Raw genomic sequence first — 54605 nt, forward strand, 5'->3', positions numbered from 1 at the left:
CGGTAGTATATGCGGTTGCCCTGCCCTCGCCGCATCGGTTCGGTTGCGGGGCCAAGATCGCGAACCCTCCAGTTCGCCAAGCCCTGGAGGGAAGTGCCCAGAAACCGTGCTGCAAGGCGAGAGGGTATCGGGCGCCATGGAGGAAGGCTTGTCGTCATGGCAATCGAGTAAAAGTGCTTTATGTCGACGTGCTTGGCGATCCCTTCCGGTGTCCAACTGTCCAACTGTCCAACCTCTTTTTCTTCGAAGAGATAGTTGGAAGAGATATAAGTCTGCATGGTCCTTTGCTCCGCGCACCTGGTCAGTTGGCCAGCTGGACAGCGGCCGCGATGGCGGGCGTCAGTCCCGGCGACATAACATCCGAGTCTCTACCCAGTAGAGCAGCCCTGACCTCCTCACTGGAAGCGTTCACCCACTTATCGACCTCCTGCCACGCCCAGACGTAGCCACGCTGCGTCAATCCGACAGGGCGCAGAGCCGACGTCTTCTTGTCACGCTTGCGGTCGCCAAGCCTCTTCAGGATCGGCGTGATCTGCTGCACGGTGATCGTCCTCTTCATGCGCTCCTCGACGGCGCTGGCCACGTCCTCGGCCAGATACACCGGACGATTGAATGGCACCGATCCACTGTCCCTGAGCTCAGCAATGATCTGTTCCGGCACGGATGCGCTGGCCCGGATCAACTCTTCCTTCGCACCGGTTCGCGGCGGCTCTGCATTTGCGTCGAAGTCAGAGAGGTCGAAGTTCACAAGGTAGTGCTTGAAGGCGGCAATACTCTCGTCCGAGAGGCCGACGTCCACGAGCTGACGATAATATGTGTCTTCCCGCTTCGCGGCTTCCACCTTGCACACGAAGAGCCGCCGGTCGTCATGCTCGATGGCCATGGGCTTATCGCTGTTGGTCATGATGATGATGCCGCGAGGCGTCCTCACGTTGAAAGCATCAATCCCCTTGCGCTCGACAGATTGGATCTCCTCTGTGGCCCATCGCTTAAGGCGGTTGTAAGCCGTCTTCAGCTCATCGATCTGCAGTTCGTCGAGGGCCAGAAGACGAACATTTCCGAGCGCAGCCTGCCAACGCTCGCCCAGAACGCCACCGTACACCTCCCGAACATCATTCTCATGGAACATGCGCTTGACGGCTTGCACCAGAAGGTTCTTGCCAACACCCTGTCTGGATTGAAGCACGATCGCCGACTTGATCTTGGCGGCCGGCCGCTGGATGAGATGGGCGAGGTATTGAAGAACCCACCGCCTCTCTCCGTCGCCAGGCAGAAGGTAGCGAAGGTGGTCAAGCCAAAGAGAGGCGTCGCCTTCCGCGGAAGCGATGCCTCCGTCCTTCCAGGTGTTAAAAGTCCGGACGCCATTTTCCTCGACAATGAGCTTTTCATTCCCGACCAGGAAGTCGTGCTCATCGGCCAGACACGACAGTTTCGAATTGCGGAAGGCCGTGCTGGCCAGCTGCTTCTTGCGCATGTTCCGCGTGAAGGAGCGATCGAAATCCTCCTTCGTCTTGTCCCGCCCCGTCGAGATCTCAAAGAACAGACCCGTTTTTGAGTCGAGCACGAACTTCGCCTGCAGCGGTGCGAGCCCCGGATCCGTATGGGCCAGCTCCACCGGAGTTCGAATGACCATCCCTTCTCGGAAGAGGCAGCCTCCACACTCGGAGTTTGTTGCGGCGATCGTCTGGCACAGCTTCGGGCGGTACTTGCTGGCGTGATCCAGTTTGTCCTGGGCTTCACGATAATCGTATCGCAAGTCGCGGGCAGACATCAGATGAAAATACCGCTGCCCTTGTGAGATGTGCGCCAGAATGTCAGCGGCGTCCTTCCACTGCGGCTCAGTCAGGCGCCCGCTACCCTCATCGCATGAACGAAGAAAACGGCATGCAGTGACCAGAGCAAGAGCACCAGCGGCATCCTTGCTTGCATCTTCGTCGCCCGACATCATTTCCTGTCGAAGCGCGTCCGCCAGCGCATGCTCGCCAGAACGCGGCGAACTGTTGGAGTTCGTGGCTATTCGGGCCGCGACGACGCCTTCCAGCTGCTCGAGGGTCCAGGTTCGATCACTTGCCCCATTCAAGATGCGGACAGGCTTGGCCGGCTTGGTCTTCGGGTTGAACGTTCCGGGCACCCTGAGGACACGCGCGAGCTCCGCAATCGTATCCAGCTCGAGCCCGTGGCGTTTCCAGACCATCCGAGCCTGCTCGTTCCAGGCCGACCAGAGCCGCTGAACTCGGCTCCGATCTTCGTTTGTCTCCAGAAGCAGTGGCTCCTGGAACTGCCAGATCGGGTAGATCCCCCCGCCTGAATGGATGATGAGGGTGGGCTCGGGCAAGCCCGCCTCCTCCAGCAGCTTGAGCGCCTGTTCGTCGTTTTCCGGGAGGTTCTTGGCGGCGTGCACCCCGGTAGCGAGGTCGATGTCGAGCGCCAGGAAGGCGACGGCACAGGCCGTATCTTTCTGGCGCGTCTGCTTTTCGAGGGCACGCTCATCGTGAAGAGCCACCGCGAGGTACCGATGAGCGGTATCGGGCTGTGCTGCCAAGAAGTCGAAGGCAATTTCCCGACTACTATACGGAAAAACCGTGTGCCGCGGACGCCCACCCGACAATTCGAACACAACGAGGTTGCCCTCGCTCTCCTGCCCGAACATCCGCTCGATGTAGTCCTTGATCTGCTTCCTGTTGGACTGCATGCGCACCTACCATGCCTTCCGAGAAAACAAGGTAGTGAGAAACGTCCGCGGATCGGCGTTGTCGTAGTGCGCGAACTCACGGACGCGTCGGGTGCGATCGTCCTTCAGGATGATGTCAGCGGCTTGTCTGACATCTTCATCGCCGGCGTTGCGAGCCCAGGATTTCCAGCTCGGAACGTGCAACTTCAGAAACCAGTAGCAGCCTGAAGCAGAAGCGGGATGCGGCTCCGGGCCTAGCCGCTTTTTCACCAATTCGATAAGCGCGTCCGTGGGGATGTGAAGCCGTTGAGCGACTTTGTGATCCACGAGGAGGTCACGGCATTTTGACAGTTGTGGAGAGAGGTCAATCGTTCTTTGGTCTGTCATGAGTTCGTCCTTTTATCAACCCGGTCGTTTCCGGTGCCGAGAAGATGTGAATCGGCCAAGCCAGCAGCAACTGGCCTGTGCTGCGCCGCGCTGCACACACACGATGCACACAAAGGCGCGAGAGGAATAAAGGCTGCGACCTGAAGCGAGGAAGAGGGCAATGTTGCCCTACTCCTCGCATCTCTGAAGCATGCGCGCCTTCGTTGCGAACAAGACGCAAGCTGCTTGGACTAACAGGTGTCAGCAGCGCCGCAGAGCCTCAGGCAAAGCATGTCCGCAGCTACGGAGGTGCATGCCAGGTTTCGGCGTCCGTGAACCGGCCTAGGGTTAGTGGCCCACTTATGAAGCGGCAACCGTGTCTTCCAACTCGTATTGCCCCATCCAAGAGTACCCCCAAGTGATTGATGCGGGCTCTGGGAGGTCTTCCAACTTGACTTCTGGGATATTCGCGTCCTCACACGACAGCAAAATGTTCTCGTGATCTGCCAGATCATCGACGACGTGGGTGAGCCAAGGGCGAATGTGAAGGCTCCCATCCCAGAGAGTAAAAGCTGCAAAATGGCCAATTCTTGTAGCGGACCAAGTGGGTAGCCTTCACCACCTTGTAGTAAAAAACCTCCTCCGACTTGGTCAAGTAAACGCCGGCGGACGGAACAGCGTCGTCTTCTTCCTCGCGGCGACGCATGATCGGCTCTTCGGGGAAGTACGGTTTGCCTTCAATCATGGTCGGTTGTGGAAGCACCCCGTGCTGAGCCATTCGCAGGACATTTTCTTCGCGAATGCCGAGCAGGTCGGCGACTTCTGTTGCGGTCAGATATTTGTCGGACATAGGGTTCCTTTCATTTGGTTCGTCCGACCCACATTTGGTCCCGTGGCGCTCGATCCACTAGGTACGTTCTTCGCAATACCCGGACTTGACCCCGCCCGCGCCAAAACGCGAGCCAGGTCCAAGGCCCCAACCCGGACTGCCCAACCAGAGCTGCGATTGCTGCGTCTAGATCACTGCATGGACGAGGCGCTGGCGCCCCCACAAATGTCAGTCGAGCTTCAGCCTCTGCGACCCTATCGCCTTAAGGCACTGCGCGAAGAAGACGGCGCTGAAGCGTCCGCGTGACAGCTTGTTGCGGATGTTTGCCTCTTTCTCTTCGACCCCAATGGCTGCCAACTTCTCGGCTAGGTCGGCATAGCTCAGGCCCTGGAGCTTCAGCTCGGCCTTCAACACGCCACTTATCAGCCGCTCCCACTCGGATTCGGTCATCGAACATTCTCCGCCAAAAAAACTTTCGCGACCCCATTGCAGTCGCATATTTGCTACTTATGTATCATAAACAGGACTATGATACTGTATTTGCGACTATCTCAGCCGAACACAAAAGGACTCTGACATGACCATCGACCAAACAACGGCAAACGTGATGACGGCTCTCCTTCGCGAACTCTCTTCTGAGCTGGACCTGCACCACAACGACGAGGAGCTCCATACCCTTGAACCAACCATCAAAACGTTGCGGCGTGCCGCCAAGGTGATGGCGGACGCCGGCTACAAAGCCCCCGAAGTCTACCACCACATCGTTGGGCGTTTCGATCGGATGACTCGCGCCTAACATAGCGATCCGACAGCGAAAATTCCACGCCGCCCAACCGCCTCCCCTACAGGACTCTCAAAATGACTGAACCGTTCGATCCCTCTATCTCGAGTTCCGACTATCTGGCCTTGGCTCGTAAGCGCCACCAGGCCGGAACATCTAGACTGAACGAGGAGCTGGCCTGGATGCTGGACGATGAGGCCTACGACTGCGGCCTCAACAAGGAGCACGTCGCCATCCTGATTGACCCTCCCAACTGGAGCTCCGTCGTTCGCGATGAGAGCAGAAAACCCAGGGGCTTCCTGCATGCCCGGATCAATCAGAAGGGCAACGCGGAGATCAACTGGGCGCGCGGCGATCTCGAGATCCTATATGACGAAGACTTTCTGGCCAGGTATGCGGCCGCGGCCCGATCCGCCTACTCGGTCCCATGGCGAGGACTTGGGGAATTGATGTGGTGGAGGGGCTACGAACTGCTGGTCAGCAATGTCACCATTCACAAATCCCCCGCGGCCGCAGCTCTCCTGTATGCCCATGCCGCCCGCCTCAAAGAACTTGCGTCCTTCCTCGGCAAGCACATGACACTGGTCGGAGCTATGGCACCCGACTTCACCTATGAGGATGGGGAGGTAGCCGCTGCGGACTTGGCGCCGACCATTTCGTCTGACCGGTTGCAGGAGATGATCCAGGAGCGCGGCCGCCGAACGACAGTAAGGCTTCGGGAGGCCGTCGAGCGAATGGTGCCGAAGAATGATCCTGAATGAACGCCCGCGCTCTGCGTCCGATGAGGTCACGAGCACCGGTCTCCTCCTTCTTCATGCATGCCTACGATCGTTCAATGATCCCCCTCAACGCCCACGCTCGCCCACCGCTCTCGCCGCTCTCTTCGCATCTGCTGATGGCGCCCTCCAGGAGCCCACAGAGCGTCTCGCGCGTGCCGTCTCCTCCGTCAGAGGGCCGCCTTCGGTCAAGCCATCCAACTGCAGGCGCGAGGAGCAACGGCACGGCCAGCTGGATTTTCGGCTGGCATCTCTGCCCTGCAACTCGACCGTCGGCCCGAGCGTTTTCGAATTGGCTCAGCGGCCGGATCTTTCGATCGCCCGCGCACCTGGGCAGGCAGGGGAAGGAGTATACCCTTTTTTGGGCAAAGGACCGGGTGGCGGCGGGTATAGTCCCAACCACGGTCCGCAGAAAAATTTGTTTTTTCAAGTAATATCACATGCCCGCAGGATGGCCTTCTACTCTTAAAAGTCTCTCTTCCTAGAGTACCTCACATAAGGGCCATGGAACTTGGGCATCTACCAAACTAGATCAGGCGTGCGCCAGTATCGAAAGCCTCCTAAAGCCAGGACGTCTCCTGATCTATGACAAAAAGTATCCTTGAAAAGGGCAGTCCGCCGGACGACGCTGCGCCGCTTCGGCGGGACATCGCAGCCGGCATTGCGTTCCCTGATGGCACGATGGGGAAAGCCGGTCTCCGCAAGGAGCGGGATGCGGGACAACTAGCCGAAATGATCGCAGCCCAAAAACGGCCCGCCAGTTGCGCAATCGGAAAATGCCAGATGGTCCGCGAGCGCGGGTGTGATCCCGCTACCGCCGCGATAGCCGACGCCGGTAACCCTTACCTAGGCGGTCCTGCTCCCAACCGACCCACGTCGCAGCACCTCAAAGGTTCGTCTAGGGTCTCATGGGGCCCGTCCCATCTCACCTCCGATCAATGCCGCCCTGTGCGTCGCTTCGCGACCATCGAGGGCTTTGCCCCGATCGGACGGTGAAGCAACCATGTCCGAAATTTCGAATTCACAAGCGCCGTCCGATATGCCCTCATGGGCGCCTTCATTCACGACACCGGAAGCACTGGCTCGGCACACCGGCTGGTCCGAACGGCGTATCCGAGAGATCGCTCGAAAAACAGGCGCTTGCCGAGTTATTGGCAATCGCATGCTCTTTACCCAATCAGACGTGTACGCCATTCTGGAGGCCAGTCGACCATGCCCCTCACCCTGTTCAAGCGCGGCAAAATCTATCACTACCGGGGCACCGTTGCCGGTAGGCGGATACGAGGCTCTACGCAAACTGCGGACAAAAGACGAGCGCTTGAAATCGCGTCGGCCCGAGAAGACCGAGAGTGGAAAAGTCATCACCATGGCCCGGAAACGGTCCTGACCTTTGCAGATGCCGCCATGCTCTACCGCCGCGCCCAAAAGCCGACGCGCTTCCTTGAAGCTGTAGAAGACTATTGGAAGGACACGCCTGTCAAGCAGATCACAGGCGGCGCGGTGCGCCAGTCGGCCATCGTCCTGCATCCCAAGGCTTCCGGTGCGACGCGAAATCGACAGGTGATCGTGCCGACGCAGGCTATCATCAACCATGCAGCCGGGCTGGAGCTTTGCCGCAATCTCAAGGTGGAGCGCTTCCCGGTCGTCACGAAACGCAAGGAGCCCGCGACATGGCCGTGGGTCCAAGCTTTCATGGCGGAAGCCTCACCACATCTTGGCGCGCTTGCCTGTTTCATGTTCCTGACTGGTGCCAGGATCAGCGAGGCGCTTTCGTTGCGCTGGGCCGATGTCAGCCTCACAGAGAGGCGCGCGCTGATAAAGCAGACGAAGATTGGCGACGAGCGCCGCGCCCATCTGCCGCCCGTCCTTGTGGCAGCTATCGCCAATATCCCGAGCAACCGGGAGCCGGGCGCCAAGGTGTTTCAATACTCCTCTCGGGACACGGCCAAGCCGCTTTGGCGCGCTGCCGTGAAGCGGGCGAAGATCAAGCGTCTTGCCTACCATGCGTGCCGCCACGGCTTCGCAACAGCCATGCTGCATGCCGGGATAGATCCGATCACGGTGGCGAAGCTTGGGGGATGGAAAGACGCGAAACACGTCTTCACGACATACGGGCACGCAATGAGCGACGAAACGCTGGCTGACCGGATAATTGACACGCCAATGGCACGCAGCGATTGGCAAAACGACGAAAAGGCAGTAAAGTCAAAAGCTTAAATAGGAACGGCAATACCCTCGTTGGGGAGGGGTGGCCCACGGACGGCGATATGCGTTCAGGCTTCGGGCGTCAAGAGGAAAGTTTTTGTCGTTGGCAGGATACCGGCGATCTGTGATCAGGATGTCGTGACCTCAAACGCAAACGGCGGACCGAACAGATCCGCCGTTAGTGCTTTCACGCATACCGAGCCTGCTACCAGAGATCGTAGCGCAGCCCGAGCTTGACCTGATGGTTGCTGATCCCCTTGTGAACCGGAAACGAGGTCAGGCTTTCGGCGGTCACATATTCGGCGTCGGGGGCGGAGAAATACTGATAGCCCAGATCGACGGAAACATTCTTGGACACTTGATAGGCAAGGCCCGCATTCAGCGTGTAGGCCAGGGAGTACTTGGTCTTATCATCGTTCTGGACGAAATCGTCGGTGGGATCATCGTTGTCTGTGAAATAGCTCGCCGAGAGCTTGCGCGTGCTGCGGACAACACCGATGCCTGCGCCGAGATAGGGCGTGATCCCGACATAGGTGCCAAGGTCGACATAGCCGTTGAGCATGCCCGAGAAGGCATAGTTCTTCAGCGATGCTGATGCCACGGTGCCCGTTGCCGGCGGTACCACGATCCCCGTATCGTCATAGCTGACGCCGATCTTGTTGCCGGGCAGGTAGCCAAGATTGAGATCGGCACGCAGATAATCGTTGAAATGATAGCCGAAGCCGATGCTGGCAAAGATGGGATCTTCCTTGTCGCTGAAGCTCGCCGGCGTGAAAGCGAAATCCTCATTCTCGAAGCTCTTCTGCGCCAGATAGGAAACATCGCCACGCAGATACCAGCCGGAGCCGACCTCGACCGGCACATAGTCGGGCGCCTGGTCGACATAGACCGGCGGATCGTAGTCGGCGGCGAATGCGGGTGTCAGCGGCAAGAGGGCAAATGCGCCGAGCGCCAGCGCCATACGCGATGTGAGTGTCATGGTCCCGACTCCCGAATTTGGCGCCGCCAGCAATCGCAACGGCAGCCATCGTTTCAAGGAGCATTGTTAACCATAGTGGTTAAGTGCCGGTTAAGGCTAACAGAGCGTTAGCGAATTCATTTCCGGCGGAAACTTTCTTTGCAAGCGACCCAAACGAAAACCGCCCGGCTGATGCCGGGCGGTTCGCGAATTTTCAAGTATTACAAGTGTTACTTGGTGTAGACCGGCTCGGGTTCGGGCTGGTAGGCCACCGGCACGGAGCAACCGTTGTTGCCGCCGAACTGATAGCGCAGGCCACCGCGCACCTCGTGGGTGCTGATGCCACCGTCGAAGCCCGGCCCGGCGCTGCTCGCGTCCCACTCGAACATGCGGCCGCCCTGGATGTGGCTGTAGCGATAACCCGCATCAAGGATCACCTTGTCCGTCAGGCAGTAGGAAGCACCTGCCATCAGGGCGTAAGCGAAGCGCCAGTTGGACGCTCCGGGGTTGGTCTCGGTGGTGTTCGGGTCGTAGACAGTATCCCACTTGACATGCGCGCCGCCGATGCCGGCGCCGACATAAGGCGTGATGCCGTGATAGGTGCCGAGATCGACATAGGCATTGGCAAGCAGCAACAGGGCGCTCATCTTCGACACTTCGGTCGATGTCGTGAGCAGATCCGAGGTGCCGCCATCGAAGTTCGACTTGAACCAGTAGTCGGCGGTCAGGTCCGTACGGAAGTAATCGTTGATCTTGTAGCCGACGCCGCCGCCAAGCGAGAAACCGCCCTTGAGCTTGCCGAAATCGAAACTCTTGCTGCCCGGCGTGACCGTACAGTTACAGGGATCGATGGTGTAAGTCATATAGTCGATGCCGCGCACGGTCGACTTGTGATAATCGATGTCGCCACGAATATACCAGCCGCCGATATCGGCCGGCTGCTCGTAGACCGGTGGCGGAGCCTCTTCGACCACCGGTTCCGGGATGTCGGCTGCGAAAACCGGCCCGGCCAGCCCTGCGAACAGCGCAGCGAACAGGGCCTTTCTTGCTGTATTGAACATGCTTGTCACCCCTAAGACGTTCGGAACGGCGATCGTGTCCGAAATGCGATTTGCTTTCAGTCGTGGATAATGAATTGCAAAGGTTAAAAGGCGTTTAACCCTGTTGCTTAACCACGAATCTCGAAACTTCGAGGAAGCGGGGCGCGGTTTCCGGAGCCCGGGATCGGCCGCCGGCCAACAAAAAGCCCGCCGGAAGGGCGGGCTTTGCGCGGTGGAGATGCTGCGGCGCGGCGCCTTCCCGGGCGCGCTAGGCGCGACGCCCTTTGGGCGCGCTAGGGATCAGGCGGCGCTGCGCGTTTCCGAGATGACTTCGACGATGTTGTTGACGACGGCCTCGACCAGTTGTGGGTCGTCGCCCTCGGCCATGACGCGGATCAGTGGCTCGGTGCCGGATGGCCGGATGACCAGCCGCCCGGCCTTGCCCAGGCGGTGACGGGCGTCTTCGATGGCTGCCTTGACTGGCGCTTCCTCGAGCGGTTTGCCGCCGGAAATATGGACGTTCTTCAAAAGCTGCGGCACCGGTTCGAATTTCTTCGACAGTTCGCTGACCGGCCGTCCCTGCCGTTTGATGCAGGCCAGCACCTGCAGCGCCGAAACGAGGCCGTCGCCGGTGGTCGAGAAGTCCGACAGCACGATATGGCCCGACTGTTCGCCGCCGACATTGAGCCCATGCGCGCGCATATGCTCCACGACATAGCGGTCGCCGACCTTGGTGCGGTGCAACTGCAGCTTCATGTCGCCGAGGAAGCGCTCGAGGCCGAGATTGGACATGACCGTCGAAACGACGCCGCCGCCGGCAAGCCGCCCGCTCTGGTGCCAGGATTCGGCGATCAGCGCCATGATCTGATCGCCATCGACGATCGCCCCGTTCTCATCGACAATGACGACACGGTCGGCATCACCGTCGAGCGCGATGCCGATGTCGGCGCGCACTTCGTGCACCTTCTTCTGCAGACCGGCGGGATGGGTCGAGCCGCATTCCTTGTTGATGTTGAATCCGTTGGGTTCGACATTGATGGCGACGACTTCGGCGCCCAGTTCCCACAGCGCCTCGGGCGCCACCTTGTAGGCGGCACCATTGGCGCAATCGACGACGATCCTGAGGCCCGAAAGCGACATCGAGCGCGGCAAGGTGCGCTTGGCGAATTCGATGTAGCGGTCATGCACGCCGTCGACGCGCTTGGCGCGGCCAAGCCCATCGGAATCGGCGAGCGTCAGTTCGATATCCTTGTCGAGCATGCCCTCGATGCGCTCTTCGATCTCGTCGGAGAGCTTGTAGCCGTCGGGGCCGAACAGCTTGATGCCGTTGTCGTAATAGGGATTGTGCGAGGCCGAGATCATGACGCCGATATCGGCGCGCAGCGAACGCACCAGCATGGCGACCGCTGGCGTCGGGATCGGGCCGAGCAGGAACACGTCCATGCCGGCGGCGCACAGGCCGGACACCATCGCATTCTCGATCATGTAGCCCGAAAGCCTGGTGTCCTTGCCGAGCACGACGCGATGACGATGACTGCCGCGCTGGAACGAGAGGCCGGCGGCCATGCCGACCCGCATCGCGATTTCAGCGGTCATCGGAAACTTGTTGGCGCGCCCGCGAATGCCGTCCGTGCCGAAATAATTCCCTGCCATGCTAACCAGATTCCTCGACAGTTCTTTGCCGGCGCGTCATGCCACAATTGGCCAGGTCGCCATGATCACATTGTGTGATTATATGTTACCAATCCTTAGAAAATCATTGTTGTGCACTGCACACAACCTGGCTGCAACCCATATGCTGAGACTGCCACGCTGCAATATACCAGTCATGCGAGCCTTTCAGTGCGGATGCACCTGGAAAATCTTGCTCTGAATCCAGCAACAGGCAACAATTTCATCACCTTGTCGGGAGGAGCCAGCTTTCGGCGATATATACGCCACTTAGCATCTGGCGCAACCGGCCGTTGAGCGTTATTGGTTTGCAGGGACGTACCATGGGCTGCTGCAACGGAGAAAACGCTATGCTCATCCACCGACTTGCCACTTTGACCGGCCTCGCCGTCGCGACCCTGTTCCTGGCTGCGCCAGCCAACGCGCTGACGATGGCCGAGTGCAGCACGAAGTACAACGCCGCCAAGGACGCGGGGACACTTGCCGGGGCGACATGGAACCAGTTCCGCAAGGCGCAGTGCGGCACCGATGCCGCGGCGACCACCGAAACCAAGCCAGCCGACACCAAGAAGGCAGCCGAAACGAAGCCCGGCAAGGCGGCCAAGGCGACCACCGCTGCGGCTGCCGACAGCACGGCCAAGGGGCTGACGGCCAAGGAATGCAGCGCCAAGTACCAGGCTGCGAAAGCAGCCGGGACGCTCAATGGCCAGAAGTGGAACGACTTCCGCAAGGCCGAATGCGCCGCCGGCGCATCCGCCCCCGCCGACACCAAGCCGGCAACCACCAAGGCCGCCGCGGCTCCCGCCGACAGTGGCGGCAAGGGTCTGAGCATGGCCGAATGCAGCACCAAGTATCAGGCTGCCAAGACGGCCAACACGCTGAAAGGCATGAAGTGGAACGACTTCCGCAAGACCGAATGCGGCGCCGCCGCATCGGATGACGACACGGTGCCGGCCGCCGACGAGGCAAGTTACACCAAAGAGCCGGCAAAGCCGACGACGGTTGCGCCCAAGGGCGTCACTTTCCCGTCGGCGATCTCGCCGAAATATGCCAGCGAGACCCCCGGAAAGGGCCGCATGCATACCTGTCTCGACCAGTACTACGCCCTCAAGGACGCAAATGCGCTTGGCGGTCTGAAGTGGATCCAGAAGGGCGGCGGCTTCTACAGCCTGTGCAACGCCAAGCTGAAGACCTGAGCGCCACATAGCCAGACAAACAAAAGGCCCGCGAGGCGTCAGCTTCGCGGGTCTTTTGTTGCGTTCAAACAGTTTCAATCGACCTGTTTCGGTGGCTGCAGAAGCTCGACCAGGCTGGTGAGATCGGCGTTGGCCTTGCCGGCCGCCACGCCGCGCTTCATCAGGCTTTGCATCGGCAGCATGAGTTCGGTGCTGATGCCTGAGGCCTTGCTGGCATCGATCAGATTGACATAGGCCTCGGCCTGCATGCCGAGATTGGAGACGACATTGCTGGTGTGATCGCCGGCGTCGATCTGCTCGGCCCATTTCGGCAACCCGCCTTGCATCGCTTGCAGCCATGACATCAGCAGCGGCATGAATTCGCCGGCCGGAATTCCCGCGGATCCTGTCAGTGCCAGCGCCTGCAGCACACCCCCGAACAGGCCATACATGCCGGCCAGCAGCGAGATATCGTAGAGCGGTGCCAGGCCGGCATCCTCGCCCAGATATTTGCTGGTGCCGAGCGCATCGAGTTGTTCTGAGTGCGTGTCGAACCCCTGCCTGGAGCCGCTGTAGAGGATCAGGGCGTGCTGCCGGCCGATCATCGGCGGCACCGCCATGATGCCGCCATCGACATAGTTGGCGCCGTGAGTGACGGCCCACTGCGACATCGCCCGCGCCTGCTCGGGCGTGCCGTTGGTGAGATTGACCAGCGTGCGGCCCGATAACGCTTCCCGCGCGGGCGCAAGCGCCTCGTGGACCGTGTCGTAGACCAGAAGGCACACCACGATCAGCGGGCTCGACCTGACGGCGTCCTCGACGCTGGCAGCCACGACGGCGCCCTTGGCCGCCAAAGCGTGCGCCTTTGCCGGGGAGCGGTTCCACACCGTCACCGCATGTCCCTTGTCGAGGAAGGCCTCCGTGAGAGCCGTGCCCATGGCGCCAAGGCCGATTACAGTCATATCGCTCATCTTGTGTCTCCGTGGGTTCGGTTTGCCGGGTCACGCCGGCATGGGGCTCAGATCCTGCCCAAGGCCGCCATCGACGGTCAGCCGCGCGCCTGTGGTGAAGGTTGCATCGAAAGCCAGGAACAGCACCGCACGCGCCACCTCCTCGATGGTGCCGTGACGCTTCATCGGCGTGACCGCGTCGCCTATCCCCATGAAGGCCGCCCGCTCCTCGGCGGAAGCGCTCGCCACGCCCATCGTCGGCGTATCGATGAAGCCCGGGCTGACCACATTCACGCGGATCCGGCGCGGCAGAAGCTCGGCGGCAAGAACCTTGGCGAAAGCGCGAAGTGCTGCCTTCGACCCGGAATAGACGCTCATTCCGCCGTTGCCGGATTCATCGGCAATCGACGACGTGAAGACGATGGCGCCACCATCCTTGATGAGCGGCAGCAGGCGCTGCGTGGTGAAGAAGGCGCCTTTCGTATTGATGTTGAAGATGCGGTCGTAGCTGTCCTCGGTGACCCGCTCCACCGGTTCGAGATTGGCAACCCCGGCATTGATGTGGAGGAAGTCGATCTGGCCGAGCTTCTGTCCCACTTCGGCCCCGAGCGTGACGATATCGGCCATGTCGCTGATGTCCGACTGCACGACATGGGCGCGCGAAAACAACTTCGCGCGGGCGGCTTCGATGTTGCGGTGATCGCGGCCGGTGACCAGCACGTCGGCGCCGCCTTCGACCAGGGCCTCCGCCACGGCAAGCCCCATGCCGTGCGTTCCGCCGATCACCACGGCCTTTTTGTTTGCGTATCGTGTCATGATCCATCCTTTTCGCCAAAATCCGACCGCCGACGGCCTTTGCAGGCCGAAGCAAGGTACCGATATGTTGTTGTGCTGTTCGCCGGTGCCGGCGATCTGGTTTGAAGTTATGGACCGGCTTGGTTTTTCTCAAGTACCGACAAAAATGTAAGCCACCCACCGATTGCTCAGAATTGGATGAAATATGGGAAAGAAACAGCCAGATAGTTGCGGATTGGGGCCGGCGCTGGAGGTGATCAGCGGCAAATGGAAGGCGTTGCTGCTCTGGCAGGTCCACAAGGCGCCGGCGCGCTTCGGTGAACTGAAGCGCCTGGTGCCCGACATCAGTGAAAAGATGCTGATCCAGCAGCTGCGCGAAATGGAGGCCGACGGCATCGTCCACCGCGAGGTCTTCCCCGAAGTCCCGCCCAGGGTCGAATACTCGATCACCGAATTCGGTATCGAGCTGGACAATGCCCTGATTCCGCTCGCCAGATGGGGCAAGCAACATGCCGGACGGACCGACGGGCAGCGCCCCGGCAAGGCAAGCGCGCTCGCGCCGCGCGGCCTGTGACCAACGCCGAACAGCAAAACGCCGCGGGTTGAAGCCGCGGCGTTTGTTTTGAAGTCAGTGGTCTGGAATCAGTGGTCTCGGTCAGCTTGACGGCTGCGGTTCCATGCCGCCTTCCGGCTCGGGTCCCTTCTTGCGCCGGCCGGACTTCGGCACGGCCGAGCCACGGCTTGGCGGCGTGTCGTCGCCGAGGTCGCGCGAAGGCTTCTGCCCGGCGATCAACTGCTTGATCTCTTCGCCCGACAGCGTCTCGTATTCGAGCAGCCCTTCCGCCAGCGCAATCCATTCCTTCTTCTTCTTGGTCAGGATGGATTTTGCCGTCGAATAGGCCTCGTCGATCAGGCGGCGCACTTCGGCATCGATGATCTGCGCGGTCTCTTCCGAGACGTTCTGCGTGCGCGCCACCGAATGGCCGAGGAACACTTCCTCCTGGTTATCGCCATAGGCGACGTGGCCGAGCTTGTCGGAAAAGCCCCAGCGCGTAACCATGGCGCGTGCCAGCTTGGTCGCCTGCTCGATGTCCGAGGAGGCACCCGAGGTGATGTTTTCCTTGCCGAACTTGAACTCCTCGGCGACGCGGCCACCCATCATGATGGCGAGCCGCGAGATCATGTATTTGTAGCTCATCGAATAGCGGTCGCCTTCCGGCAACTGCATGACCATGCCGAGCGCCCGGCCACGTGGGATGATGGTGGCCTTGTGCAGCGGATCGGCCGACGGCACGTTGAGCGCCAGGATGGCGTGGCCGGCCTCGTGGTAGGCGGTCAGCGCCTTTTCGGCCTGGGTCATCGCCGACGAACGACGCTCGGCGCCCATCATGATCTTGTCCTTGGCGTCCTCGAACTCGGCCATGGTCACCAGGCGCTTGTTGCGCCGCGCGGCCATCAGCGCCGATTCGTTGACGAGGTTCATCAGATCGGCGCCGGAAAACCCGGGCGTGCCGCGAGCGACGACCTTGAGGTCGACATTGGGCGCCAGCGGCACGTTTCGCACATGCACCTTGAGGATCTTCTCGCGGCCGACGATGTCGGGGTTCGGCACCACCACCTGGCGGTCGAAGCGGCCTGGACGCAGCAGCGCCGGGTCGAGCACGTCGGGCCGGTTGGTGGCGGCGATCAGGATGATGCTTTCGTTGGATTCGAAGCCGTCCATCTCGACCAGCAGCTGGTTCAGCGTCTGCTCGCGCTCGTCATTGCCGCCGCCGAGACCGGCGCCGCGATGGCGGCCGACGGCATCGATTTCGTCGATGAAGATGATGCAGGGCGCGTTCTTCTTGGCCTGGTCGAACATGTCGCGGACGCGGCTGGCGCCGACGCCGACGAACATCTCGACGAAGTCCGAACCGGAGATGGTGAAGAACGGCACATTGGCTTCGCCGGCAACCGAGCGGGCGAGCAGCGTCTTGCCGGTTCCCGGAGGGCCGACAAGCAGCACGCCACGCGGAATCTTGCCGCCGAGCCGCTGGAACTTCTGCGGATCGCGCAGGAACTCGACGATCTCTTCCAGATCTTCCTTGGCTTCATCGACGCCAGCAACGTCCTGGAAGGTGACGCGGCCATGCGCCTCGGTCAAAAGCTTGGCCTTCGACTTGCCGAAGCCCATGGCGCGCCCGGATCCAGACTGCATCTGGCGCATGAAGAATATCCAGACGCCGAGGATGAGGATCATCGGCAGCCACGAGATCAGATAGCCGAACAGCGAATTGGAACCGTCGGTCTCAGGCCGCGCATTGATGGTGACGTTCTTGTCCTGCAGCCGCGAGACCAGCGACGGATCGCCGGGCGAATAGGTCTGGAAGCCGCTGGCATTGTCGGTGTAGGTGCCGCTGATGCGGGCGCCCGCAATGGTCACCGTCTTGACCCGGCCGGCCGCGACATCCTGCAGGAACTGCGAATAAGGCACATCGCTTGAGGCCCCTCGCGTCTGCGGCGTCTGGAACAGATTGAACAGGGCGATGAGCAAAACCGCTATGATCGCCCAGAGCGCGAGGTTGCGATAGTTCGGATTCATCAATTGTCCCGTTGGCGTCCGCAGGGCGGACACACGTCATGAGAGGAAACTTGCGCCTAACATAGGGAGAGCGCCTCCCCTTGCCAAGCATAACAGCACGTCTGGGTTAAGCTTTAGCCCATCATCAACCGGCACTGTGGCCGCTGAAAGGCAAGGGCGGGACCGTGGCCGCCCCAATCAGCCCGGCGACAGCCCGCGCCGGCGCCAGGTCGAAGGACGGCAGGAAGCGGGCAAAGGGGGCAACGACCGGCCGCGCCTCAACCACCGCAGGCGCCCGGATATCTCCCGGCAAACCAACGCATTCGCCGGCTTGCCACAATGCCGGCTCGGCGGCGAGCGCGGCGCGCATCAGGCTTGGTGGGGTTTCCCCCTCGCCGATCGCCGGCCGCTTCGCTGCTGCTCCGAACGGGGCGATCAACAATGCGCCGCTGCTGTTGTTCAATGTGATGCGCCGCCGGCCATCCCAGAGGGTGCCCTGGGTGACTGCAGCGGCAGGCGGCAGACCGCGCGCCTCGCGGCGCAGGAAGATGCCGGCGCGCCGGCAATCGACCACCGTCCGCGACAATGTGGCGCAAAGAAAACCGGTCTTCAGCCGGGCAAACAGCGCCTCGCTGCGGGCCTGGTCCGGCAGAAAGGCAATCCCGCCGGTCGTGGCCAGCAGAATGCGCAGTGCGTAGACGGCCGCCCGGTCCTCGCCGGCGTTCAGCAAGCCAGGATCAAGCCGAATGAGCCCGGCCGCCGGCTGGATCGCGAAACGGCGGATCAAGTCCGCCGCAGCCAGGCCAAGCTGCCTGCGCGCGCTGCCCTCCTGCGCGGCCAGTGCAAGCGCATTGTCGACGCGCTGCACACCGCCCCGGTCGGTGAGCGCCGCACGCAGGCGCGGGCGCTCGAAAGTCTCGTCGACATTGGTCGGGTCGTCGGCCCAGTCGACATCTTGACGCCGCAGGACGTCGCGCAGCGCCGCGCGCCGCATGCCGAGCAGCGGCCGCAGGATCCAGCTGCGCCAGTCATACAAGGTGGCCGGCGCCATGCCGGCAAGTCCCCGGCCTGCCGTGTCGGCATGGCCTCGGGCCTCGTCACGCGCCAATCCCTCTTTGCGTGCCAATCTGTCGTTGCGTACTTGCCGCATCAGCACCGTTTCCGCCTGGTCGTCCGCGGTATGGCCGGTCAGGATCAGGCCAAGGCCTTCCGCTTGTGCTGCCTCGGCCAGCAGCCGGTAGCGCGCTTCCCGTGCGGCGGCGGGCAGACCGGTCGACGGCTTGGGGCCCGACCATGTCAGGATGCGGTGCGCGATTGCGTGCGTGGCGCACAGCCTCGCCACCGCTTGCGCTTCCGCCGCCGAGCCGGGCCGCAAACCGTGGTCGATCGTCACCGCCAGCAGCTTCGTTGCCGGCGCTGAGCGGTCGAGATGGTGTTTGAGAAGAAGGAGCAGGGCGGTCGAGTCGCTGCCGCCGGACACGGCCGCAACAGCGCCGCTGGTAAAATCGATATGCAAAAAAAGGCTTTTCGAAAGATCAGGCTCGGTATCGAGCATCAATGCATGTCGCCCAAAGATGATCCTGGTTTTGGGGCAACGACATGCACGGGAAGGTTCAGCACGCCGCCAGCGCCTTTTCCTGCTTGACGCGTTCCTTGAGCGCGCCGGAGATGTCCGGGTAGCGCTTGCCGATCTCACTGAAGGTGGCGCAGGCCACGTCATGCTGCTTGAGGCCGACCAGCGACACGCCGAGCTTCAGCAACATGTCGGGAGCTTTCTTGGCCTTGGGATAGTCCTTGCTGGCGGCGAGGAAAGTCTCGGCCGCGTCGCGGTATTTCTGCTGGCCGAGCAGCGACTCGCCCAACCAGTAATGCGCATCCGCAGCCTTCGCATCCTTGGGGAAGCGGGAGATATGGTCGCGAAAACCCTGCTCGGCGGTGCTGTAGTCGCCCGAGAGGATGAACTGATAGGAGTTGCGGTAGAGTTCCTCCGGGTCGTTAGTGGCGGGCAATGCCGCCACCTCCGTGCCGTCGGACTTGCCGGCCTTGGCCGGGGCGCCGGCGGCGGGCGCGGTATCTTGCGCCGGCGCGGTCGCCTGGGTGTTGCCGCCGGCATCGATGACATTGCCGTTCTTGTCGACGGTGATGGTGCCGAAGGTCTTTTCCGGCGCACCCGTCCCGGGAATCACCTTGCCGGGGTCGCCATTGGGCGATTCGACGATGACCTCCTGGCCGGCGGGCGCGGTGCCCGCATCTGCCGGCGCCTGCGTTGCCGGAGCCGCTGCCACATCGGTGTTGGTATCCGTAGTTGTGGCGTCCGACTTCTTCTGTGCCGGCGGCTGCCCGCCTTGCGTGCCGCCTTCAAGCTGTTGGAAGCGGAACTCGTTGTCTTCCTGCTGCTTGCGGATCTGCTCCTGCATCTGCAGGACCTGGAAATTGAGTTCCTCGATCTTGCCGTTCATCTGCCGCAGCTGCTCTTCCAGCCCGGTCACGGCGGTACCGTCGGACTGCACCAGTTGAACCTGATCCGGTTTCTTCTTTTGACCGAATAGGCTGGGCAATTCGATGCTGGGCAGATGGAAGGAAAAGCCGCTGTCGGTTGATTGCCCTGTGCCCGCCAGTGCGGTGACGCCTGATAGGAGCAACAGCGCAAGCGTGCCGCTCAGAACCGATCTCAAATGCATGTGCCTCTCGCCGTGATTTCGTTAGCTTGTTCGCGCCTTCCAATCAGAGTGGGACCAGCCAAGCGCCCTCGGCTCATAGCAGGAGCCGAGACTTCGGCCAAATTTTGTTTCGGGCATCCGGATATGAAAAAGGCGGCCCTGGGGCCGCCTTTCGCAAGGGTATGTTGCATTTTTGCCGCTAGAGCGCCGCGCCTTCTTTTGACACGCCGGTCGGCTGCACGATGGCTCAGGAACCGGCGCCGCTGAGCGTGGTGACCGCACGGCGGTTCTGCGACCAGCAGGAGATGTCGTCGCACACCGCGACCGGACGCTCCTTGCCGTAGGAAATCGTCTTCAGGCGGCTGGCCGAAACGCCCTTGGCGACGAGGAAGTCGCGGGTGGCGGCGGCGCGGCGGGCGCCGAGCGCCAGATTGTACTCACGCGTGCCGCGTTCGTCGGCATGGCCTTCGATGACGATGGCGTACTGCTTGTACTGGTTCAGCCACTGCGCCTGGCGCGACAGTGTCGTCTGCGCGTCGGCACGGATCGAGGTCGAGTCCGTATCGAAGAAGATGCGGTCGCCGATGTTGACGGTGAAGTCCTTTGCCGATCCGGGTGTTGCCGCGCCGGCGCCGTTGAGGCCAAGGTCGGCGGCATTGTTCGGCGTCTTCTTCGAGGCACAACCGGCGATGGCGAGCATCGCCACCAGCGCGATCATGACCGGGTTTCTGGTAAGTGCTGCGATACGGCCCATGCCGCCTCTCCTTCGTATTTCGAGTGATTTCGTTGATCACCCAGTAACCACGTTTGGGTTAACCGGCATTCAAGAAACACGGTTAAAAATTGGTTTAGGCTGCCGTCCGCAGCCGTCTGGCCCGAAGCCACAATTGGCGCGGACCCTAGGCGTAAATGCGGCCAAAACGCGACCAAGGCGTGGAAAAGGGGCCACAAAGGCCCCTTTCTGGCGCCTGTGACGATTGAGCCAAACTACTCCAGCAAGGGCGACCATGCCGGGTCGGATGCGAAGTTCGTCGTCGGGATCGATTGTTCGTTGCGGCCGGTGAGGTCGACCGAAACCAGCTTCGGGCCTCCGGCGGAATCACGGAAGAACATCAGCACTCGGCCGTTCGGCGCCCAGGTCGGCCCCTCCTGCTGGAAGCCGGAGGACAGGATACGCTCGCCCGAGCCATCGGTCTTCATGACGCCGATCTGGAATTCGCCGCCTGTCTGCTTGGTGAAGGCGATGAGGTCGCCGCGCGGCGACCACACCGGCGTCGAATAGACGCCATCGCCGAAGGAGATGCGGTTCTGGCCCGAGCCGTCGGCACCCATCACATAGATCTGCGCGCGCCCGCCGCGGTCGGAGGTGAACACCACCTGGCTGCCGTCGGGCGAATAGGACGGCGAGGTGTCGATGGCGGTCGAGTTGGTCAACCGTGTCGTCGAACGGCTCCGCAAGTCCATGGCGAAGATATTGGAGTTGCCGTCATCGCGCAGCAGACTCATGATCACCTTCTGGCCGTCGGGCGAAAAGCGTGGCGCAAAGGTCATGCCTGGAAAATTGCCGACCAGTTCGCGCTGGCCGGTCTCGATCTGCAGCAGGTAGACCCGCGGCTGACCGCTTTCATAGGACATGTAGGTGATTTCCTGCCGGTTCGGCGAGAAGCGCGGCGTCAGCACGATCGACTTGCCGTCGGAGAGATAGCGGACGTTGGCGCCGTCCTGATCCATGATGGCGAGGCGCTTCTTGCGCGCGTTCTTGGCGCCGGATTCGTCGATGAAGACGACGCGCGTGTCGAAATAGCCCTTCTCACCGGTCAGCCTCTCGTAGATCGCGTCGGCGATGATGTGGGCAACGCGACGCTGATTGGCGTCGTTGGCAAAGAACTGCTCGCCGGACATCTGCTGGCCGGCAAAGGTATCCCACAGCCGGTACTGGGCGCGGATGCGGCCGTCGGCCTCCTTGCCGACGCTGCCGGTGACCAGCGCCTGCGCGTTGATCACCTTCCAGTCGTCGAAGCGCGGTGCTGCGTCCGGATTGGATATCTTCTCGATGAAGGCACTCTTGTCGATCGGCGCGAACAGGCCCGAGCGCTTCAGGTCGGCGGTGACGATCTCGGAAATCTGGGCGCCAAGCGCGTCGCCGCCCTGGAAATCGGTGATGGCGATCGGCAGCGGTTCGACATTGCCCTTGTTGACGTTGAGCTCGACGAGCGCCAGGGCCGGCAACGTGCCGGCAGCGGTCATGCCCATCGCCATTGCTGCGACCATCAGGAGCGGCTTGAGGATTGATTTCATGTCTTCTCGCTTCTCGTACTGATTTTCGGATACTCGGGCCTACAGGCCCAGCATCTCCCTTGGATCGAAGGTGACGCGGACGTCGGCCCAGATGTCCTGCTTACCTGCGGGGACCTGCAGGCCGGTGACATCGCATTTTTGCACCGCGCGAACGGCACTTTCGTCGAACTGGCGGTTTCCGCTCGACTTTTCAACATTCGGGCGGCCATCCAGCTTGCCGGAGGCATCCAGGTTGAAGCGGACGACGACGACGAAGTTTTCCGAACCTTCAAGGCCAACTGGAAGGGTCCAGCAGCCGCCGAGCTGGCTTTCCAGGGCACCCATTTCCGATTTCGACAGCTTCTGGCCCTGATCCTTGTCGCCGCCGAGCGAGGCTTGCTGGGTCGAGCGCTTGGCGCCGCCGCCGGACGGCTTCTGCTTGTCGAGGAGAGCGGAGATCTCGTCGGCGTTGAACTGCTTGTCGTCGGACTTCGGCTTCGACGAGGCTTCCTTGACCGGCTTGTCGGCATCCTTGCGTTCAGGCGCCTTGGCGCTCTCTGCCTGCGCCGGCTGCGGCTTCGGCCGCGCTTCCGGCGCGGGTGCCGAGTTCGGCAGTTGCGTCTCTTCGGTGGGCGGATCCTTGGCTATGGCCTCAGCAACGGCATCAGGCTTGACCTCGGGCGTTGGATCGATGGCGGCGGTCTTGTCCTGCGGCGGCGGGGTTGGCGCCGGCTTGGCCGGTGTCGGCTTGGGGTCCGTCTGCTTGACCGGCTCCGGCTTTACCTCTTCCTTGGGCGTCGGCGCCGGCGCCACTTCCGTTGCCGGAATGGGCTTGGGCTTTTCCTGCGGCTTCGGCACGTCCTCCGGCTTCGGCTTTTCGATCGGTGTCGGCGCGGGCGGCGGAGCCGACGTCATGTCGACCGGCTTCGGCTTGGCCTCCGGCGTTACCGGCTTGTCGGTGTCGACGCTGTTCTCGCCGACCTTCTGCGCTACCGGCACGATGTCCGGGCGCTGGGTCGGCACAGGGGCCGGCTTTTCATGCATCACCGCCTTCTTGTCGCCCTGCAACGTCTGCGCAATGGCTTCCATCGGCACGATGTCGACCGCGACCGACTCGACATCGGCGGACGGGAGTGCGGCCGGCGCCGACAGCGTGAACAGGCCGAAGGCCAGCACCGCCGTATGCAAGATCACCGATGTGGTGAGGCCGGTCTTCATCGTGCGTCTATTGATCCTGTTCCTGCAGTGAAACCAGGCCGATGTTCTTGTAGCCAGCGGACGAGATACGAGCCATCACCTTCATCGCCGTGCCATAGTCGGTGGACTTGTCGCCGCGGATGAAGATGCGCTCTTCATAGCCGGTCTTCGAGATCGCCTGCAGCTTGGCCACCAGCTCCTCGATCGGAATCTCGGTTTCCTGGAGATAGATCTGGCCGGCGGCGTTGATCGAGACGGTGATCGGCTGCGTGTCGGCATTCATCGCCTTGGCCTGCGTGTCAGGCAGGTCGATCGGCACGCCGACCGTCAGCATCGGTGCCGCGACCATGAAGATGATCAGCAGCACCAGCATCACGTCGACCATCGGCGTGACGTTGATCTCCGACATCAGTGCATGGTGACGGCCGCGCCGCCTGTGGCCGCGCCCACCGCGTCCTCCCATGCCAACGGACATACCCATCAGTTACTCCTCAGGCCTTGGGGGCCACTTTTTCATCGATTTGGCGCGAGAGTATGGCGGAGAACTCGTCGGAGAACCCTTCCATGCGCACCGCTATCTTGCTCGCGTCGGACGACAGTTTGTTGTAGGCGATGACGGCGGGGATGGCGGCGAGCAGGCCGATGGCCGTCGCCAGCAGCGCTTCGGCAATGCCGGGCGCGACCACCGCAAGACTGGTGTTCTTGGACCCGGCGATCGCCTGGAACGAGGTCATGATGCCGATGACGGTGCCGAACAGGCCGATAAAGGGTGCCGCCGAGCCGGTGGTGGCGAGGAAGCCGAGGCGCCCCTCCAGCTTTTCCATCTCGCGCGTCAGCGCCAGGTCCATCGCCTTGTCGATGCGGGTCTGCAGGCCGAGCGGCGACTTGGCGCCCTTCTCGAAGCTTTTCTTCCACTCGCGCATCGCTGCCACGAAAATGGCGCCCATGCCGGTGGTCTTGCGGTCGGCGAGCGTGCGGTAGAGTTCCTCCAGCGACTGCCCGGACCAGAACACCTGCTCGAACCGGTTGAGCGACAGCCGCATGCGGGCATAGGCAACCAGCTTGTCGACGATGATCGCCCAGGTCCAGACCGAAGCGCAGAGCAAACCGATCATGACCAGCTTGACCACCCAGCTGGCCTGCATGAACAGCGCCCAAATCGACAATTGCGCGCCCGGTTCGGCGAGTGCGATATTTTCCATCGTTACGTCCTTAAGATTTTCCGGGCGAAGCTGGCGGCTGGCCCCTGGCATCCCTTGTGGTCGGTTCGCACGCAGCTACCTGAACAACCCCAAACCGTGCCGTTGGTGGCCTTTTCGGGGCAAATATTGGTGAAAGGAAGGCGCTGGATAGCGCCAATCTTCACCAATCTCTTCATGAACCGTTATGGTTAAGGATGGGTTAGTACATAAGGCGCGGCGCATTGCCACGCCCGTGGACCACCGGCTCGGTCTGCATCAGCTCATCCGCCCCTCCAAAGGTGGGTTGAGATTCAGGTCAGGCCGAGCCGAAAACGGTGGGTTCCGAGAACCGGAGCGGAGCGTACGTTTGGGTACGTGAGCACCGGAAGCGGAGGAACCTGCCGTTTGCAGGCCGGCATCACCTGAATATCAACTCATCTTGGGCATGAATGCCGCCACCCATTCCCTGGGAAAGCGCCTTGGCCGGCCATTCTCGCCGATGATCGCCGCTTCGACCTTGGCCTCGACCAGCACCTCATCACCGCGTTTGAGCTGCTGCGCCATGAAGATGCGCGCGCCCGAAATGTCCTCGGTGCGGGTGTCGACCGTCAGGATGTCGTCTATGCGGGCGGGGCCGCGAAAGTTGATCTCCATGCGACGCACCACCCAGACGATCTTCTCGCCATGCTTGCCGTCGGCAAGTTCGGTGTGATGCACGCCGGTCAGCCTGAGATAGTCGGAGCGACCGCGTTCGAAGAATTCGAGATAGCGCGCGTGGTAGACGACGCCTGAGAAATCGGTGTCGGCGTAATAGACCCGCGCCATCAGCCGGTGGCCGAACTCCGTCAACGCTCCGGAAAGCCCCGCCAGCAACGCCGCCGATTCACCATGATCGTCCATTGCGCTTTCCTTTTTGGGCCTGGCCGGGCACCTAAAGCGTGGCGCGCTTAAGGCAATTGTTTCCGTGCGTGTCGTTGTCCCAAAACCGCTACACACTTTTGGGCGACACGCACTGGCTTGGCGCATGAACCCGATGGCACTGTTGACGGCGATGATCAAGACCTTGATGGCGGCGCTGCTTGTGCTCGTGGCTCTGTCGCTGCCCGGCCAGGCGGCCACCTTCTCGATGAAGCGCGGCCTCAATCTCGACCAGTGGACGACGTGGCCGGGCGAGGAGCAGTGGGGCGACACCAAGGCCATCCTGCCCTATCCGGAATGGCGCAAGTTCCTCAAGGACGACGACCTCAAGGCGCTGAAGGATGCGGGCTTCGACTTCCTGCGCATGCCGGTCGATCCGTCGCCTTTCCTGTCCGGCCAGACCGTGGCCTTGCGCGACGACCTCTATGCCAGCGTGCTGGATTCGGTGCGCACGATCAACCGCGCCGGGCTGAAGGTGGTCGTCGACATGCATCTGATCCCGGCCGGCGGCAGCCGCAAGATCGGCATGGGCCAAGTGATGGACGACCCGCAGACCTTCGACGCCTATGTCGACATGGTGCGCAAGATGGCCCGCACGCTGGCCAGCGAGGATCCCAAAAAGGTCGCTTTCGAGCCGATGAACGAACCTATCGTCGACTGCGACAGCGACGGCACCAGCCTGTGGCCGAACCGCCAGCAGAAGCTGTTCGCGGCGGCGCGTTCATCGGCCACCAAGCTAACTTTGATCTTGACCGGGGCCTGTTATTCGGCCGCGACCTCCCTGGAGAAGATCGATCCGAAGACGATCCCGGATGACAACGTCATCTGGACCTTCCACTCCTACGATCCGTTCCTGCTCACCCATCAGGGCGCGACCTGGGCCGGCGACTTCATCCCCTATGTGACCGGCCTGCCCTATCCGCTGACCGCGGTGCCGCAGGCACAGCTCGAGGTGACGCTCGACACCATCCGCGCCAGGATCAGGGCCGAGGCGCCATGGGCACGGCAGAGCGGCCTGCTTGCCTATCTCGATGAACAGGTCGCCAGCATGGACAGCCCCGACAAGCTGCTTGGCCTTATGGATGCGCCGTTCAGGCAAGTCGAGGCGTGGGCGAAGGCCAACGGCATCAAGCCGGAGAACATCACGCTGGGCGAATTCGGCATGATCCGCCAGGAATATGGCAACGCCTATGTGATGCCGGCCGCGTTCCGCGCCGCCTATGTCAGGGACATGATCGCGCGCGCCGAAGCGCATGGCTTCTCATGGTCGGTGTGGAGCTATGGCGGCGCCTTCGGCATCGTCGACGCCTTCAACGGCGACAAGGCCGAGCCGAATGTGATGGACGTGATCCGCACACTGCATTGACCGCTCAGCCAAGGTCGATCGACAGGATTTCGGGGCGCACCCCGAAACGCACCGGCACAATGCTGAAGCCAAGCCCGCCCGAGACGATCAGATTGCGGTCGTTCTCGACGACATGGCCATAGGCATAGCGATTGCCGAACCGCGACGGCACGACCGGCGAATAGCCGAACAGCCGCACCTGTCCGCCATGGGTGTGGCCGGACAGGGTCAGCGACACCCGCCACGGCACGGTGGGAAAAATATCGGGCTCATGTGCGAGCAGGATGACCGGCGAGGCATCGCTGACCTTGGCCAATATACCGTCGAGATCGTCCAGCCCCGTGAAGCCGGCGCGGTCCCTGGTCGGCAGCAGGGCCAGCTGGTCGGCAAGCCCGGCGATCCAGACACCATGCCCGTCCTTCTCCAGGCGCACGACATCGTTCTCCAGAACCGGGATGCCGACTTTCTCCAAGGCCTTGCGCGCTATTGTCGGACCGGCGCCCGCCCGCTGCGCGAAGCCATCGCCCCACCAGTCGTGGTTGCCAAGGATCGACAGCACGCCGAGCGGCGCCTTGAGGCCCGACAGCGGGGATGCCCATTGCGACGGCGTCACCGGCCCCGTCACCAGAGGCATGCCGGCGATGTAGTCGCCAAGCAGGACGATCAGGTCCGGCTGCAGCGCATTCGCGTCTTCGACAAGCGAAGCGATCCGCTCCGGTGTCATCCACGGTCGGCAGGCATGGATGTCGGCAAGTGCGACGATGCGCAGTTTCAATCCCGCCGGCCAATGCGGTGGCGTTAAGGCATAGTGCTTCACATGCGTCAGCAGCATCGGCTCGATGCCCACCGCATAGGCGCTGAAGGCGGCAACCGACAGAAACGACCCGCCGACGAAGCGCAGGAACCCGCGTCTGTTTATCATGCTCGGCTCCGGCACTAAATCGCGGCGACAATCGCCAAGGCCGCGTTAGAGTCCACGATTGCGCCGGCAAGTCGGCGAAGCTGAGGAGTTTTTGCGCAAGGACATTCACGGATCCTTGATCGCAGGTCAGCGTCCAATCGCCCGAGCCGCTACTCTTCCTGGAACAGGTTGATCTGCTGCTGCGCCAGATCCTTTGGCGCATCCAGCCCAAGATGGCGCCAGGCATTGGCCGTCAGCATCCGGCCGCGCGGCGTGCGCTGGATGAAACCCTGCTGGATCAGATAGGGCTCGATGATGTCCTCGATGGCGTCGCGCGGCTCGGACAGGCCGGCGGCGATCGTCTCGATGCCAACCGGCCCACCGCCGAAATTGCGGGCGATCATCGACAGATACCGGCGGTCGAGCGCGTCGAGGCCGAGCGCGTCGACCTCAAGCCGGGTCAAGGCCTCGTCGGCGATCTGGCGGTCGACATGGCCATCGCCGGCGACCGAGGCGAAATCGCGCACGCGGCGCAACAGCCTGCCGGCAATGCGTGGCGTGCCACGCGCGCGCCGCGCGATCTCCAGCGCGCCATCGTCGCCGAGCGGCATTTGCAGGATGCGGGCGCCGCGCCGCACGATCTGCTCCAGCTCCTCGACCGAATAGAAATTGAGCCGCACCGGAATGCCAAAACGGTCGCGCAGCGGATTGGTGAGCAGACCAAGCCGCGTGGTGGCGGCGACCAGCGTAAAGCGGGCGAGATCGATCTTGACCGAGCGCGCCGCCGGTCCCTCGCCGATGATCAGGTCGAGCTGGAAATCCTCCATTGCCGGATAGAGGATTTCCTCCACCGCCGGGCTCAGCCGGTGGATCTCGTCGATGAACAGCACGTCGCCTTCTTCGAGATTGGTGAGCAGGGCCGCGAGATCGCCGGCCTTGGCGATAACCGGGCCGGAGGTCGAGCGGAAATTGACGCCGAGCTCGCGCGCCATGATCTGCGCCAGCGTCGTCTTGCCGAGACCCGGCGGCCCGACGAACAGCACATGGTCGAGCGCTTCGTTGCGGCCCTTGGCGGCCTCGATGAACACTTTGAGATTGGCCCGCACCGCCGCCTGGCCGACGAAATCGTCAAGCGTCTGCGGCCGCAAGGTCTGCTCGGCATCCTCGCCGCGTTTTTCAGGCGTAATGAGACGGGGTGACAGGCTCATGGCGCCTTCCTTGCACGCGGCAAGGAACTGAACAAGCGACGCCTCACCGCGCCAGCTCCCTCAGGCCGAAACGGATCAGCTTCGGTGCATCGGCATCCTCGCCCGCCGTCTTCAGCGCCGCCGCCACCGCATTGGCCGCGGTGTCGCGCGAATAGCCGAGATTGACCAGTGCCGAGACGGCGTCGGTGATCGGCGCCGGAGCGACGCCTTCACCGAGCTCCTGCTTCAGGCCGATGGTGCCCGAGGCAGTGCCGGCATAGGCCGGCGCCTTGTTCTTCAATTCGGTGACGATGCGCTCGGCCACTTTCTTGCCGACACCTGGGGCGCGAGAGACCATGGCGATATCGCGCAGTGCAATCGCGTTGGCGAGATCGGCCGGCGCCAGTGTCGACAGGATGGCGAGCGCCACCTTGGCGCCGACGCCTGGCACATAGTTCATCAGCAGCCGGAACCATTCGCGCTCCAGCTGCGACTGGAAACCGTAGAGCCGCAGCATGTCCTCGCGCACATAGGTCTCGATGAACAGCACCACCGCTTCGCCCGATGCCGGGAGTGCTGCCAGCGTACGCGCCGAGCAATAGGCGACATAGCCGACGCCATGAATATCGACGAGGCAATGGTCCTCGTCGATCTCGTCGAGCGTGCCCTTGAGTTTGCCGATCATGCCTGGGCCTTCATGGGTGCGTTTCAGGAGAGATGATGTCGAGATCCGGGAAGTAACTGCGGTAGCGGGCAGCGTCGCGGGTCAGCAGACGATGTCCGGCAACGGTCGCATGGGCGCCAATGAAAAAGTCTGGCAACGTCCGCTCGCGAACCCCCCCAGCACGGCGATAGCGGGAATGCGCGACGCCTGCAAGGAATGCCGCGTCCCAGGGCAGAAACTCGCGATCCATCTCGAGCATGTCGACTGCTTTTCGAAGCGCCGTCTCTGTCGCTATCAGCGGCGCGAGCTCGGACCAGATGATCGTATTGATCAGCAAGGCTCCATCGCGGCGACAGGAAACAATCGCCGATGCCGACCATTTTGTCAGCGGTCCGGCCGGTCCCCAGACGTCGATCAGGACATTTGTGTCAATCAACGTCGAGATCTTCACGCGGCCCCCTCAACCACACCATGTATTCGTCGGTCGTCATGCCCGCCAAATCCAGGGTCCCCGCCATCCGGTCAAGGACATCGCTGAACCTGCGGGATGCCTCTTCCTCGGACAGGTTTTCGTTGACGGCGACAAGCCGAGCGCCCTCGTCGGTGGCCACGAACTCCACCTCCGAGCCCGGGCCGATACCCAGATGGTCCCTTATCTGTTTGGGAATGGTGACTTGCCCCTTGGTGGTCACGCGCATGGTAATACCTCTGAAGTATTACTTATCGCAACTATGAGAACAAGTCAAGAACATTGCTACCCGGCGAGCGCCATCCTGTAGGCGACGCTTTGCCGGTGATGCGCGTGGCAGATGGCGATGGCCAGCGCGTCGGCGGCATGTTCGGTATCGAAAGTGGCCTTCGGCAACAGCACCTTCACCATCATGTGGATCTGCTTCTTGTCGCCATGACCAACGCCGATCACCGCCTTCTTGACAGCGTTGGGCGCATATTCGGCAACGACGAGGCCAGCGCGCGCCGGCACCAGCATGGCGATGCCGCGCGCCTGGCCGAGCTTCAGCGTCGCCACCGCGTCTTTGTTGACGAAGGTCTGTTCGACCGCCGCCTCGTGCGGCATGGTGGCGTGCAGGATTTCGGCGAGCCCGTCATGCAATTGGCAGAGCCGCGTCGCCAGCGCCGCCTTGTCGTCGGACCGCACGGTGCCGGAGGCGACGAAGCGCAACGAATTGCCGAGGCTCTCGACGATGCCCCAGCCGGTGCGCCTGAGCCCCGGGTCGATACCGATAATGCGAATCGCTTCCCCCATCCGGCGAGTTTACCTCCGGTGGACAGCGATGCCAGCGAAATGTGAACAAACCGGAAACGATCCCCCACGACGAGTCGCGGGCTGTTTGAGAATTCGCTCTGGCGGAGCAGATGGCGTGGTTTTCGAGAACCGGAGCGGAGCGTACCTAAGTACGTGAGCACCGGAAGCGCAGAAAACTGCGCCAGATGCCCGTCAACGTAGAATTATCAGGCAGCCCGTCAGCCGCGAGCGAAAGCCGTGTTGAGCAGGCTGATCTGGTCGGAAACCGGATTGGGGCGGCGAGCCGTCAGTTGCATGTCGACCACGGCGCCGGAGCCGTAGATCTCCTCGTCCATGCGGCGCACCAGCGCCTGCAGGCGCAGCGAGCGGGTGACGAGGTCGAGGAAATCCTCGGGCAGTTCGGCCCAGCCGGCGGCTTCGTCATGGGCGGAAGCGGTGTCGAGGCGCACCTTGGACTTTTCCGACGCAACCTGGTCGCGGGTCATCTCGCCGGAATTCGCCGCGCGCTGCAAAAGCAGCCAGGAGGCAACCTGCATCAGCCTTGTGGTCAGCCGCATCGATTCGGCGGCATAGAGCGTGGCCCCCAGCCTGGACAGTTTCTTTGCCTCGACCCGGCCCTTGCCGTCGAGATACTCCGCCGCCTGTTCGACCAGGCCCATGCCTTCCTGGTAAAGCGGCTTGAAGGATTGCGTGAAAACCCGGCGCTCCGCCAGTTTGACGGTTTTCGCACTGCCCTTCGAAAGCTCGTTCATTGCTACGCCCCCTGCACCTACAGCTGGCCGATTCGGCTCACTGCCGATACACCCAGCACCCTATAGAACTGAAGCTTGAAAATGCGCTTCGTTCCCGGCGAAGGCAAGCACATGTTTAACAGAAGGTTAACGGCGAGCCGCTGTCGGGCGCCCTGAAATCCGGACAAAAAAAGAGCCGCGGATAAGGCGGCTCTCAGGAGTTTAACAGGGAGGCGTCAAACAAAGTGGCTCCAACCACTCGGTAAGAATCCAGATCACTGGATGGACATAGTAAACACCTGTAAAGCTTAATGAAGCCTTAACGGCACGCGTGTTTTTTGACCGAACGCCACCGTCCTGTGCCGTAACAGCACAGCCCCGAGCCTCGTTTCAGGCTCAGCTCAGGCCGTCTTCCAGACGGCCGGCAAGGCGACGAAGGCAAACAGCAGCATGGACGCGTAGAAGCCCATCGAGGAAATCCCCACCAGCGGTTCGATCGCGGCATTGCCGGCAAGCAGGAAATAGAGGCCGATCAACAGGCCGATGCCGCTGATTGCCGTCAGCCAGAAATGGATGGTGGCGAGCATCTTTTGCCCGACTGCCGGAAACAGATGGTAGAAGAAGGCGAAGACCGCCGACATCAGCCATCCGGCCACCATCGTGTGGGCGTGGGTCGGCATCTGGCCATGGTCCTGGCTGATCGCCATGTACAGGCCGAGCGCCATGCCACACAGCGAATAGATGATCGCCAGCGTGAAGAAATTCCGTGCTACCCCTTGCATAATGTTCCCCCGAATTGCCTCTTCCCGTGTGCGGGAATGGGTTGATCGTCAGGCGAATCTTGTCGCCACCGGGCTCCCGGCATCGGTGCACTAGCATCGGCACTGTTTCCAGACGATGTCGCGCCAACCCCTCCCGACACTTCTCACGATAGCAGAAAACCAGGCAGTGCATTCGCCATCTCGGCGGCTTCGCGCTGGCGGCAAGCTGAAACAGAACCGAATTTTTCGCGACATCGTTCCGAAACGTGCGCCGCGCTAAAGGCCGCTCCTCTGACGGGCCGGCGCAAATCGCGCCCTACCGGAATCCCTCCAGAACATCCAAGGAGCAACCATGGACTGGTACTCGATCGTCAAATTTCTCCATATCGTCTCGGCCAGTTTATGGGTTGGGGGCGGTTTCGTGCTGTTCCTGCTCGGCGCGCTTGCCGAGCGCGCCGGCAACATCGAGGAAAAGTTGCAGGCGATGCGTGCCAGCGGGCAGTTGGGAGGCCGTTTCTTCGCGCCGATGTCGATGCTGACCCTGATCTTCGGCCTCATCATGTGCAGCTTCTGGGTCGGCTTTTCGGATCTGTGGATCATCATCGGTCTGGTCGGCTACGCCACGACCTTCTCGATCGGCATGTTCATCTTCAAGCCGACCGGCGAGCGCATGGGCGCGATGATCGCCAAGGAGGGCATCACGCCCGCTGTTCTGGCCATCGGCCAGCGCATGATGAGCGCGGCGCGCTTCGACTATGCGGTGATGCTGGCAATCATCGCCGACATGGTGCTGAAGCCGACCGCGCATGACATCGGCATTCTTGCCGGTATGGTGCTGGTCGTCGTGGTGGGCGCCACACTGGCCCTTGGCGGCAACCGTCGCCTCGTGCCGAGCGCCGCCTGACACCGCCGTGATGGTGAGGGGCTGCACAGCCGCCTCACCCCTTACAGAAGGCCGGCGATGCCATCCCACAGCAGCTTCAGCGCCACCACCGCCACGGTTGCGTAGGTGAAGGGATAGAAGGTTTCCGGGCGCATCCGCCGCACCAGCCAGGCGCCGGCGATGGTCGACAGCGGCGCCAGCGGCGTCAACACCGCCGACGCCGTCAGATTGGCGGTGTCGAACTGGCCGAGCGCGAAATAGGGAATGAGCTTCAGCGCATTGGTGGCGGCAAAGAAGATCGCCGCGGTGCCCGACAGAATTTTGGGATCGAGCCGGATCGGCAAGGCATAGACCTGGAACGGCGGGCCGCCGACATGGGCGACGAAGCTGGTGAAGCCGGCGACCGTTCCCCAGATGGCGGCAGCCACACGGTTGGGCTGGGCCGCGTGGTCGGCGCCGTGGCGAAACTGCAGATAGAGCCAGCGCAGGACGAAGATGATGGCGACGGCGCCGACGATCAGCCGCACCGCCTCTTCGGTGACCAGTGCCGCCGTCAGCCAGCCCAGGCCGATGCCAATGACGGCGCCCGGCATCATGTCGACCAGCATCTTGCGGTCGTAGACACCCCACCATGTCCACACCGACACGATGTCCATCAGGCACAGGATGGGCAGCAGGATGGCGGCGGCCTGCACTGGCGGCATGGTCAGCGCCATCAGCGGCACGCCGACGAAGCCGACGGCGCCGCCGAAGCCGCCCTTGGACAGGCCGACCAGAATGACCGCCGGGATGGCAGCCGCGTAGAACCACGGATCGAGAAGCAGGCCTGACATGGGGAGGGGCTGGGCTGGAGGGAAAGCGCGTCGACGCTTGAATAGCCCAGAATTTTGAGCGGAGCGACAGCAAATGTAAGCGTGGCTGCGGCACGCGTGGCCAATGGCGGGCCTTTGTCCTATCGGCGGGCCGACACCAGCAGGAACATCGGCCGCTCCAGCTCTTCCGCCAGTTCGGGCTTAGCCCTGCAAAACCTTTGCCCTGTCACGAGAGGCGGTTGCGTCGAGCGGCGGCGGCCGCCGCCGGATCGGCTGCGCCTTGATGATGGCGGTGCTGGTCTCGGCCTTGTCGGCGATGCGGTCGAGAATCCCGTCGAGATCGCCGATCGAGCGCACGAACAGACGGGCGACGAAGCAGTCATCGCCCGTCACCTTGTCGCATTCGCCAAATTCGGGGATCTCCTCGATCAGCTTCTGGACGATGTGCAGCTTGCCCGGCAGCGGCCGGATGCGAACGATCGCCTGCAGTGTATAGCCGAGTGCCAGCGGGTCGATCTCGACCGTGAACGCCCGGATGACGCCGCGCTCCTCGAGCCGTCGAAGCCGCTCCGAAACGCTCGGCGACGACAGCCCGACCTGGCTGGCCAGGTCCTTCAGCGAGGTGCGTGCGTCCTTGACCAGGATTTCGAGGAGATTTCGGTCGAGATCGTCCAGCATTTTACATTTCTCGCAATTTTGGAACTAATGCCTAATATAATTATTATAGATGGCAGCACCACCTTTTTTATCACATGGAAAGCCCCGACGACGCATGAGATTATGCGAGATCAACGGGTTCGGAGGTTTGTTGTGAACGATACAGTGCGCGGTACGGTCGAAATGTCCGCCGCAATGGCGATCCTGGGAACGATCGGATGGTTCGTCGTCCTGTCCGGCCAGCCGATCATGGATGTGGTGTTCTGGCGTTGCGCATTCGGCGCGCTGACGCTGCTTGTCATCTGCGCCGGGCTGGGGTTGCTGCGCAACAGGCTGTCGCTGCGCGTCATCGGCCTCGCAGCGCTCGGCGGCGTCGCTATCGTCGTCAACTGGCTGTTACTCTTTAGTGCCTTCTCCCGCGCGTCGATCTCGATCGCCACCGCTGTCTACAACACGCAGCCCTTCATGCTGGTCGGCTTCGGCGCGCTGTTCTTCGCCGAGCGGCTGACCTTGACCAAGCTGACCTGGCTGGCCATCGCCTTCGCCGGCATGGTGCTGATCGTGCAGGCCGCCCCCGATGCCGGCGATGTCGGCACGGATTAATTTACCGGCATCGTCATGGCGTTGGGCGCGGCTTTCTTCTGGGCCGTCGCCGCCATCGTCACCAAGAAGCTCAAGGGCACGCCGCCGCACCTGATCGCGCTGATCCAGGTCTGCGTCGGCGTCGTCATGCTGGCGCCCTTCGCCAATCTTTCCCAGCTTCCGGCCGATGCGTGGACCTGGACCATGCTGGCGACGCTCGGCATCGTCCATACCGGCCTGATGTACATCCTGATGTATGGCGCCATCCAGAAGCTGCCGACGCATCTGCAGGGCTCGCTGTCCTTCATCTACCCGGTGGTGGCGATCCTGGTCGATGTCACCGCCTTCGGCCATCGGCTGCATCTGAGCCAGATCGTCGGCGCCGCCGCCATCCTGATCGCCGCCGCCGGCATGAATCTCGGCTGGACGCTGTGGAAGTCGAAAACGCCCGTCGCGAGCCCGCACCCGATCAAGTGACGCGGGCCCGCCGGCTGCCCGGCGGGTCAAAAAACGCGATCCCGGCTGCCCGCCTGTTCAAAGCGGGCACTTTGCTCTATGCCGCAATCCAACCATCTTCGCCCGGCATAGGCGAAACGCGGGATCGAAAAACCATGAATGACGCAACGCCCCCCAACCGCTGTCGCATCGTGCTGATCGCGCCACCCGGCGTGCCGGCGGCCCGTATCGCCGCGGCATTCGAAGGCGGCGACGTGGCTTCGCTGATCCTGCCCGAGAACGGCATGGACGAGGCCTCCTTCCAGGCTTTCGCCGAGCAGATCGTGCCGGCAGCGCAAGCCGCGGGCGTCGCTGTCGTCATCGCCGGCGACACCCGCATAGCCGGCCGCGTTCAGGCCGACGGTATCCATGTCGAGGTCTCCAAGGCCGAACTCGCCGAGACGATCGAGCATTTTCAGGCAAAGATGATGGTCGGCGCCGGCGGCGCCAAGACGCGAGACGACGCGCTCGAGCTCGGCGAGACACGGCCCGACTACATTTTCTTCGGCCGCTTCGGTTACGACAACAAGCCCGAACCCCACCCGCGCAACCTGTCGCTCGGCAGATGGTGGGCCGATATGATCCAGATCCCTTGCATCGTCATGGCCGGATCCGACATCGCTTCGGTGGAAGCGGTGGGCGCCACTGGCGCCGAATTCGTGGCACTGTCGAGCGCCGTGTTCGCCGACGGCACCGACCCCAGGACAGCGGTCGCCAGCGCCAACGCGCTGCTCGACGAGACCGCGCCGCGCTTCGAGGACTGACGTGCCCTCGGCAACGCTTCCCCTCCAGGCTCTGCTTGCGGCGCTCATGATCCAGGCAGCGGCCGCGGAAAACATCCCGCTGCCGCAGTCCAAGCCGGAAGCCGGCGTGCATACGGACAAGCCGATCGACAAGCCGCTGCCGCAGCCCGCCACCACGGCCGAGCCGGCGCCGCTGCCGTCAGCCGACACCGTCAATCCCGACCGCTTCGGCGCCAAGCCGGCCGACGCCGCCTATGGCGCCTTCCAGCGCGGTCTCTACAAGACGGCCTACAATCTCGCGCTGGTGCGCGCGCAAAACGGCGACCCGGCGGCGCAGACGCTGGTGGCCGAGATCCTGTCGCGCGGGCTGGGTGTGCCGCTGAATGCCGCGGAAGCGGCGAAATGGTACGCGCTTGCCGCCGAACAGGGCGTGCCGGAATCGCAGTTCCAGTATGCGCTGATGCTGCTCGATGGACGCTACGTCAAGAAGGACGAGAAGGAGGCCTATGCGCTGATGCAGGCCGCCGCCGAAGCCGGCAACCGGCTGGCGCAGTTCAATTTCGCGCAGATGCTGGTCCAGCAGGACCCCGGCGACGCCGGCCTCGCCAAGGCGGTCTCCTACTATGAGCGCGCCGCCGCCACCGGCCTCGCCGACGCGCAATATGCGATGTCACAGATCTATGCCAATGGCGTCGGCGGCAAGCCGCGCGACGACGCGCAGGCAAGGCGCCTGCTGGCGCAGGCCGCACGGCAGAATTACGACACCGCGCAGATCGATCTCGCAACCTGGATGATCGAGGGTCGCGGTGGCGGCCGCGACCTGAAGTCCGCCTTCGGCTGGATGAAGCAGGCGGCGGAGGGCGGCAACGTCGCCGCGCAGAACCGCCTCGCCAAGCTCTATATGCAAGGCATCGGCACCGATCCGGATCTTGTCCTTGCCGGCGCCTGGTACATCGTCGCCCGCCGCGCCGGTCTCATCGACCCGCAGATGGACGATTTCCTGCAGGGGCTGGGCGACGACCAGACCAAGCAGGCTCTGCAGAAGGCGAACCGCCTGCCCTGATCGCCGGTCGCGAAATCACGGCGTGTGATCGAGGACGACCTTGCCGAAGGGCGAGCCATGTTCGAGATGGTGAAACGCCGCCGCTGCCTCTCCCCACGGGAAGACCCGGTCGATCACCGGCCGCAGCCGGTTGACCGCAAGCGCGCGGTTCATTGCCTCGAAGGATTCGCGTGAGCCGACGGGTATGCCGCGTGCCCTGACCTGGCGGCGAAAGATATCGAGCGGATTGATCGCCCCCTCGCTGCCGCCGAGATAGCCTATGACGTTGATCTGGGCGCCGCGTGCCGCGGCCTTCAGCGACTGGGCGAAGCTTTGCGGCCCGCCGACCTCGATGATGTGATCGGCGCCACGGCCATCGGTCAGCGCCATGACGGCTGACGACCAGTCCGGATCGCTGCTGTAGTTGACGCAGTCATGGGCACCGACTTGCCTTGCCCGTTCAAGCTTTGCATCACTGCTCGAGGTGACGATGACGCGCGCGCCGGCAGCGGCGGCGAACTGCACCGCAAATAGCGACACGCCGCCAGTGCCCAGGCTGAGCACGGTTTCGCCCGGCTTCAGATGGCCCTCGGTGAACAGCGCATGCCAGGCGGTGACAGCAGCGCAAGGCAGCGTCGCCGCCTCGACATCGCTCAGATGCGCTGGGGCAAGCACTGCCGCCTGTTCGTCCAGGCGAGCGAATTCGCTGAGCAATCCGTCGATGGGACCGCCGCGCTGATAGGACGGTTCGGCCATTGCGAAGCTGCCGCCGACCCAGCGCTGCCAGAAGGTGCCGCTGACACGGTCGCCGACCTTGAAGCGGCTGACCTCAGGGCCGACCGCCACGACGTCACCGACGCCGTCCGAAAGCGGCACCAGCGGCAATGGAAATACTGTGTGATAGTTGCCGCGCACGATTTCCACGTCGCGGTAGTTTAGCGCCGTGGCCTTGACCTTGATGATCATTTCCTGGCGACCCGGTGCCGGCATCGGCCGTTCGACCATTCTGAGATGGTCGATGCCGCCCGGGTTCTGCAGCTCGATGGCTTTCATTGTCGTCATCCTTTCCGTTGCAAGGAAAATCGCTTGTCAGACGGTGGATTTCAAATTCATAATAGTCAGCATGATTATGCGTGTAGAACATGGTGAACGGATGCTCGAGGAACTGCGCACGCTCGTCCTCTTCGCCGAGGAAGGCTCGATCCAGAAAGTGGCCCGCCGCCTGCCACTGACGCAGCCTGCCGTAACCCGGCAGATCCAGCGGCTGGAGGACATGCTCGCCACCACACTGCTCGACCGGCGGCAGAAGCCGCCGCGGCTGACCCAGGCAGGCCTGGACGTACTGGCTCGCGGCCGCGACATTCTCGCTTCGGTCGAAGCGCTGAAATCCTTCGCCGGCAGCGCCGAGCCTGAAGGCGTGCTTCGCCTCGGCCTTGCCCACGGCCTCTCCGACAGGGATGTGGCGGGGGCCATTGCCAATGCCGCCGCGTTGTTTCCAAACGTGTCGCTGCGCCTCAAGACCGGCTGGAGCGCCGAACTCGTCTACCAGTTTGATCGCGGGCAGCTCGATGTCGCCATCGTGCTGCGCGCAAACACCGGCGAAAGCAGCGAGGGTGCCATCGGCACGGAGCGCCTCGGCATCGTGGCCGGCAAGCAGGTCGGCCCGGCGACCGATCTTGCAGATGCGGCCTGGGTCTTGAGCCCCCCGCCTTGCGACGCGCGCCAACGGCTGCTTGCCGTCCTGGGCGAAGACAGAAGGAGATTATCCATCGCCGCCGAAATCCAGGACCCGGCCATGCAGATGGAGTGGGTGCGAAGGGGCCACGGACTCGGCCTCATGCCCATGCGCCTTCTGCGTCAGCACTTGCCGAGGGGCGTGATGCTCATCGAGGCAGGTGATCTCGACCTGTCTATGCAGGTCGTTGTCATGCGGTCGCCGCACATCCATCGACTGACAAAGGTCGCCGATGCCGTCGCCAAATCCGTCGGTGCGGTTATCAACCACGACGCCTGACCCTGCCTTCTACGGCACTGCATATCCAGACCCCCGACCTCGGTGCTTCATTCCCGGCGCTTGGCCCCAGCCTGCCCGCTCCCTTGCCTCTTCTGGCGATTTGTGGTCTTGGGAGCCCCGAATTCGCTTTCTCGGCGAACATCTCATTCCGGATCAGATCACTATGGCCAAGATCAATGGCAACGAAATCCGTCCCGGCAACGTCATCGAGCATGATGGCGGCCTTTGGGTGGCGGTCAGGACCAACACCGTCAAGCCCGGCAAGGGCGGCGCCTACAACCAGGTCGAGCTGAAGAACCTCATCAACGGTACCAAGCTCAACGAGCGCTTCCGCTCGGCCGAGACCGTCGAGCAGATCCGGCTCGACCTGAAGGATTTTTCCTTCCTCTACGCGCAGGAAGACGCGCTGGTGTTCATGGACACCCAAAGCTACGAGCAGCTCGAATTGAACAAGGACTTCGTCGGCGACCGCGCCGCCTTCCTGCAGGACGGCATGATGGTGACGGTCCAGCTCTATGACGAAAGGCCGATCGGCATCTCCTTGCCCGACTATGTGACGCTGACCATCACCGAGGCGGACCCGGTGGTGAAGGGCCAGACGGCGGCTTCGTCCTACAAGCCGGCGATGCTGGAAAACGGCATCCGTGTGCTGGTGCCGCCATTCATCGGCGCCGGCGAGCGCATCATCGTCGACACCAACGAAATCACCTACGTGCGCCGCGCCGACTAGGGCAATTCCAGGAAAAGTGTGAAACGGTTTTCCCAGGAAAAGCGCATAGCGCTTTCCCTTGGGAATTGCGACAAACAAGGAGATAGAGCGGTTCGGCGTTTCCGTGAGACGATGAACCGATCTAGGCATGGTCCCGAACCGAAGGTCAGCGCAGCAAAAAAGTTGCAGACTTTTCGGATCAGATCATGCTTCAAAAAACAAGCATATGAAGCGGGGGCGCGATCCAGTTTGAGTTGATCCGCCCCAAGCTCTCGGAGTTTCCAACGATATGGCACGCTCAGCCCTTCTCAACGTCATGGTCCAGGCCGCAATGAAAGCCGGCCGCTCGCTGTCGCGCGACTTCGGCGAGGTGCAGAATCTGCAGGTCTCGATGAAAGGCCCTGGCGACTATGTCAGCCAGGCCGATCGCAAGGCCGAGGACATCGTCTTTGCCGAGCTGTCCAAGGCACGGCCGGGTTACGCTTTCCTGATGGAAGAGCGCGGCGTGGTCGAAGGCGACGACGGCCAGCACCGCTGGATCGTCGACCCGCTCGACGGCACCACCAATTTCCTGCACGGCATCCCGCTCTTTGCCGTTTCGATCGCGCTGGAACGCCAGGGGCAGATCGTTGCCGGTGTCATCTACAATCCGGCAATGGACGAGCTCTACACCGCCGAACGCGGTGGCGGCGCCTTCATGAACGACCGCCGCTTGCGCGTCGCCGGCCGCATCAAGCTGGTCGACACGGTGATCGGCTGCGGCGTGCCGCACCTCGGCCGCGGCCACCACGGCAATTTCCTCGTCGAACTGCGCAACGTCATGGCGGAGGTCTCGGGCGTGCGCCGCATGGGTGCCGTCTCGCTCGATCTCGCCTATGTCGCCGCCGGCCGCATGGACGGTTTCTGGGAAACCGGCCTGTCGGCGTGGGACGTCGCCGCCGGCCTGCTGCTGATCCGCGAGGCGGGTGGCTTCGTTTCGGACATGGACGGAGGCCAGGACATGCTTGACCACGGCTCGGTGGTCGCCGGCAACGAGGTCATCCAGCGCGCTTTGCTGAAGGCCGTGAAGAAGCCGCTCTCGGCGCGCTGACTGACACGCCGCGCTGATGCGCCGCAGTCGCAAAACCGCAATGGAAGCTTGAAATACTGCCCGGCGAGCGCCCAAATTGGAAGGCGCGGCGCAGGAACCCGGCAGTGAAAGACAACCAACCCTACCCCGACATCCCGTTCATCGGACGCTGGCACTATTCGCGCGCCGAGATGATCGCCGACGGCATCGTCCATGCAGTCGGCATCGTGCTGGCGATCTCGGTCGGTTCGGCACTGCTGGCGCTGGCGGCCTTTCGTGTCGGGCCGGGCGAATACATCGCCGCCGCCTTCTATGTGGTTTCGCTGCTCACCGTGCTGTCGGTGTCGCTGACCTACAATCTGTGGCCGGTGTCGTCGCCGGTGAAATGGATCTTGCGGCGCTTCGACCATGCTGCGATCTATCTCCTGATCGCCGCGACCTACACGCCTTTCCTGGCTCAGCTCGAAGGCTCGCCGCTGGCGCGCTGGATGATCGTCCTCGTCTGGACCGCCGCAGCGCTGGGCATCGCCATCAAGGTGTTTTTCCCGGGCCGTTTCGACCGGCTGGCGATCGTCTTCTATCTCGCCATCGGCTGGAGCGGCATCGTCCTGGTGAAGCCGCTTGTCCAGACTTTGCCGACGACATCGCTCGCGCTCATCGTCGCCGGCGGCATCGTCTATTCCTGCGGCGTCATCTTCTTCGCCTGGAAGGGATTGCGCTTCCACAATGCACTGTGGCACGGCTTCGTCGTCACCGGCGCTGGCCTGCATCTGGCCGCCATGGTCGACTGTCTGGTCATCAATCGCCTCTGACACAGACTTATCGACGCGGCAATATTGCCAAGCGCCATTCAATTTGGTCACAATTCCGTTTAGAGTCGCGGTCTACGTGATCGGCGGCGGCATCGGAAACGGGGCACGAATGGCTTTTCTCAGATCCTTCGGCATGGGCAGACGCTCTGATGTCCTGATCTACGATCCGCACAAATTGTCGAGCCCGCAGGTCTTTCTGCTGACCATGATGATCTTCCTGGTCATCGTCGCCTTCATCGCCGCCATCCTGACCCGCCAGATCTCGACTGCCTTTGGCAGCAATCCCGGCCTCAACGGCCTGATCGTCGGCGTGCTGGTGGTCGGCATCCTCTTGGCCTTCGGCCAGGTCGGACGGCTGTTTCGCGAAGTGCGCTGGGTCAACTCCTTCCGTGCCGGCTCGGAGACCACCGAACCGGTGCTGCTGGCGCCGATGAAGGCGATGATCGGCCGCTCCTCCGCGACGGCCTTCTCGACCAGTTCGATGCGCACCATGCTCGATTCCATCGCCACACGCCTCGACGAAAGCCGTGACACCTCGCGCTATCTCGTCGGCCTGCTGGTGTTCCTCGGCCTGCTCGGCACTTTCTGGGGCCTCTTGAACACCATCGCCTCGATCCGCGAGACCATCGAATCGCTCGATCCGGGTACAGGCGACGCTGCTGCGGTGCTCGATTCGCTGAAGCAAGGGCTTTCGGCGCCGCTGGCCGGCATGGGCACGGCCTTCTCGTCCTCGCTGTTCGGCCTGTCCGGCTCGCTGGTGCTCGGCTTCCTCGACCTGCAGGCCGGCCGCGCCCAGACGCGCTTCTACACCGAACTGGAAAACTGGCTGTCCTCGGTCACCGATCTGTCGTCCGACATCGTCGTCTCGGACCCGGCCAAGACCGAATCCTCTGACGAGATCCGGGTTTTGTCGGAAAGGCTGCGCAGCATGCAGGAGAATGGCGGCGGCTCCAATCCGCGCGTCGCCACTGCCATGGCCAATCTCGCCGACGGCATTTCCGGCCTAGTCAAGAACATGCGCTCCGAGCAGCAGATCATGCGCGACTGGGTCGAGGCCCAGTCCGACGAACAGAAGGCAATGCGCAACACGCTGGAAAAGATCGCCGACGCCCTGAAGAAGCCCGGGGTGCATTGACGTGGCGCTGGCACGTGGGCGGCGCGATCGCCGCATCGATTACTGGCCGGGCTTCGTCGACGCGCTGTCGACGCTGCTTCTGGCGATCATGTTCCTGCTCACCGTCTTCGTGCTGGCGCAGTTCCTGCTCGGCCGCGAAATCTCCGGCAAGGACACGGCGCTCTCGCGCCTCAACTCGCAGATCAACGAACTGACCCAGCTTCTGGCGCTGGAGCGTTCGACCGCGCAGGACAAGGAAGATTCGCTTGCCAATCTGCAGGCATCGCTGTCGGCGGCGGAAGCCGAAAAAAGCCGGCTCGAACAATTGCTGGCGCAAGGTGCTGGCGCCGGCGACGCCGCCAACCAGCGTGCCGTCGCACTTTCGGGCGAGCTCGACAGCCAGCGCCAGATCAGTCAGCAGGCGCTGAGCCAGGTCGAGATCCTCAACCAGCAGATTGCAGCACTGCGCAAGCAGATCGGCGCGCTTGAGGATGCGCTCAACGTCTCCGAAACCCGTGACCGTGATTCCAACACCAAGATCGCCGATCTCGGCCGCCGCCTGAACGTAGCACTGGCGCAGCGCGTGCAGGAATTGAACCGCTACCGCTCCGACTTCTTCGGCCGCTTGCGCGAAATCCTCGCCGACCGCGAGAACATCCGCATCGTCGGCGACCGCTTCGTGTTCCAGTCCGAAGTGCTGTTTCCGACCGGCTCCGAGGTTATCAACGATGCCGGCAAGGTCGAGATGAAGAAACTCGCCGACGCCATCATCGAGCTGCAGAAGGAGATCCCGCCCGAGATCAACTGGGTGCTGCGCGTCGACGGCCATACCGACAACAAGCCGCTCTCCGGCACCGGCCGCTACCGCGACAACTGGGAGCTGTCGACGGCGCGTTCGACCTCGGTGGTGAAATTCCTGATCGAGAACGGCGTGCCGGCCAACCGCCTGGTCGCCGCCGGCTTCGGCGAGTTCCAGCCGCTCGACCCCGCCGACACCGAAGAGGCGCGCAACAAGAACCGGCGTATTGAACTGAAGCTCACCGAACGTTGATCCATCATCACGCGGCATCACGCGAATTTGTTCGCCGGCTCAACTCTAGGGCGCAGACCGAGGCCGGCAAGGCCTGAAAAGATTATCTTTTTTTAATTACACATCGTCGCTGTGCGATCCTAGCTTCCCGCCTGGGCCGAGAACCGCCGGCGATGAATCCCCCTCATCGCGACGCGACGGAACCGGACGGCCCTCGGCTGGAAGGCAGGCGAAGGAACCGCCACCTTCCTCTTCAGGAGGAGACGCGAAGATGCGCTCTTTTATTCCCAGCACGTCGCTTAGAACTGCAACACTCACGGCGTGCCTCATCGCCATTCCGCTTGCCGGCGCCTATGCCGCGGGCCATCACAAGGGCACTCTCGACGCCACCGACCCAACCGACCTTACGGGCCCGCGCGTAGAGGGTCTCATCGAACAGGTTCAGGGCGTCCGCGAGGGCATAGTCGACGCCAGGCAGGCCAACAACATTACGCCGGCCGTGGCCGAGCGCCTGGAAATGCAGACCGCCCGCATCGGTAAGGCGGCAGAGAAGATAGCGGCATCGGATCACGGCAGGATACCGGCCGCGCAATACCATGACCTGCTGCGCCGTCTCGACAATGTCGACCAGCGGCTGAGGGTCGATACCGGCAGCGGTTTCCTGATGGGCGATGGCGACGACGGCGGACACTATCCGAACGGCTGAGGCCATCCCGCCTGAAACCAAAAGGAAGGGCCTACCTGGCGCCTTCGGGACCCAATCCCGCGGGCGTCCTTTTTCCTACCAGCCCAATTTCCTACCAGTCCAGCCAGACCGCAATCAGGGCAACCACCGCCGGCACGGTCTGGATGAACAGGATCTTGCGGCCAACCGTTGCCGCGCCATAGAGGCCGGCAATGGCCACGCACAACAGGAAGAAAACCTTAACCTGGAACCCGGCAGCGCCGAGGTAAAGCCCCCAGATCAGGCCGGCGGCGAGGAAGCCGTTGTAGAGCCCCTGATTGGCGGCGAGCACCTTCGAGGCGCTGGCGAATTCCGGTGTCAGATTGAAGGCCTTGTGCCCGCGCGGCGTGTCCCACAGCACCATTTCGAGATAGACGATGTAGACATGGATCAAGGCCACCAGCCCGACCAGGATGTCGCCGATCATGTTGTTCCCCCTTCATGCGTCGCCGGCAGCATTTCACGCGTGACCTCACCTGCGCAAGATGCATCCGCCGCACAGTGCCGCAGGGTTGCAAACGCCTTTGCGTTGGTATCTTTTCGCGCCGTCCTCAATCACGGAAGCAGCCATGTCCTTTCAGAAACTCGATGACCTCGGCCACAAGCTCGAAGCGCTCGAGCATGCGCTGGCCATCCTCGGCGCCGACGAGGCCACCCACATGGCTGTCGGCGGCGGCGAGAAGCGCGCCGAGGCAATGTCGGCGCTGGCCGGCATGTATCACACCAGGGCAACTGCACCGGAAATCGCTGACTGGATCGCCGCGGCCGAACAGGAAGCGTTGAGTGAAGAGCAACGGGCCGCCGTTGCCGAATTGCGGCGGCAGTACACCAATCTGACCTGCCTGCCGGTCGAATTCGTCGAACGTCAGACAACCGCGCGCATGCGCTGCGAGCAACTGTGGCGCGACCTGCGCGCCAAGAACGACTGGGCGGGCTTCCTGCCGGCGCTCGAGGGCGTGGTGGCGCTGGTGCGCGAAGAGGCGGCGCTGCGTGCCGACGTGCTCGGTCTCGCCCCCTATGACGCGCTCATGGAGCAATACGACCCCGGCAACCGCGCCGCCGACATCACGCCTGTCTTCACCGATCTCAAGGCTTTCCTGAAAGGCTTCGTGCCGGAGGCGCTGGCGATACAGGAAGCGCGGCTGCGCAAACGCCCGCTGAAGCCGCTTTCGGGCACCTATGCGATCGACCGGCAACGCGAGCTCGGCCTTGCCATGATTGCGGCGGTCGGCTTCGACCTGACGCACGGGTCGCTGTCGGTGTCGCACCATCCCTTCTGCGGTGGCGTACCGAGCGACGTGCGCATCACCACCCGCTACAAGACCTCCGACTTCCTGTCGGCATTGATGGGCGTGCTGCACGAGACCGGCCATGCGCTGTACGAACAGAACCTGCCGAAGGCATGGGCGCACTGGCCGCTCGGCAAGGCGCGCGGCATGGCCGTGCATGAAAGCCAGAGCCTGTTCGTCGAAAAGCAGCTCGGCCGCAACCCGGCCTTCTGGCGCTGGGCACTGCCGGTGGTCGAAAAGCATCTCGGCGAAGCCTGGTCGCTCGACGACATCCTGCCGCATGTGCATCGCGTCGAGCGCGGCCTGATCCGTGTCGATGCCGACGAGGTGACCTACCCGCTGCATGTCATCCTGCGCTACGAACTGGAGCAGGAGCTCGTCTCCGGCAGGCTGGAGGTGGCCGACCTGCCCGAAGCCTGGGACGCCAAGATGCGCGACTATCTCGGCCTCTCGACCATCGACAATCCGGCCGACGGGCCGATGCAGGACGTGCACTGGCCGGGTGCCGCCTTCGGCTACTTCCCCTCCTACACGCTGGGCGCGATGATGGCGGCGCAGCAATGGGCGGCGCTGACGCGCGATCATCCTGCCGCCGATGACGATCTTGCCAAAGGCAATTTCGAGTCAATCAACGCCTGGCGCCGCGAAAAAATCTGGTCGCAGGGGTCACGCTGGTCGACGCCGGACCTGCTCGAACGCGCCACCGGCGAAAAGCTCGACGCCACCTATTTCGTGAACCATTTGAAGCAGCGATACGGAGCCGCGTGAGGGCGGTCGGTACATCAGGAGCGCGGATGTTTCCGACTACTCCGCCGCGCCCCTGAAGGCGCTGGCGCCGGTGTCGAACTGCAGCTTGGCCAGCCGCGCATAGATGCCGCCCTTGGCGACCAGGCTCTGATGCGTGCCTTCCTCGATGATGCGGCCGCCATCCATGACCAGGATCCTGTCGGCCTTCAGCACCGTTGCCAGCCGGTGGGCGATGACGATGGTGGTGCGGCCCTGCATCAGGCGTTCCAGCGCCATCTGCACCAGCGTCTCGCTTTCGGCGTCGAGCGCCGAGGTTGCCTCGTCGAGCAGCAGGATCGGCGCGTCGCGCAGGATGGCGCGAGCGATCGCCACCCGCTGGCGCTGGCCGCCGGACAGCGTCACGCCGCGCTCGCCGACCTGGCTGTCATAGCCCTTTTCGAGCTTGAGGATGAATTCGTCGGCGAGCGCGTCCTTCGCCGCCGTCTCGATCTCGGCCTCGCTGGCGCCCGGCCGGCCAAAGCCGATATTGTCGCGCGCGCTTGCCGCGAAGATGGTGACGTCCTGCGGCACGATGGCGATGCGCTCGCGAACCGAGACGGGATCGGCTTCGCGCACATCGACGCCGTCGATCAGGATCTTGCCGGTTTCAGGATCGTAGAAGCGCAGGATCAGCGAAAAGACCGTGCTCTTGCCGGCCCCTGACGGGCCGACGATCGCCACAGTCTCGCCGGGCATGACCTGAAAGCTCAAGCCGTGCACGGCAGCGCGATCGGGCCTGGCCGGGTAGGAGAAGGAGACATCTTCGAAGACGATCGCGCCCTTGGCGACCGCCGGCAGCGGCTTCGGATCGGCCGGCGCCTGGATCGCCGGCTTCTCGGCCAGGATCTCGGTCAGCCGTTCGGCAGCACCCGCCGCCTGCGCAAGCTCGCCCCACACTTCCGACAGCGCGCCGAGCGCACCGGCGGCGAACACCGAATAGAGCAGGAACTGGCCGAGCGTACCTGGCGACAGATTGCCGGCGAGCACGTCGCGCGAGCCGAACCACAGCACCGCCACGACAGACGAGAAGATCGTGAAGATGGCAAAGAAGGTGAGGAAGGAGCGCGCGAAGATCGAGGAGCGCGCCGCCTCGAAAGCGGCTTCCACGGCGCCGGAGAAATGCCCGGTGACCAGCTTCTCATTGGTGAAGGCCTGCAAGGTGCGCACCGCGCCGATCTGCTCGCTGGCATAGGCTGTGGCATCGGCAAGCGTATCCTGCGCCTGCCGCGACTTGCGCCGCACCGAGCGGCCGAAGGCGACCAGCGGCAGCACGATGACCGGGATAGCGGCAATGACTAGGCCGGACAGTTTCGGGCTGGTGACGACCATCATCCCCACGGCACCGAGGCCAAGGATGACGTTGCGCAGCGCCACCGAGGCCGTCGCCCCGACCGCCGACTTGACCTGCGTGGTGTCGGCGGCGAGCCGCGAAACGATCTCGCCGGACTGGGCGGTGTCGAAGAAGGACGGCGACAGTGTCGTCACATGGGCAAAGACATCGCGTCGGATATCGGCGACGACGCGCTCGCCGAGCGTGATGACGAAATAATAGCGGCTGGCCGATGCCGCCGCCAGCACGGCGGCCATCGCCACAAGGGCAGCGAAATATTCGGCGATGAAGATGGTGTTGGCCGACGAGAAACCATGATCGATCATGCGCCGCACGGCCAGTGGCAGCGCCAGTGTCGTTGCCGCGGCGATGACCAGCGAGATGACGGCGCCTACGACCAGCGTGCGATAATGCGTGATGTACGGGAACAGGCGCCTGAGCGGCTTGAGCGAGCGCCGGCGCTCGTCTGCGCTGCTGGATTGCGCCATTCCAATGTTTCCTCTAGCCGCCTTTCGGCTATGCGCCTCAATATGCGCCTGCCGCGGCCTTGTGATTCAATTCCGGCTGATGTATAGGCTCGCCGACCGTTTTAGAAGCCGTGGCTCCTCAATAGCTGCGGCTTCGAGTTTTAAAAAGGGGCGCATCGACGCAGGCTTCATGCCCGTCGGCAGCGCCGGCAAGCCAGGAACCGAACCATGAAGACCGATATCCATCCCGATTACCACACCATCAAGGTCGTCATGACCGACGGCACCGAATACATGACCCGTTCGACCTGGGGCAAGGAAGGCGATACGATGAACCTCGATATCGACCCGACCACCCACCCGGCCTGGACCGGCGGCCAGCAGACCCTGCTCGACCGCGGCGGCCGCCTGTCGAAGTTCAAGAAGCGTTTCGAAGGTTTCGGCCTCTAAGCCCGACGACCCTTTTCGTAGATTGGAAAAACCCGCCCTCGAGGCGGGTTTTTTGTTGCTTCGCCGAAGGCTCCGCTTTCGCTCGCTACTCGGCCAACAGTTCCCGCAGCGCCATCCGCTTGTAAGCAACCACCAGCCTGTCGCCCTCTTGCCTGTCGACCGAGATCGCCAGCCGCATGGCGGCCTCGCCCATCTGCCAGACCAGAAACGCCGTGGTTTCCAGCGCCGCCGGATCCGCCGCGGGCCGCAGCCGCTTCAGCACCGCGGTGAGGAATTCGGCGTTGGCGCGGCTGTCGGCGAGTTCGAGCTGGCGCAGCGCCTTGTCGGCCTGCGTGCCTGACCAGATGTCGCGCATCACCGGCTCGGCCAGGAACAGCCTGTAGTAGATATCGACCAGCTCCGAAAATGCTTGGCCCAGGCCTTCGGCGTCGCCGACGTCGGCGAGTGCCGCCGAGATGCAGGCCTGGCTTTCGACGGTGTAGCGCTCGGCCAGCGCCCAGATGATCGCCCGCTTGTCCGGAAAGAACTGGTAGAGCGAGCCGATCGACACCCCTGCCCGTTCCGCCACTTCACCCATGCGCATGGCATCGCTGCCTTGCTCGGCAATCAGCGCCGAGGCAGCGGCGAGCATGCGTTCGACCCGCTCGCGGCTGCGCTGCTGGCTCGGTGCCCGGCGCGGCGAAGCGATCTGCTCCTGGGGGGAAACCGGCGCGGCGGTGTCTTCCATGGCTGTCTCCAATGCCAACAAAATTGCTTGACTCGCAAAATACGAGGGTTTATCACGTTTTGCAAATGTGAGGATTACTCATATTTTGAAACAGAGGAAAACAGCTATGAACAGCACGACATCAAAACCCATCCTGATCCTCGGCGGCACCGGCAAGACCGGCCGCCGCCTCGCCGAGCGGTTGACGGCGCATGGCCTGCCGGTGCGCATCGGCTCGCGCTCGGGCACCCCGCGCTTCGACTGGGAACTTCCAGCGACCTGGGGGCCGGCCATGCAAGGCGTAAGTGCCGTCTACATCAGCTACTATCCCGACATCGCTGTGCCGGGTGCCGCCGAAACCGTCGGCGCCTTCGCCAGGCTTGCGGTGGCCAATGGCGTCACCCGCCTGGTGCTGCTCTCCGGCCGCGGCGAGACGGAAGCCCAGCGCGCCGAAGAGATGCTGAAGGCTTCGGGCGCCGACTGGACGATCCTGCGCTGCGCCTGGTTTTCGCAGAACTTCAGCGAAGGCTTCCTCGTCGAGTCCTTGCTCGAGGGCGAAGTGGCCTTGCCGGTCGGCAATGTCGGTGAGCCCTTCGTCGATGCCGACGACATTGCCGACGCCGCCTTCGTCGCGCTGACCGAACAAGGCCATGTCGGACATCTCTATGAACTGACCGGGCCGCGGCTCCTGAGCTTCGCCGACGCGGTCGCCGAGATCGCCAAGGCGGCCGGCCGTGACATCCGCTATATCAAGGTCTCGCATGACGAATTCACCGCCGCGATGGCGGCACATGAACTGCCGCCCGAAATCGCCTGGCTGCTCAACGAGCTGTTTACCGAAGTGCTTGACGGCCGCAACGAGACGCTGACCGACGGCGTCCAGCGTGTGCTCGGCCGCGCGCCGAAAGACTTTTCCGCCTACGCAAATGAAACCGCCGCAACCGGCATCTGGAGCAACTGAGATGATCAAGCTTCTTCCCACCCTTACCATCATTGCTGCAATCGGCTCGGGCGTCGTCGGCGGCGTGTTTTTCGCCTTTTCCAATTTCATCATGGCGGCGCTTGCCCGACTGCCCGTCCCTAGCGGCATCGCGGCGATGAATTCGATCAACATCACCGTGATCACCCCGACCTTCATGACGGCGCTTTTCGGTACCGGCCTGCTCTGTCTGGTGCTTATCGCCGCCGCCATCATGGGCTGGAGCCGGTCCGGCTCGTACTGGTTGCTTGCCGGCGCGGTGATCTACCTGATCGGCAGCCCGATCGTGACCATGGTCTTCAACGTGCCGCTCAACGATGCGCTCGCCGCCGTCGACCCGGCCAGCAGCAACGGCGCTGCCGTGTGGGCGAACCATCTGAGCCAATGGGTGATGTGGAACCATGTCCGCACCATCACTGCCATCGTGGCGATGGCCTGCTTCATTCTCTCATTGCTCTAAGCAACTCCAGGAAGAGTGTGTAGCCGTCCGGATTTGCGTCAAGACAAAGAGAGAAGCGTTCTGCAAAAAGCAAAAGACCCCGCTCAGGCGGGGTCTTGTTGCGTATGGCTCTTGCGGTCGGAATGACCGAGATCGCGATCCGGATCGATGACATCGCGGACCAGCTGCTTCAGTTTGGCCGCGTCCGGAAAGCCACCGTCACGCTTGCGGTCCCAGACCAGCGTGTCATTGCAGCTGATGGTGAAGATGCCGCCGGTGCCGGGCACCAGCGTGACTTCGCCGAGGTCGGTGCCGAAGGTCGACAGCAGCTCCTGCGCCATCCAGCCGGCACGCAGCAGCCACTGGCACTGCGTGCAATAGGTGACGCGGATGGTGGGCAGCTGAGGCTCGCTCATGTCTGGCTGGGCTTGGCTCATGCCGCGCTGAGCTTGGCCATCGTCTCGTCGTCGACTTCGAAGTTGGCGTAGACGCTTTGAACGTCATCGTCATCCTCGAGCGTGGCGACCAGCTTCATCAGCGACTGTGCCCGATCCTCGTCGACCGGAACACTGTTCTGCGGTTTCCAGATCGGCTTCACCGATTCAGCTTCACCGAGCGAGGCTTCCAGCGCCTTCGACACTTCGCCGAGATTTTCGAAAGCGCAGTAGATCGTGTGGCCTTCCTCATCGGATTCCACGTCATCGGCGCCGGCTTCGATCGCCGCATCCATCACCTTGTCGGCGCTGCCTACCGATGCCGGATAATAGATCTCGCCGGCACGATCCCACATGAACGACACCGAGCCGGTTTCGCCCATCGCCCCGCCGGCCTTGGTGAAGGCGGCGCGCACGTTCGAGGCCGAACGGTTGCGGTTGTCGGTCAGCGCTTCGACGATGACGGCGACGCCGCCGGGCCCATAGCCCTCATAGCGCACGGCTTCGTAGTTTTCGGCATCGCCCATCGACGCCTTGTTGATGGCGCGCTGGATGTTGTCCTTCGGCATCGACACCGCCTTGGCGTTCTGCACGGCCAGGCGCAGGCGCGGGTTCATCGATGGATCGGGCGTCCCGCTCTTGGCGGCAACGGTGATTTCGCGCGCCAGCTTGGAAAACATTTTCGACCGCACCGCATCCTGGCGGCCCTTGCGGTGCATGATGTTCTTGAACTGTGAATGGCCAGCCATGGCACCCCTGTCGTCTTCTCGGCTAGAGCATCCCGAAGCGAGGTGATCTCACCTCGTCTTCTGCAATGCTCGAATTCAAAATTTCAGAGCGTCCCAGGTGCAACTCGTGGAAGCACGGCGTTCTCTGTCGGAATGGCCGGCTTATAGATAAATCGGCTCAATTCGTCCAGCCGCGAGGCAGTTGCAATCGCTTACGCCTCCAGGTCGGACTTCAGCCGGTCGATGATGCTGATCGCATGGCCTGCGTACTGGCTGATCAGCGATCGTGGATCTGCTTGATCCGCAGTGTGTTCCGAAGGGTGTGCTGGCCAACTAGAGCAAGGGGAGATCAGCGCTTAGGATCAGGCTTTTCTGCCCACGGCGAGCATGAAGCCAGTTCTCGGCCTGTGCTTCCGGAATGTCCGATGTATCATCTCGCTGTCAGGCAAATCAGCCAGCTTGGCCAACTGATCGCGCTGATCCTGGCTAAGGTCATTGCTGGTCATAGCTCAATGCCCGCCGCCGGACTTCGCCTTTCTGCGCCGCCGCGCCAGCATGTTGAGCCCTTCGACCAGGGCCGAAAAACCCATCGCCGCGTAGATGTAGCCCTTGGGCACATGATAACCCATGCCGTCGGCGATCAGCGTCATGCCGATCATCAGCAGGAAGCCCAGCGCCAGCATGACGATGGTCGGGTTCTTGGCGATGAAGTCCGCCAGCGGTCCAGCCGCCAGCATCATCACGCTCACCGCGACGATCACGGCGATGTACATGATGGCGATCTCGTCGGTCATGCCGACGGCGGTGATGATCGAATCGATCGAGAAGACGAGGTCGAGCAGCAGGATCTGGAAGATCGCGCCGGCGAGGCTGATCTGCAGGGTCTCACCCAGCATCGTGTCCTGGTGATCGTCGATATCGACCGTGTGATGGATCTCCTTGGTCGCCTTCCACACCAGGAACAGGCCGCCGGCAATCAGGATCAGGTCGCGCCAGGAAAAACCGTGATCGAAGGCGGTGAACACCGGCGTCGTCAGCTGGACGATGATCGAAATGGTGGCCAGCAGCACCAGCCGCATGATCAGCGCCGCCGAGATGCCAAGGCGGCGGGCGCGGGCCCTTTGCGCTTCCGGCAGCTTGTTGGTCAGGATCGAGATGAAGATCAGATTGTCGATGCCGAGCACGATCTCCAGCACCACCAGCGTCAGCAACGCGACCCAGGCCGTCGGATCGGACACGAAGTGAAAATGCGGCGCCAGGAATTCGATGAGCTGCATGGAGGTCGTCCCCTCTTGTAACGATCTGAAGCAGATGTTGCCGGCAATTAGGTACTGCTTGCGTCTATATCAATGTCACGACCAGAAGGACGGTGCGGTTTCCTCCAGCCGCGGCCCGCGACGAAACGGCGCGATCCTCTCGGTCAATCCGGTGCGGTCGGAAATGTCGACGCCGACGCCGCACAATGTCGCCGGTCCGGTCGCTGCCTCGAAGCGCCCTTTCGGCACTTTCGACAGGAACCGGTTGAGCGGTTCCTCCTTGTCCATGCCAAGCGAGGAATCATAGTCGCCGCACATGCCGGCGTCGGAAATGTAACCGGTGCCGCCATTGAGGATCTGGTGATCGCCGGTCGGCTGGTGCGTGTGGGTGCCTACGACGAGACTGGCGCGGCCATCGACGAAATGGGCGAAGCACATTTTTTCCGAGGTTGCCTCGGCGTGGAAGTCGATGATCACGGCATCCGCCTGCTCGCCGAGCGGACATGCGGCCAGCTCGCGTTCACCGGCCTGGAACGGATCGTCGAGTTCGGGATGCATGAACACCCGGCCCATGATGTTGGCGACCAGCACGCGCGCGCCGCTCCTGGCGATGTAGACGCCGGAGCCGCGCCCGGGCGTGCCCTTGGGGAAATTGGAGGGGCGCAGGAAGCGTTCTTCGCGCGGCGCGAAGGCCAGCGCGTCGCGCTGATCCCAGACATGGTTGCCGGTGGTGACGACATCAGCGCCGGCCGCGATCGTTTCGCGAAAGATCTCTTCGGTGATGCCGAAGCCGCCGGCGGCATTCTCGCCATTGACGATGACGAAATCGAGTTTGAAATCGGAGATCAGTCCCGGCAGTTGTTCCCACACTGCCGTGCGTCCCGTTTTTCCCACCATGTCACCGAGGAAGAGAAGTCTCATATGATCCCGCACCGAAGGTCAGCGAAGCAAAAGCTGCATGACGTCTGTGAAAAGATCATGCGTCCACTATGCTTATCTACAATTTTGGCGCGAAGCGGCGCAACCCGCTCTCGGTGAGTATTTCCGCGATGACGACATCGTGGTCCTCATCCGGCACCAGCGCCACCTCCTGGCAGTCGAAGGCGATGCCGATCAATCGGGGCGCCTGCCCCTTGTCGATCAGCTTGGCGATGGCACGGTCGTAGTAGCCGGCACCGTAGCCGATGCGATG

The 54605-nt window shown here is 62.7% G+C and carries 58 protein-coding genes and 1 pseudogene (2 of these 59 cut by a window edge); 21 read left to right on the forward strand and 38 right to left on the reverse strand.

The features are described 5' to 3' along the window. The 5 genes from B5V02_RS33755 to B5V02_RS33775 form a co-directional block, all read right to left on the reverse strand. A protein-coding gene (locus B5V02_RS33755) for a hypothetical protein (protein ID WP_111548298.1) crosses the window boundary here: on the reverse strand, positions 1-278 show its 5' portion. Its footprint begins 208 nt before the window's first position; 278 of the gene's 486 nt are visible here — the first part of the coding sequence; the start codon lies at positions 276-278; the stop codon falls past the left edge of the window. A gap of 23 nt (positions 279-301) precedes the next feature. Further along, on the reverse strand, positions 302-2692 hold the full coding sequence (locus tag B5V02_RS33760; RefSeq protein WP_111548299.1) for a primase-helicase family protein: 2391 nt from the start codon (positions 2690-2692) through the stop codon (positions 302-304). A 6-nt stretch (positions 2693-2698) separates the two neighbouring features. Continuing rightward, positions 2699-3058 carry a hypothetical protein gene (locus B5V02_RS33765; RefSeq protein WP_111548300.1) on the reverse strand — a complete coding sequence of 120 codons (360 nt, stop codon included), beginning with the start codon at positions 3056-3058 and terminating at the stop codon, positions 2699-2701. Between the two features lie 490 nt (positions 3059-3548). After that, the gene (locus B5V02_RS33770; RefSeq protein WP_111548301.1) at positions 3549-3887 is read right to left on the reverse strand and encodes a helix-turn-helix domain-containing protein; all 339 of its coding nucleotides are present in this window, start codon (positions 3885-3887) and stop codon (positions 3549-3551) included. A gap of 207 nt (positions 3888-4094) precedes the next feature. After that, the gene (locus tag B5V02_RS33775; RefSeq protein WP_111548302.1) at positions 4095-4316 is read right to left on the reverse strand and encodes a DUF6471 domain-containing protein; all 222 of its coding nucleotides are present in this window, start codon (positions 4314-4316) and stop codon (positions 4095-4097) included. Positions 4317-4443: 127 nt separating this feature from the next. Here B5V02_RS33775 and B5V02_RS33780 point away from each other — a divergent pair, with 127 nt between their 5' ends. The 3 genes from B5V02_RS33780 (at position 4444) to B5V02_RS33790 (ending at position 7640) form a co-directional block, all read left to right on the forward strand. Further along, positions 4444-4662, forward strand: a complete 219-nt coding sequence (locus B5V02_RS33780; protein WP_111548303.1) for a hypothetical protein — start codon at positions 4444-4446, stop codon at positions 4660-4662. Between the two features lie 62 nt (positions 4663-4724). Continuing rightward, on the forward strand, positions 4725-5408 hold the full coding sequence (locus B5V02_RS33785) for a hypothetical protein (RefSeq protein WP_111548304.1): 684 nt from the start codon (positions 4725-4727) through the stop codon (positions 5406-5408). Between the two features lie 1227 nt (positions 5409-6635). After that, positions 6636-7640 carry a tyrosine-type recombinase/integrase gene (locus tag B5V02_RS33790; RefSeq protein ID WP_111548305.1) on the forward strand — a complete coding sequence of 335 codons (1005 nt, stop codon included), beginning with the start codon at positions 6636-6638 and terminating at the stop codon, positions 7638-7640. Between the two features lie 193 nt (positions 7641-7833). Here the strand turns inward: B5V02_RS33790 and B5V02_RS33795 are convergent, their stop codons facing one another. The 3 genes from B5V02_RS33795 to glmM form a co-directional block, all read right to left on the reverse strand. After that, positions 7834-8607, reverse strand: coding sequence for an outer membrane protein (locus tag B5V02_RS33795; protein WP_111548306.1), 774 nt, complete (start codon positions 8605-8607; stop codon positions 7834-7836). 209 nt (positions 8608-8816) lie between these two features. Beyond that, entirely contained in the window at positions 8817-9647 is an 831-nt protein-coding gene (locus B5V02_RS33800; RefSeq protein WP_111548307.1) for an outer membrane protein, read from the reverse strand. Positions 9648-9926: 279 nt separating this feature from the next. Beyond that, complete coding sequence (gene glmM / locus B5V02_RS33805; protein ID WP_111548308.1) at positions 9927-11279, reverse strand: phosphoglucosamine mutase; 1353 nt, start codon at positions 11277-11279, stop codon at positions 9927-9929. Between the two features lie 368 nt (positions 11280-11647). On the opposite strand from glmM, the gene B5V02_RS33810 reads away from it, so the two are divergent. Continuing rightward, a complete protein-coding gene (locus B5V02_RS33810; RefSeq protein WP_111548545.1) occupies positions 11648-12493 on the forward strand; it encodes a hypothetical protein in 846 nt (281 codons plus the stop codon). Between the two features lie 74 nt (positions 12494-12567). On the opposite strand, the gene B5V02_RS33815 is transcribed toward B5V02_RS33810, so the two are convergent. Continuing rightward, positions 12568-13443, reverse strand: coding sequence for an NAD(P)-dependent oxidoreductase (locus B5V02_RS33815; RefSeq protein WP_111548309.1), 876 nt, complete (start codon positions 13441-13443; stop codon positions 12568-12570). Between the two features lie 30 nt (positions 13444-13473). Next, a complete protein-coding gene (locus tag B5V02_RS33820) occupies positions 13474-14238 on the reverse strand; it encodes an SDR family NAD(P)-dependent oxidoreductase (protein WP_111548310.1) in 765 nt (254 codons plus the stop codon). 232 nt (positions 14239-14470) lie between these two features. Here B5V02_RS33820 and B5V02_RS33825 point away from each other — a divergent pair, with 232 nt between their 5' ends. Continuing rightward, on the forward strand, positions 14471-14791 hold the full coding sequence (locus B5V02_RS33825) for a winged helix-turn-helix transcriptional regulator (protein ID WP_281005011.1): 321 nt from the start codon (positions 14471-14473) through the stop codon (positions 14789-14791). Between the two features lie 81 nt (positions 14792-14872). On the opposite strand, the gene ftsH is transcribed toward B5V02_RS33825, so the two are convergent. The 9 genes from ftsH to ybgC form a co-directional block, all read right to left on the reverse strand. Next, the gene (ftsH, locus tag B5V02_RS33830) at positions 14873-16798 is read right to left on the reverse strand and encodes an ATP-dependent zinc metalloprotease FtsH (RefSeq protein ID WP_111548312.1); all 1926 of its coding nucleotides are present in this window, start codon (positions 16796-16798) and stop codon (positions 14873-14875) included. Between the two features lie 124 nt (positions 16799-16922). Beyond that, positions 16923-18332: a tRNA lysidine(34) synthetase TilS gene (gene tilS, locus B5V02_RS33835; RefSeq protein WP_111548313.1), complete on the reverse strand. Its 1410-nt coding sequence runs from the start codon at positions 18330-18332 to the stop codon at positions 16923-16925. A gap of 58 nt (positions 18333-18390) precedes the next feature. Further along, positions 18391-19458, reverse strand: a complete 1068-nt coding sequence (gene ybgF, locus B5V02_RS33840) for a tol-pal system protein YbgF (protein ID WP_111548314.1) — start codon at positions 19456-19458, stop codon at positions 18391-18393. A gap of 226 nt (positions 19459-19684) precedes the next feature. Beyond that, positions 19685-20191, reverse strand: a complete 507-nt coding sequence (gene pal, locus B5V02_RS33845) for a peptidoglycan-associated lipoprotein Pal (protein ID WP_095089511.1) — start codon at positions 20189-20191, stop codon at positions 19685-19687. A gap of 233 nt (positions 20192-20424) precedes the next feature. Further along, entirely contained in the window at positions 20425-21708 is a 1284-nt protein-coding gene (gene tolB, locus B5V02_RS33850; protein WP_245446364.1) for a Tol-Pal system beta propeller repeat protein TolB, read from the reverse strand. Positions 21709-21774: 66 nt separating this feature from the next. Then, on the reverse strand, positions 21775-22932 hold the full coding sequence (locus B5V02_RS33855) for a TonB family protein (RefSeq protein ID WP_111548316.1): 1158 nt from the start codon (positions 22930-22932) through the stop codon (positions 21775-21777). Positions 22933-22939: 7 nt separating this feature from the next. Continuing rightward, a complete protein-coding gene (gene tolR, locus B5V02_RS33860; protein ID WP_111548317.1) occupies positions 22940-23392 on the reverse strand; it encodes a protein TolR in 453 nt (150 codons plus the stop codon). Between the two features lie 10 nt (positions 23393-23402). After that, entirely contained in the window at positions 23403-24113 is a 711-nt protein-coding gene (gene tolQ / locus B5V02_RS33865) for a protein TolQ (protein ID WP_095089519.1), read from the reverse strand. Positions 24114-24521: 408 nt separating this feature from the next. Continuing rightward, positions 24522-24992: a tol-pal system-associated acyl-CoA thioesterase gene (ybgC, locus tag B5V02_RS33870; RefSeq protein ID WP_111548318.1), complete on the reverse strand. Its 471-nt coding sequence runs from the start codon at positions 24990-24992 to the stop codon at positions 24522-24524. A gap of 133 nt (positions 24993-25125) precedes the next feature. Between ybgC and B5V02_RS33875 the strand changes: the two genes are divergently transcribed. Beyond that, positions 25126-26376, forward strand: a complete 1251-nt coding sequence (locus B5V02_RS33875; RefSeq protein WP_111548546.1) for a glycoside hydrolase family 5 protein — start codon at positions 25126-25128, stop codon at positions 26374-26376. A gap of 4 nt (positions 26377-26380) precedes the next feature. Here the strand turns inward: B5V02_RS33875 and B5V02_RS33880 are convergent, their stop codons facing one another. From B5V02_RS33880 to B5V02_RS33915, 8 genes are all read right to left on the reverse strand, one after another. Then, complete coding sequence (locus tag B5V02_RS33880) at positions 26381-27277, reverse strand: metallophosphoesterase (protein WP_111548319.1); 897 nt, start codon at positions 27275-27277, stop codon at positions 26381-26383. A 149-nt stretch (positions 27278-27426) separates the two neighbouring features. Further along, complete coding sequence (gene ruvB / locus B5V02_RS33885) at positions 27427-28464, reverse strand: Holliday junction branch migration DNA helicase RuvB (protein WP_111548320.1); 1038 nt, start codon at positions 28462-28464, stop codon at positions 27427-27429. A 43-nt stretch (positions 28465-28507) separates the two neighbouring features. Then, entirely contained in the window at positions 28508-29128 is a 621-nt protein-coding gene (ruvA, locus tag B5V02_RS33890) for a Holliday junction branch migration protein RuvA (protein WP_111548321.1), read from the reverse strand. Between the two features lie 10 nt (positions 29129-29138). Further along, complete coding sequence (locus B5V02_RS33895) at positions 29139-29558, reverse strand: type II toxin-antitoxin system VapC family toxin (protein WP_111548322.1); 420 nt, start codon at positions 29556-29558, stop codon at positions 29139-29141. After that, positions 29536-29805: an AbrB/MazE/SpoVT family DNA-binding domain-containing protein gene (locus tag B5V02_RS33900; RefSeq protein ID WP_111548323.1), complete on the reverse strand. Its 270-nt coding sequence runs from the start codon at positions 29803-29805 to the stop codon at positions 29536-29538. The genes B5V02_RS33895 and B5V02_RS33900 overlap by 23 nt, the downstream gene beginning before the upstream one ends. Positions 29806-29861: 56 nt before the next feature. Further along, on the reverse strand, positions 29862-30371 hold the full coding sequence (gene ruvC / locus B5V02_RS33905) for a crossover junction endodeoxyribonuclease RuvC (protein ID WP_111548324.1): 510 nt from the start codon (positions 30369-30371) through the stop codon (positions 29862-29864). A gap of 218 nt (positions 30372-30589) precedes the next feature. Continuing rightward, a complete protein-coding gene (gene rcdA / locus B5V02_RS33910) occupies positions 30590-31123 on the reverse strand; it encodes a protease adaptor protein RcdA (RefSeq protein ID WP_111548325.1) in 534 nt (177 codons plus the stop codon). 380 nt (positions 31124-31503) lie between these two features. Beyond that, positions 31504-31884 (reverse strand): hypothetical protein, encoded by a 381-nt coding sequence (locus tag B5V02_RS33915; protein ID WP_111548326.1) that lies wholly within the window; start codon positions 31882-31884, stop codon positions 31504-31506. A gap of 331 nt (positions 31885-32215) precedes the next feature. Here B5V02_RS33915 and B5V02_RS33920 point away from each other — a divergent pair, with 331 nt between their 5' ends. Beyond that, the gene (locus B5V02_RS33920; RefSeq protein ID WP_111548327.1) at positions 32216-32767 is read left to right on the forward strand and encodes a DUF2269 family protein; all 552 of its coding nucleotides are present in this window, start codon (positions 32216-32218) and stop codon (positions 32765-32767) included. A 41-nt stretch (positions 32768-32808) separates the two neighbouring features. Here B5V02_RS33920 and B5V02_RS33925 read toward each other — a convergent pair whose 3' ends face one another. Together B5V02_RS33925 and B5V02_RS33930 are read right to left on the reverse strand one after the other, a co-directional pair. Beyond that, complete coding sequence (locus B5V02_RS33925; RefSeq protein ID WP_111548328.1) at positions 32809-33579, reverse strand: sulfite exporter TauE/SafE family protein; 771 nt, start codon at positions 33577-33579, stop codon at positions 32809-32811. Positions 33580-33759: 180 nt separating this feature from the next. Beyond that, on the reverse strand, positions 33760-34236 hold the full coding sequence (locus tag B5V02_RS33930; RefSeq protein ID WP_111548329.1) for an Lrp/AsnC family transcriptional regulator: 477 nt from the start codon (positions 34234-34236) through the stop codon (positions 33760-33762). A gap of 132 nt (positions 34237-34368) precedes the next feature. Between B5V02_RS33930 and B5V02_RS33935 the strand changes: the two are divergent. The 3 genes and pseudogenes from B5V02_RS33935 to B5V02_RS33945 all read left to right on the forward strand — a co-directional run bounded on the left by B5V02_RS33935 (position 34369) and on the right by B5V02_RS33945 (position 37098). After that, positions 34369-35274: pseudogene (locus B5V02_RS33935) on the forward strand (DMT family transporter). Positions 35275-35408: 134 nt separating this feature from the next. Further along, positions 35409-36056 carry a thiamine phosphate synthase gene (locus B5V02_RS33940; protein WP_111548330.1) on the forward strand — a complete coding sequence of 216 codons (648 nt, stop codon included), beginning with the start codon at positions 35409-35411 and terminating at the stop codon, positions 36054-36056. A 46-nt stretch (positions 36057-36102) separates the two neighbouring features. Further along, a complete protein-coding gene (locus tag B5V02_RS33945) occupies positions 36103-37098 on the forward strand; it encodes a tetratricopeptide repeat protein (RefSeq protein ID WP_167458781.1) in 996 nt (331 codons plus the stop codon). A gap of 15 nt (positions 37099-37113) precedes the next feature. Here the strand turns inward: B5V02_RS33945 and B5V02_RS33950 are convergent, their stop codons facing one another. Continuing rightward, complete coding sequence (locus tag B5V02_RS33950; RefSeq protein WP_111548332.1) at positions 37114-38130, reverse strand: zinc-dependent alcohol dehydrogenase family protein; 1017 nt, start codon at positions 38128-38130, stop codon at positions 37114-37116. Between B5V02_RS33950 and B5V02_RS33955 the strand changes: the two genes are divergently transcribed. From B5V02_RS33955 to B5V02_RS33985, 7 genes are all read left to right on the forward strand, one after another. Continuing rightward, on the forward strand, positions 38096-39091 hold the full coding sequence (locus tag B5V02_RS33955) for a LysR family transcriptional regulator (RefSeq protein ID WP_167458782.1): 996 nt from the start codon (positions 38096-38098) through the stop codon (positions 39089-39091). The two genes, B5V02_RS33950 and B5V02_RS33955, sit on opposite strands and share 35 nt — an antisense overlap. 163 nt (positions 39092-39254) lie before the next feature. After that, the gene (gene efp, locus B5V02_RS33960) at positions 39255-39821 is read left to right on the forward strand and encodes an elongation factor P (protein ID WP_111548334.1); all 567 of its coding nucleotides are present in this window, start codon (positions 39255-39257) and stop codon (positions 39819-39821) included. Between the two features lie 268 nt (positions 39822-40089). After that, positions 40090-40890, forward strand: coding sequence for an inositol monophosphatase family protein (locus B5V02_RS33965; RefSeq protein ID WP_111548335.1), 801 nt, complete (start codon positions 40090-40092; stop codon positions 40888-40890). Between the two features lie 104 nt (positions 40891-40994). After that, positions 40995-41681 carry a PAQR family membrane homeostasis protein TrhA gene (gene trhA / locus B5V02_RS33970; RefSeq protein ID WP_111548336.1) on the forward strand — a complete coding sequence of 229 codons (687 nt, stop codon included), beginning with the start codon at positions 40995-40997 and terminating at the stop codon, positions 41679-41681. A gap of 109 nt (positions 41682-41790) precedes the next feature. Beyond that, positions 41791-42816, forward strand: coding sequence for a MotA/TolQ/ExbB proton channel family protein (locus tag B5V02_RS33975; RefSeq protein ID WP_111548547.1), 1026 nt, complete (start codon positions 41791-41793; stop codon positions 42814-42816). A 1-nt stretch (position 42817) separates the two neighbouring features. Next, on the forward strand, positions 42818-43846 hold the full coding sequence (locus B5V02_RS33980; protein ID WP_111548337.1) for a peptidoglycan -binding protein: 1029 nt from the start codon (positions 42818-42820) through the stop codon (positions 43844-43846). Between the two features lie 250 nt (positions 43847-44096). Next, entirely contained in the window at positions 44097-44531 is a 435-nt protein-coding gene (locus B5V02_RS33985; protein ID WP_111548338.1) for a hypothetical protein, read from the forward strand. Between the two features lie 91 nt (positions 44532-44622). On the opposite strand, the gene B5V02_RS33990 is transcribed toward B5V02_RS33985, so the two are convergent. Next, complete coding sequence (locus B5V02_RS33990; RefSeq protein ID WP_111548339.1) at positions 44623-44976, reverse strand: DUF1304 domain-containing protein; 354 nt, start codon at positions 44974-44976, stop codon at positions 44623-44625. A 142-nt stretch (positions 44977-45118) separates the two neighbouring features. Here B5V02_RS33990 and B5V02_RS33995 point away from each other — a divergent pair, with 142 nt between their 5' ends. Beyond that, positions 45119-46606, forward strand: coding sequence for a carboxypeptidase M32 (locus B5V02_RS33995; protein ID WP_111548340.1), 1488 nt, complete (start codon positions 45119-45121; stop codon positions 46604-46606). 36 nt (positions 46607-46642) lie between these two features. Here B5V02_RS33995 and B5V02_RS34000 read toward each other — a convergent pair whose 3' ends face one another. After that, complete coding sequence (locus tag B5V02_RS34000) at positions 46643-48442, reverse strand: ABC transporter transmembrane domain-containing protein (RefSeq protein ID WP_111548341.1); 1800 nt, start codon at positions 48440-48442, stop codon at positions 46643-46645. A gap of 207 nt (positions 48443-48649) precedes the next feature. Here B5V02_RS34000 and rpmE point away from each other — a divergent pair, with 207 nt between their 5' ends. After that, positions 48650-48871, forward strand: coding sequence for a 50S ribosomal protein L31 (gene rpmE / locus B5V02_RS34005; protein ID WP_006327661.1), 222 nt, complete (start codon positions 48650-48652; stop codon positions 48869-48871). A gap of 85 nt (positions 48872-48956) precedes the next feature. Here the strand turns inward: rpmE and B5V02_RS34010 are convergent, their stop codons facing one another. Next, positions 48957-49598 carry a TetR/AcrR family transcriptional regulator gene (locus tag B5V02_RS34010; protein ID WP_111548342.1) on the reverse strand — a complete coding sequence of 214 codons (642 nt, stop codon included), beginning with the start codon at positions 49596-49598 and terminating at the stop codon, positions 48957-48959. Between the two features lie 106 nt (positions 49599-49704). On the opposite strand from B5V02_RS34010, the gene B5V02_RS34015 reads away from it, so the two are divergent. Both B5V02_RS34015 and B5V02_RS34020 read left to right on the forward strand, forming a co-directional pair. Then, entirely contained in the window at positions 49705-50538 is an 834-nt protein-coding gene (locus B5V02_RS34015) for an NAD(P)H-binding protein (RefSeq protein WP_111548343.1), read from the forward strand. A 1-nt stretch (position 50539) separates the two neighbouring features. After that, entirely contained in the window at positions 50540-51016 is a 477-nt protein-coding gene (locus B5V02_RS34020) for an anthrone oxygenase family protein (RefSeq protein WP_111548344.1), read from the forward strand. A gap of 83 nt (positions 51017-51099) precedes the next feature. On the opposite strand, the gene B5V02_RS34025 is transcribed toward B5V02_RS34020, so the two are convergent. The 5 genes from B5V02_RS34025 to B5V02_RS34045 all read right to left on the reverse strand — a co-directional run. Next, positions 51100-51411 (reverse strand): Rdx family protein, encoded by a 312-nt coding sequence (locus B5V02_RS34025; protein WP_111548548.1) that lies wholly within the window; start codon positions 51409-51411, stop codon positions 51100-51102. 17 nt (positions 51412-51428) lie between these two features. Further along, complete coding sequence (locus B5V02_RS34030) at positions 51429-52178, reverse strand: YebC/PmpR family DNA-binding transcriptional regulator (protein WP_111548345.1); 750 nt, start codon at positions 52176-52178, stop codon at positions 51429-51431. A gap of 488 nt (positions 52179-52666) precedes the next feature. Beyond that, entirely contained in the window at positions 52667-53434 is a 768-nt protein-coding gene (locus B5V02_RS34035) for a TerC family protein (protein WP_111548346.1), read from the reverse strand. A gap of 75 nt (positions 53435-53509) precedes the next feature. Next, positions 53510-54334 carry a TIGR00282 family metallophosphoesterase gene (locus B5V02_RS34040; RefSeq protein ID WP_095084226.1) on the reverse strand — a complete coding sequence of 275 codons (825 nt, stop codon included), beginning with the start codon at positions 54332-54334 and terminating at the stop codon, positions 53510-53512. Between the two features lie 76 nt (positions 54335-54410). Continuing rightward, positions 54411-54605: the end of a 5-formyltetrahydrofolate cyclo-ligase gene (locus B5V02_RS34045; RefSeq protein ID WP_111548549.1), read on the reverse strand. The gene runs 390 nt beyond the window's last position; 195 of the gene's 585 nt are visible here — the last part of the coding sequence; its start codon lies beyond the right edge, outside the window — the gene reads right to left on this strand; the stop codon is at positions 54411-54413.

Origin of the sequence: Mesorhizobium kowhaii, assembly GCF_003253745.1 — a bacterium.
Taxonomy (GTDB): domain Bacteria; phylum Pseudomonadota; class Alphaproteobacteria; order Rhizobiales; family Rhizobiaceae; genus Mesorhizobium; species Mesorhizobium kowhaii.

Excerpts from the sequence above, each read along its gene's own strand:
- B5V02_RS33975 (WP_111548547.1), top strand. The coding sequence starts at position 41,791 with ATGGCTTTTCTCAGATCCTTCGGCATGGGCAGACGCTCTGATGTCCTG.
- ruvA (WP_111548321.1), bottom strand. The coding sequence starts at position 29,128 with ATGATCGGCAAACTCAAGGGCACGCTCGACGAGATCGACGAGGACCAT.
- B5V02_RS33855 (WP_111548316.1), bottom strand. The coding sequence starts at position 22,932 with ATGAAGACCGGCCTCACCACATCGGTGATCTTGCATACGGCGGTGCTG.
- B5V02_RS34025 (WP_111548548.1), bottom strand. The coding sequence starts at position 51,411 with ATGAGCGAGCCTCAGCTGCCCACCATCCGCGTCACCTATTGCACGCAG.
- B5V02_RS34000 (WP_111548341.1), bottom strand. The coding sequence starts at position 48,442 with ATGGCGCAATCCAGCAGCGCAGACGAGCGCCGGCGCTCGCTCAAGCCG.
- tolR (WP_111548317.1), bottom strand. The coding sequence starts at position 23,392 with ATGGGTATGTCCGTTGGCATGGGAGGACGCGGTGGGCGCGGCCACAGG.
- B5V02_RS33985 (WP_111548338.1), top strand. The coding sequence starts at position 44,097 with ATGCGCTCTTTTATTCCCAGCACGTCGCTTAGAACTGCAACACTCACG.
- ybgF (WP_111548314.1), bottom strand. The coding sequence starts at position 19,458 with ATGCATTTGAGATCGGTTCTGAGCGGCACGCTTGCGCTGTTGCTCCTA.
- B5V02_RS33780 (WP_111548303.1), top strand. The coding sequence starts at position 4,444 with ATGACCATCGACCAAACAACGGCAAACGTGATGACGGCTCTCCTTCGC.
- tilS (WP_111548313.1), bottom strand. The coding sequence starts at position 18,332 with ATGCTCGATACCGAGCCTGATCTTTCGAAAAGCCTTTTTTTGCATATC.
- B5V02_RS33770 (WP_111548301.1), bottom strand. The coding sequence starts at position 3,887 with ATGTCCGACAAATATCTGACCGCAACAGAAGTCGCCGACCTGCTCGGC.
- tolQ (WP_095089519.1), bottom strand. The coding sequence starts at position 24,113 with ATGGAAAATATCGCACTCGCCGAACCGGGCGCGCAATTGTCGATTTGG.
- ybgC (WP_111548318.1), bottom strand. The coding sequence starts at position 24,992 with ATGGACGATCATGGTGAATCGGCGGCGTTGCTGGCGGGGCTTTCCGGA.
- ftsH (WP_111548312.1), bottom strand. The coding sequence starts at position 16,798 with ATGAATCCGAACTATCGCAACCTCGCGCTCTGGGCGATCATAGCGGTT.
- glmM (WP_111548308.1), bottom strand. The coding sequence starts at position 11,279 with ATGGCAGGGAATTATTTCGGCACGGACGGCATTCGCGGGCGCGCCAAC.
- B5V02_RS33775 (WP_111548302.1), bottom strand. The coding sequence starts at position 4,316 with ATGACCGAATCCGAGTGGGAGCGGCTGATAAGTGGCGTGTTGAAGGCC.
- rcdA (WP_111548325.1), bottom strand. The coding sequence starts at position 31,123 with ATGAACGAGCTTTCGAAGGGCAGTGCGAAAACCGTCAAACTGGCGGAG.
- B5V02_RS33875 (WP_111548546.1), top strand. The coding sequence starts at position 25,126 with ATGGCACTGTTGACGGCGATGATCAAGACCTTGATGGCGGCGCTGCTT.
- B5V02_RS33925 (WP_111548328.1), bottom strand. The coding sequence starts at position 33,579 with ATGTCAGGCCTGCTTCTCGATCCGTGGTTCTACGCGGCTGCCATCCCG.
- pal (WP_095089511.1), bottom strand. The coding sequence starts at position 20,191 with ATGGGCCGTATCGCAGCACTTACCAGAAACCCGGTCATGATCGCGCTG.
- B5V02_RS33760 (WP_111548299.1), bottom strand. The coding sequence starts at position 2,692 with ATGCAGTCCAACAGGAAGCAGATCAAGGACTACATCGAGCGGATGTTC.
- B5V02_RS34015 (WP_111548343.1), top strand. The coding sequence starts at position 49,705 with ATGAACAGCACGACATCAAAACCCATCCTGATCCTCGGCGGCACCGGC.
- B5V02_RS33900 (WP_111548323.1), bottom strand. The coding sequence starts at position 29,805 with ATGCGCGTGACCACCAAGGGGCAAGTCACCATTCCCAAACAGATAAGG.
- B5V02_RS33790 (WP_111548305.1), top strand. The coding sequence starts at position 6,636 with ATGCCCCTCACCCTGTTCAAGCGCGGCAAAATCTATCACTACCGGGGC.
- B5V02_RS34010 (WP_111548342.1), bottom strand. The coding sequence starts at position 49,598 with ATGGAAGACACCGCCGCGCCGGTTTCCCCCCAGGAGCAGATCGCTTCG.
- B5V02_RS33995 (WP_111548340.1), top strand. The coding sequence starts at position 45,119 with ATGTCCTTTCAGAAACTCGATGACCTCGGCCACAAGCTCGAAGCGCTC.
- B5V02_RS33880 (WP_111548319.1), bottom strand. The coding sequence starts at position 27,277 with ATGATAAACAGACGCGGGTTCCTGCGCTTCGTCGGCGGGTCGTTTCTG.
- B5V02_RS33800 (WP_111548307.1), bottom strand. The coding sequence starts at position 9,647 with ATGTTCAATACAGCAAGAAAGGCCCTGTTCGCTGCGCTGTTCGCAGGG.
- B5V02_RS33820 (WP_111548310.1), bottom strand. The coding sequence starts at position 14,238 with ATGACACGATACGCAAACAAAAAGGCCGTGGTGATCGGCGGAACGCAC.
- B5V02_RS33940 (WP_111548330.1), top strand. The coding sequence starts at position 35,409 with ATGAATGACGCAACGCCCCCCAACCGCTGTCGCATCGTGCTGATCGCG.
- B5V02_RS33810 (WP_111548545.1), top strand. The coding sequence starts at position 11,648 with ATGCTCATCCACCGACTTGCCACTTTGACCGGCCTCGCCGTCGCGACC.
- B5V02_RS34030 (WP_111548345.1), bottom strand. The coding sequence starts at position 52,178 with ATGGCTGGCCATTCACAGTTCAAGAACATCATGCACCGCAAGGGCCGC.
- B5V02_RS33945 (WP_167458781.1), top strand. The coding sequence starts at position 36,103 with ATGATCCAGGCAGCGGCCGCGGAAAACATCCCGCTGCCGCAGTCCAAG.
- efp (WP_111548334.1), top strand. The coding sequence starts at position 39,255 with ATGGCCAAGATCAATGGCAACGAAATCCGTCCCGGCAACGTCATCGAG.
- B5V02_RS33815 (WP_111548309.1), bottom strand. The coding sequence starts at position 13,443 with ATGAGCGATATGACTGTAATCGGCCTTGGCGCCATGGGCACGGCTCTC.
- rpmE (WP_006327661.1), top strand. The coding sequence starts at position 48,650 with ATGAAGACCGATATCCATCCCGATTACCACACCATCAAGGTCGTCATG.
- B5V02_RS33765 (WP_111548300.1), bottom strand. The coding sequence starts at position 3,058 with ATGACAGACCAAAGAACGATTGACCTCTCTCCACAACTGTCAAAATGC.
- B5V02_RS33955 (WP_167458782.1), top strand. The coding sequence starts at position 38,096 with ATGCCGCCCGGGTTCTGCAGCTCGATGGCTTTCATTGTCGTCATCCTT.
- B5V02_RS33915 (WP_111548326.1), bottom strand. The coding sequence starts at position 31,884 with ATGCAAGGGGTAGCACGGAATTTCTTCACGCTGGCGATCATCTATTCG.
- B5V02_RS33990 (WP_111548339.1), bottom strand. The coding sequence starts at position 44,976 with ATGATCGGCGACATCCTGGTCGGGCTGGTGGCCTTGATCCATGTCTAC.
- B5V02_RS33795 (WP_111548306.1), bottom strand. The coding sequence starts at position 8,607 with ATGACACTCACATCGCGTATGGCGCTGGCGCTCGGCGCATTTGCCCTC.
- B5V02_RS34035 (WP_111548346.1), bottom strand. The coding sequence starts at position 53,434 with ATGCAGCTCATCGAATTCCTGGCGCCGCATTTTCACTTCGTGTCCGAT.
- B5V02_RS33785 (WP_111548304.1), top strand. The coding sequence starts at position 4,725 with ATGACTGAACCGTTCGATCCCTCTATCTCGAGTTCCGACTATCTGGCC.
- B5V02_RS34020 (WP_111548344.1), top strand. The coding sequence starts at position 50,540 with ATGATCAAGCTTCTTCCCACCCTTACCATCATTGCTGCAATCGGCTCG.
- B5V02_RS33965 (WP_111548335.1), top strand. The coding sequence starts at position 40,090 with ATGGCACGCTCAGCCCTTCTCAACGTCATGGTCCAGGCCGCAATGAAA.
- B5V02_RS33920 (WP_111548327.1), top strand. The coding sequence starts at position 32,216 with ATGGACTGGTACTCGATCGTCAAATTTCTCCATATCGTCTCGGCCAGT.
- ruvB (WP_111548320.1), bottom strand. The coding sequence starts at position 28,464 with ATGAGCCTGTCACCCCGTCTCATTACGCCTGAAAAACGCGGCGAGGAT.
- B5V02_RS34040 (WP_095084226.1), bottom strand. The coding sequence starts at position 54,334 with ATGAGACTTCTCTTCCTCGGTGACATGGTGGGAAAAACGGGACGCACG.
- B5V02_RS33930 (WP_111548329.1), bottom strand. The coding sequence starts at position 34,236 with ATGCTGGACGATCTCGACCGAAATCTCCTCGAAATCCTGGTCAAGGAC.
- tolB (WP_245446364.1), bottom strand. The coding sequence starts at position 21,708 with ATGGTCGCAGCAATGGCGATGGGCATGACCGCTGCCGGCACGTTGCCG.
- B5V02_RS33950 (WP_111548332.1), bottom strand. The coding sequence starts at position 38,130 with ATGAAAGCCATCGAGCTGCAGAACCCGGGCGGCATCGACCATCTCAGA.
- ruvC (WP_111548324.1), bottom strand. The coding sequence starts at position 30,371 with ATGGGGGAAGCGATTCGCATTATCGGTATCGACCCGGGGCTCAGGCGC.